At 66.4% G+C, this 57,671-nt stretch carries 53 protein-coding genes (1 of these 53 running past the window's edge); 23 read left to right on the top strand and 30 right to left on the bottom strand.

Annotation, left to right across the window (positions count from 1 at the left end; translation table 11 throughout):
• Positions 1-374, bottom strand: the 5' portion of a protein-coding gene (locus tag NA5_RS02430; protein WP_062981429.1) for a polysaccharide deacetylase family protein. 466 nt of this gene lie to the left of the window's left edge; 374 of the gene's 840 nt are visible here — the first part of the coding sequence; the start codon lies at positions 372-374; the stop codon falls past the left edge of the window.
• Positions 375-431: 57 nt separating this feature from the next.
• Here NA5_RS02430 and NA5_RS02425 point away from each other — a divergent pair, with 57 nt between their 5' ends.
• A complete protein-coding gene (locus NA5_RS02425; RefSeq protein ID WP_062981427.1) occupies positions 432-800 on the top strand; it encodes a MerR family transcriptional regulator in 369 nt (122 codons plus the stop codon).
• A gap of 56 nt (positions 801-856) precedes the next feature.
• Complete coding sequence (locus NA5_RS02420; RefSeq protein ID WP_062981425.1) at positions 857-1,624, top strand: SDR family NAD(P)-dependent oxidoreductase; 768 nt, start codon at positions 857-859, stop codon at positions 1,622-1,624.
• Here the strand turns inward: NA5_RS02420 and NA5_RS02415 are convergent, their stop codons facing one another.
• Complete coding sequence (locus NA5_RS02415; protein ID WP_062981471.1) at positions 1,625-2,263, bottom strand: class I SAM-dependent methyltransferase; 639 nt, start codon at positions 2,261-2,263, stop codon at positions 1,625-1,627.
• Positions 2,264-2,275: 12 nt separating this feature from the next.
• On the opposite strand from NA5_RS02415, the gene NA5_RS02410 reads away from it, so the two are divergent.
• On the top strand, positions 2,276-3,691 hold the full coding sequence (locus tag NA5_RS02410) for a hypothetical protein (protein ID WP_062981422.1): 1,416 nt from the start codon (positions 2,276-2,278) through the stop codon (positions 3,689-3,691).
• Here NA5_RS02410 and NA5_RS02405 read toward each other — a convergent pair.
• Positions 3,684-4,316, bottom strand: coding sequence for a TetR/AcrR family transcriptional regulator (locus tag NA5_RS02405; RefSeq protein ID WP_062981469.1), 633 nt, complete (start codon positions 4,314-4,316; stop codon positions 3,684-3,686). The genes NA5_RS02410 and NA5_RS02405 overlap by 8 nt on opposite strands.
• Positions 4,317-4,405: 89 nt before the next feature.
• Here NA5_RS02405 and NA5_RS02400 point away from each other — a divergent pair, with 89 nt between their 5' ends.
• Positions 4,406-6,571 (top strand): MMPL family transporter, encoded by a 2,166-nt coding sequence (locus NA5_RS02400; protein WP_062981421.1) that lies wholly within the window; start codon positions 4,406-4,408, stop codon positions 6,569-6,571.
• Positions 6,572-7,295: 724 nt separating this feature from the next.
• Here NA5_RS02400 and NA5_RS02395 read toward each other — a convergent pair.
• On the bottom strand, positions 7,296-8,339 hold the full coding sequence (locus NA5_RS02395; RefSeq protein ID WP_062981419.1) for a stage II sporulation protein M: 1,044 nt from the start codon (positions 8,337-8,339) through the stop codon (positions 7,296-7,298).
• Positions 8,340-8,380: 41 nt separating this feature from the next.
• Here NA5_RS02395 and NA5_RS02390 point away from each other — a divergent pair, with 41 nt between their 5' ends.
• On the top strand, positions 8,381-9,187 hold the full coding sequence (locus NA5_RS02390) for an RDD family protein (RefSeq protein WP_062981417.1): 807 nt from the start codon (positions 8,381-8,383) through the stop codon (positions 9,185-9,187).
• Positions 9,188-9,334: 147 nt separating this feature from the next.
• Here NA5_RS02390 and NA5_RS02385 read toward each other — a convergent pair whose 3' ends face one another.
• From NA5_RS02385 to NA5_RS02365, 5 genes are all read right to left on the bottom strand, one after another.
• Positions 9,335-10,630, bottom strand: coding sequence for a DUF58 domain-containing protein (locus tag NA5_RS02385; protein ID WP_062981415.1), 1,296 nt, complete (start codon positions 10,628-10,630; stop codon positions 9,335-9,337).
• 3 nt (positions 10,631-10,633) lie between these two features.
• Complete coding sequence (locus NA5_RS02380) at positions 10,634-11,617, bottom strand: AAA family ATPase (RefSeq protein WP_062981413.1); 984 nt, start codon at positions 11,615-11,617, stop codon at positions 10,634-10,636.
• A complete protein-coding gene (locus NA5_RS02375; protein ID WP_062981411.1) occupies positions 11,614-12,654 on the bottom strand; it encodes a DUF4129 domain-containing protein in 1,041 nt (346 codons plus the stop codon). The genes NA5_RS02380 and NA5_RS02375 overlap by 4 nt, the downstream gene beginning before the upstream one ends.
• Positions 12,651-13,523, bottom strand: coding sequence for a hypothetical protein (locus NA5_RS02370; RefSeq protein WP_245672054.1), 873 nt, complete (start codon positions 13,521-13,523; stop codon positions 12,651-12,653). Before NA5_RS02370 ends, NA5_RS02375 begins: the two co-directional genes overlap by 4 nt.
• A gap of 63 nt (positions 13,524-13,586) precedes the next feature.
• Complete coding sequence (locus tag NA5_RS02365) at positions 13,587-14,132, bottom strand: TetR/AcrR family transcriptional regulator (RefSeq protein WP_062981409.1); 546 nt, start codon at positions 14,130-14,132, stop codon at positions 13,587-13,589.
• A 69-nt stretch (positions 14,133-14,201) separates the two neighbouring features.
• On the opposite strand from NA5_RS02365, the gene NA5_RS02360 reads away from it, so the two are divergent.
• Positions 14,202-15,746, top strand: a complete 1,545-nt coding sequence (locus tag NA5_RS02360) for an MFS transporter (protein WP_245672053.1) — start codon at positions 14,202-14,204, stop codon at positions 15,744-15,746.
• A gap of 187 nt (positions 15,747-15,933) precedes the next feature.
• Here NA5_RS02360 and NA5_RS02355 read toward each other — a convergent pair whose 3' ends face one another.
• Positions 15,934-17,499 (bottom strand): adenylate/guanylate cyclase domain-containing protein, encoded by a 1,566-nt coding sequence (locus tag NA5_RS02355; RefSeq protein WP_062981464.1) that lies wholly within the window; start codon positions 17,497-17,499, stop codon positions 15,934-15,936.
• 252 nt (positions 17,500-17,751) lie between these two features.
• Positions 17,752-19,527, bottom strand: a complete 1,776-nt coding sequence (locus NA5_RS02350; protein WP_062981461.1) for a DUF4407 domain-containing protein — start codon at positions 19,525-19,527, stop codon at positions 17,752-17,754.
• A 207-nt stretch (positions 19,528-19,734) separates the two neighbouring features.
• On the opposite strand from NA5_RS02350, the gene aroQ reads away from it, so the two are divergent.
• From aroQ to NA5_RS02330, 4 genes are all read left to right on the top strand, one after another.
• Positions 19,735-20,331: a gamma subclass chorismate mutase AroQ gene (gene aroQ / locus NA5_RS02345; RefSeq protein ID WP_218020037.1), complete on the top strand. Its 597-nt coding sequence runs from the start codon at positions 19,735-19,737 to the stop codon at positions 20,329-20,331.
• 765 nt (positions 20,332-21,096) lie between these two features.
• Entirely contained in the window at positions 21,097-25,749 is a 4,653-nt protein-coding gene (gltB, locus tag NA5_RS02340; protein ID WP_062981406.1) for a glutamate synthase large subunit, read from the top strand.
• Positions 25,742-27,211, top strand: coding sequence for a glutamate synthase subunit beta (locus tag NA5_RS02335; protein ID WP_062981404.1), 1,470 nt, complete (start codon positions 25,742-25,744; stop codon positions 27,209-27,211). Before gltB ends, NA5_RS02335 begins: the two co-directional genes overlap by 8 nt.
• A 367-nt stretch (positions 27,212-27,578) precedes the next feature.
• Entirely contained in the window at positions 27,579-28,478 is a 900-nt protein-coding gene (locus NA5_RS02330) for a cutinase family protein (protein ID WP_084483832.1), read from the top strand.
• Between the two features lie 71 nt (positions 28,479-28,549).
• On the opposite strand, the gene NA5_RS02325 is transcribed toward NA5_RS02330, so the two are convergent.
• Both NA5_RS02325 and NA5_RS02320 read right to left on the bottom strand, forming a co-directional pair.
• On the bottom strand, positions 28,550-28,849 hold the full coding sequence (locus NA5_RS02325; protein ID WP_084483834.1) for a hypothetical protein: 300 nt from the start codon (positions 28,847-28,849) through the stop codon (positions 28,550-28,552).
• 130 nt (positions 28,850-28,979) lie between these two features.
• Positions 28,980-29,597, bottom strand: a complete 618-nt coding sequence (locus NA5_RS02320; RefSeq protein ID WP_062981399.1) for a histidine phosphatase family protein — start codon at positions 29,595-29,597, stop codon at positions 28,980-28,982.
• 78 nt (positions 29,598-29,675) lie between these two features.
• On the opposite strand from NA5_RS02320, the gene NA5_RS02315 reads away from it, so the two are divergent.
• Positions 29,676-30,254, top strand: a complete 579-nt coding sequence (locus NA5_RS02315) for a Uma2 family endonuclease (protein ID WP_062981457.1) — start codon at positions 29,676-29,678, stop codon at positions 30,252-30,254.
• 12 nt (positions 30,255-30,266) lie between these two features.
• Here the strand turns inward: NA5_RS02315 and NA5_RS02310 are convergent, their stop codons facing one another.
• Positions 30,267-30,974, bottom strand: a complete 708-nt coding sequence (locus tag NA5_RS02310; protein ID WP_062981397.1) for a winged helix-turn-helix transcriptional regulator — start codon at positions 30,972-30,974, stop codon at positions 30,267-30,269.
• A 108-nt stretch (positions 30,975-31,082) separates the two neighbouring features.
• On the opposite strand from NA5_RS02310, the gene NA5_RS02305 reads away from it, so the two are divergent.
• Positions 31,083-32,597: an MFS transporter gene (locus tag NA5_RS02305; protein WP_245672052.1), complete on the top strand. Its 1,515-nt coding sequence runs from the start codon at positions 31,083-31,085 to the stop codon at positions 32,595-32,597.
• A gap of 58 nt (positions 32,598-32,655) precedes the next feature.
• Here NA5_RS02305 and NA5_RS02300 read toward each other — a convergent pair whose 3' ends face one another.
• On the bottom strand, positions 32,656-32,889 hold the full coding sequence (locus NA5_RS02300; protein ID WP_157110190.1) for a hypothetical protein: 234 nt from the start codon (positions 32,887-32,889) through the stop codon (positions 32,656-32,658).
• 123 nt (positions 32,890-33,012) lie between these two features.
• Positions 33,013-36,336 (bottom strand): bifunctional lysylphosphatidylglycerol synthetase/lysine--tRNA ligase LysX, encoded by a 3,324-nt coding sequence (gene lysX / locus NA5_RS02295; RefSeq protein ID WP_062981453.1) that lies wholly within the window; start codon positions 36,334-36,336, stop codon positions 33,013-33,015.
• A 143-nt stretch (positions 36,337-36,479) separates the two neighbouring features.
• Here lysX and NA5_RS02290 point away from each other — a divergent pair, with 143 nt between their 5' ends.
• Positions 36,480-36,701, top strand: coding sequence for an RNA-binding S4 domain-containing protein (locus NA5_RS02290; RefSeq protein WP_062981451.1), 222 nt, complete (start codon positions 36,480-36,482; stop codon positions 36,699-36,701).
• 4 nt (positions 36,702-36,705) lie between these two features.
• On the opposite strand, the gene rraA is transcribed toward NA5_RS02290, so the two are convergent.
• From rraA to NA5_RS02245, 9 genes are all read right to left on the bottom strand, one after another.
• Positions 36,706-37,173 (bottom strand): ribonuclease E activity regulator RraA, encoded by a 468-nt coding sequence (rraA, locus tag NA5_RS02285; RefSeq protein ID WP_174555184.1) that lies wholly within the window; start codon positions 37,171-37,173, stop codon positions 36,706-36,708.
• A gap of 154 nt (positions 37,174-37,327) precedes the next feature.
• Positions 37,328-37,693 (bottom strand): DUF5313 family protein, encoded by a 366-nt coding sequence (locus NA5_RS02280; RefSeq protein ID WP_062981391.1) that lies wholly within the window; start codon positions 37,691-37,693, stop codon positions 37,328-37,330.
• 64 nt (positions 37,694-37,757) lie between these two features.
• Positions 37,758-38,138 carry a DUF5313 family protein gene (locus NA5_RS02275; RefSeq protein ID WP_062981389.1) on the bottom strand — a complete coding sequence of 127 codons (381 nt, stop codon included), beginning with the start codon at positions 38,136-38,138 and terminating at the stop codon, positions 37,758-37,760.
• Between the two features lie 45 nt (positions 38,139-38,183).
• On the bottom strand, positions 38,184-38,639 hold the full coding sequence (locus NA5_RS02270; protein ID WP_062981387.1) for an SRPBCC family protein: 456 nt from the start codon (positions 38,637-38,639) through the stop codon (positions 38,184-38,186).
• 58 nt (positions 38,640-38,697) lie between these two features.
• Positions 38,698-39,636: a CopD family protein gene (locus tag NA5_RS02265; protein ID WP_371856364.1), complete on the bottom strand. Its 939-nt coding sequence runs from the start codon at positions 39,634-39,636 to the stop codon at positions 38,698-38,700.
• Between the two features lie 13 nt (positions 39,637-39,649).
• Entirely contained in the window at positions 39,650-40,210 is a 561-nt protein-coding gene (locus NA5_RS02260; protein WP_371856363.1) for a copper resistance CopC family protein, read from the bottom strand.
• Positions 40,207-40,863, bottom strand: a complete 657-nt coding sequence (locus tag NA5_RS02255) for a YcnI family copper-binding membrane protein (protein ID WP_062981385.1) — start codon at positions 40,861-40,863, stop codon at positions 40,207-40,209. Before NA5_RS02255 ends, NA5_RS02260 begins: the two co-directional genes overlap by 4 nt.
• A gap of 42 nt (positions 40,864-40,905) precedes the next feature.
• Positions 40,906-41,442, bottom strand: coding sequence for a hypothetical protein (locus tag NA5_RS02250; protein ID WP_062981383.1), 537 nt, complete (start codon positions 41,440-41,442; stop codon positions 40,906-40,908).
• A gap of 8 nt (positions 41,443-41,450) precedes the next feature.
• A complete protein-coding gene (locus tag NA5_RS02245) occupies positions 41,451-42,101 on the bottom strand; it encodes a DUF6474 family protein (protein ID WP_062981381.1) in 651 nt (216 codons plus the stop codon).
• A gap of 292 nt (positions 42,102-42,393) precedes the next feature.
• On the opposite strand from NA5_RS02245, the gene NA5_RS02240 reads away from it, so the two are divergent.
• The 4 genes from NA5_RS02240 (at position 42,394) to NA5_RS02225 (ending at position 47,672) form a co-directional block, all read left to right on the top strand.
• Positions 42,394-44,151: a TM0106 family RecB-like putative nuclease gene (locus tag NA5_RS02240; protein WP_371856362.1), complete on the top strand. Its 1,758-nt coding sequence runs from the start codon at positions 42,394-42,396 to the stop codon at positions 44,149-44,151.
• A 21-nt stretch (positions 44,152-44,172) separates the two neighbouring features.
• Complete coding sequence (gene htpG, locus NA5_RS02235; RefSeq protein WP_062981379.1) at positions 44,173-46,128, top strand: molecular chaperone HtpG; 1,956 nt, start codon at positions 44,173-44,175, stop codon at positions 46,126-46,128.
• Positions 46,129-46,279: 151 nt separating this feature from the next.
• Positions 46,280-46,762 carry a GNAT family N-acetyltransferase gene (locus tag NA5_RS02230; protein ID WP_245672051.1) on the top strand — a complete coding sequence of 161 codons (483 nt, stop codon included), beginning with the start codon at positions 46,280-46,282 and terminating at the stop codon, positions 46,760-46,762.
• A gap of 91 nt (positions 46,763-46,853) precedes the next feature.
• Positions 46,854-47,672 carry a class I SAM-dependent methyltransferase gene (locus tag NA5_RS02225; RefSeq protein WP_062981376.1) on the top strand — a complete coding sequence of 273 codons (819 nt, stop codon included), beginning with the start codon at positions 46,854-46,856 and terminating at the stop codon, positions 47,670-47,672.
• Between the two features lie 68 nt (positions 47,673-47,740).
• On the opposite strand, the gene NA5_RS02220 is transcribed toward NA5_RS02225, so the two are convergent.
• Positions 47,741-48,508, bottom strand: coding sequence for an SDR family NAD(P)-dependent oxidoreductase (locus tag NA5_RS02220; protein WP_062981443.1), 768 nt, complete (start codon positions 48,506-48,508; stop codon positions 47,741-47,743).
• A gap of 216 nt (positions 48,509-48,724) precedes the next feature.
• Here NA5_RS02220 and NA5_RS02215 point away from each other — a divergent pair, with 216 nt between their 5' ends.
• Both NA5_RS02215 and NA5_RS02210 read left to right on the top strand, forming a co-directional pair.
• Positions 48,725-49,612 carry an SDR family NAD(P)-dependent oxidoreductase gene (locus tag NA5_RS02215; RefSeq protein WP_245672050.1) on the top strand — a complete coding sequence of 296 codons (888 nt, stop codon included), beginning with the start codon at positions 48,725-48,727 and terminating at the stop codon, positions 49,610-49,612.
• A 35-nt stretch (positions 49,613-49,647) separates the two neighbouring features.
• Positions 49,648-50,319 carry a TetR/AcrR family transcriptional regulator gene (locus NA5_RS02210; protein WP_062981374.1) on the top strand — a complete coding sequence of 224 codons (672 nt, stop codon included), beginning with the start codon at positions 49,648-49,650 and terminating at the stop codon, positions 50,317-50,319.
• Between the two features lie 197 nt (positions 50,320-50,516).
• Here NA5_RS02210 and NA5_RS02205 read toward each other — a convergent pair whose 3' ends face one another.
• The 3 genes from NA5_RS02205 to NA5_RS02195 form a co-directional block, all read right to left on the bottom strand.
• Positions 50,517-51,233: a TMEM165/GDT1 family protein gene (locus NA5_RS02205; protein ID WP_062981372.1), complete on the bottom strand. Its 717-nt coding sequence runs from the start codon at positions 51,231-51,233 to the stop codon at positions 50,517-50,519.
• 424 nt (positions 51,234-51,657) lie between these two features.
• Complete coding sequence (locus NA5_RS02200) at positions 51,658-52,185, bottom strand: hypothetical protein (RefSeq protein WP_062981370.1); 528 nt, start codon at positions 52,183-52,185, stop codon at positions 51,658-51,660.
• A gap of 170 nt (positions 52,186-52,355) precedes the next feature.
• Positions 52,356-52,979 carry a superoxide dismutase gene (locus tag NA5_RS02195; protein ID WP_040685719.1) on the bottom strand — a complete coding sequence of 208 codons (624 nt, stop codon included), beginning with the start codon at positions 52,977-52,979 and terminating at the stop codon, positions 52,356-52,358.
• Between the two features lie 276 nt (positions 52,980-53,255).
• Between NA5_RS02195 and msrA the strand changes: the two genes are divergently transcribed.
• The gene (msrA, locus tag NA5_RS02190) at positions 53,256-53,963 is read left to right on the top strand and encodes a peptide-methionine (S)-S-oxide reductase MsrA (RefSeq protein ID WP_062981439.1); all 708 of its coding nucleotides are present in this window, start codon (positions 53,256-53,258) and stop codon (positions 53,961-53,963) included.
• Positions 53,964-53,999: 36 nt separating this feature from the next.
• Here msrA and NA5_RS02185 read toward each other — a convergent pair whose 3' ends face one another.
• Positions 54,000-54,611, bottom strand: coding sequence for a hypothetical protein (locus tag NA5_RS02185; RefSeq protein WP_062981368.1), 612 nt, complete (start codon positions 54,609-54,611; stop codon positions 54,000-54,002).
• A 529-nt stretch (positions 54,612-55,140) separates the two neighbouring features.
• On the opposite strand from NA5_RS02185, the gene NA5_RS02180 reads away from it, so the two are divergent.
• From NA5_RS02180 to NA5_RS02170, 3 genes are all read left to right on the top strand, one after another.
• The gene (locus NA5_RS02180) at positions 55,141-55,512 is read left to right on the top strand and encodes a rhodanese-like domain-containing protein (protein WP_174555183.1); all 372 of its coding nucleotides are present in this window, start codon (positions 55,141-55,143) and stop codon (positions 55,510-55,512) included.
• Between the two features lie 165 nt (positions 55,513-55,677).
• Positions 55,678-56,706, top strand: a complete 1,029-nt coding sequence (locus NA5_RS02175) for a DUF4328 domain-containing protein (protein WP_245672049.1) — start codon at positions 55,678-55,680, stop codon at positions 56,704-56,706.
• The gene (locus NA5_RS02170; RefSeq protein ID WP_062981362.1) at positions 56,703-57,470 is read left to right on the top strand and encodes a glycerophosphodiester phosphodiesterase; all 768 of its coding nucleotides are present in this window, start codon (positions 56,703-56,705) and stop codon (positions 57,468-57,470) included. The genes NA5_RS02175 and NA5_RS02170 overlap by 4 nt, the downstream gene beginning before the upstream one ends.
• Positions 57,471-57,671 lie beyond the last annotated feature (201 nt).

Raw genomic sequence — 57,671 nt, 5'->3', positions numbered from 1 at the left:
GACATATCGGCTTGGAAGATCGAGTTGTTCTTTCCGTGCGCCAACCAGGTCCAGTTCCGCTTCCGTCCGGCGGCGATGATTTGCGGATTCTGTTGTACGACATCGGAGTTGAGCAGGGCGCTGGCGCGGATGCCGTACTGGTCCAGCACCTCCATCACCCGCCAGATGCCGACCCTGGGGCCATAATCACGCCAGCCGTAGTTCAGTGGATCCGGGGTGAGGGCGGCGGTGCCGGGGAAGATGCTGGTCGAGGGACGATCAACCTGGTAGTGCTCGATATTCAGCCCGACATAGAACGCGACGCGGGCATCGTTGGGCCAGCGAATCGGCGTGCGGTCGACGATCGGGCTGTAGTCGAAGAGTGCGTTATCCATGCGGCTTATGCTCGAACCATCACATACATGTGAAGGTCAAATGCGAGGTGGAATGCGATGCGAATCGGAGAACTGTCGGAGCGCACCGGCACCTCGCGGCGGCTGCTGCGCTACTACGAGGAGCAGGGCCTCATCGTCGCCGACCGCTGCGCCAATGGCTATCGCACTTACGACGACCGCTTCGTCGACCGGGTTCTGCAGATCCGTGGCCTACTCGACGCGGGCCTGCCGACCCGCATCATCAAACAGATCCTGCCCTGCCTGGACAAACCGCGCACCATCTACTTCCCGGACGCGACCCCGGAAATGCTGGCCACCCTGGAGCGCGAACGCGACCGCATGTCCGACCGCATCCGCTGTCTTTCCCGTAACCGCGACGCCATCGCCGAATACCTCGAGGCAGTCCGTGCGAATGCCGCCTCCTGACCTCGGTTCGGCGCGAACCTGTTGACTCCTAATGAGAACCTGTTCTAATTTTTGGCATGCGTAGATTTGACGGCCGCCGCGTATTGGTCACCGGAGCAGGATCGGGCATCGGGCAGGGGATCGCCCTGCGACTGCTCGATGAGGGGGCGACGCTGGTTGCCGCCGATATCGATGCCGCGGGTCTGGAGAGCACCGCGGCGAAGGCGGGTGATGCGGCCGACCGGCTGCGCACCGTGCAGGTGAATATCGCCGATATCGAATCGGTGCGCGCCGCGACGGGCGAGGCGGTCGAATTCCTCGGTGGTCTGGATGTGCTGGTGAACGCGGCGGGCATTCTGCGGCCCGCGCGCACCGAGGAGATGCCGCTCGAGGTGTGGAACCAGGTGATCGGAGTCAATCTCACCGGGACCTTCCTGATGACCCAGAGCGCGTTGCCCGCGCTGTTGGAGTCCGGCCACGGCGTCGTGGTGAACCTCTCCTCGACCGCGGCCTTCAGTGCCGCGCCGTATCTGGCGTCGTATGCGGCTTCGAAGGGCGGGGTCAACGCGTTCACACACGCGATCGCGCTGGAATACGCCAAGCAGGGGTTGCGCGCGGTGAATATCGTGCCCGCGGGCATCACCAGCGGGATCACCACCAAATCCATCCTCGATCAGCCGGAGGGCTTCGATCCGAAGCTGTTCTCGCGCATGACCGGTTGGCTCAACGGCGGTGCGCTCGGCAGTCCGGAGGATATCGCCGGTGTGGTCGCCATGGTCGCCTCCGATGACGGTCGCTATATGACCGGCACGGAGATCCGCATCGACGGCGGCGCCTTGATGTAGTCAGGCGGGGCGGGCGACGAGCAGGTGATGTGGAATCGGCGGGTTGGGCAGTCGCTTATGGTCGACGGCGCAGCCCGCGCCTTCCAGCGCGGCGATCACCTCGGCCACCGGCCGCAGCGTGAAACCGTATGCGGTGAAAGGTATTTTCGCCATCGCCTCCGGATCGCCGATACCGATGACGAGGCTGCCGCCGGGGCGGACGACGCGCGCGAGTTCCTGGCAGGCGGCAGCCAGATCCGGCACGAAGTAGATGGTGTTCACGGTGATGGCCGCATCGAGTGCGTCGTCGGCCAGCGGCAGTCCGGTTATCGGTCCATCGGCGAGTCGCAGTCGGCCCGTGGCGATTTCGTCGGCGAACTTTGTCCGCGCTCGGGTCAGCATGTCCGAGGAGATCTCGAAACCGTGCACCGTCCCATTCGCGCCGATCTGCTCGAGCAGCATCGAAAGTCCCGCGCCGCCACCGAATCCGATATCGGCGACCGTCGCGCCCGCGCCGATCCCGGCCACATCGACCGCACCCGCGATGGCGCGTTTATTGCCGCGGTTGAGCATGAACGCGACGCCCTTGCCGAGCGCCCCGTGCGGGTTGCCGAGCTGACCGGCGATGGTGGACAGCAGACGGTCCCGAATTCCGCTCATGGAGGTCATCGTATGCGTTCACCCCTGGTACTCCTCGCCGCCGCCGTAGTGGCACTCGCGCCGATCGGTACCGCCGAGGCGACGGGATCGTGGGGTCCGCTGGCACCGCCGAATCCTCATCTCGGTCCGCTCGGCACCGCGACCATGCACGGTGATGCCGGATCGTCGGATGCGACGCCGCTGGCCGGGCCCGGCACCGGCGGGATTTCGGTGGCCGGGTATCCGTTGGCATCGGCATGTCCGACGCTGCTGCAGGGGTCGGACAATCTGGTCGTCGCGCTGTGCACGCCGGTCATCGGCCAGACGCCGACCGTCCATCTGCTCGATCCGTCCTTCGCCGGTCCGGTCGGCACGCCGCTGGCCTCGCTGGAGATCGCCAAGGGCAGCCTGCTCGGCGGTGTCTACGCCTATCTCGACGATGCCGACCGGCTGGTCATCGTGGACGGTAACCGCACGCTGCTCCGCGTCGGCCATTCGCGCGACGCGGCGGGCAAATGGCGGCTATCGATCGATTCGTCCACCGATCTCGGCTCGGTAATTCCGGTGGGGGACAACGTGACCGGACTGGTACCGGACTGGTCCGGGAATGTCTGGTTCGCCACCGGCAAGAGTGTGGTCGGGCTGGTGACGCCCGCTGGCGCGGCGGCCACCGTCGCGCTGCCAGCGGGTGAGTCGGTGGCCAATAGCATCTCGTCGGCGCCGAGCGGTCGGGTCGCGGTGGCCACGACACACGCGCTCTATGAGTTGCGCGCAGATGCCGCCGGGCGACCGGAGGTGCTGTGGCGCGCGGCTTACGATCGCGGATCGGCGCGCAAGCCAGGCCAACTCAGCTGGGGTACCGGCTCCACCCCGACCTACTTCGGACCGAATTCCGGCGCAGAGTATCTGACCATCGTCGACAACGCGGACGGACAGGTCCACGCACTGGTCTTCAGCTCCGGCACTGGACAATTGGTGTGCTCGCAACCGGTGCTCACTCGCGGCGGCGCGGGCAGCGAGAACTCACCGATCGGCATCGGCCGGTCGCTGTTCGTCGCGAGCACCTACGGCTACCCGTACCCCACCGTTCCGGAGGGCGCGGGCCCGGCCGTTCCGGCCTCCGCACCGTTCGTCGGCGGTATGACCAGGGTCGATGTCGATGACACCGGCTGTCACACGGTGTGGGAGAACCCCATCCGCAGCGCGGCTGTTCCGCATCTGTCCACCGCGGACGGCTCCATCTACACCGTGACCCGCGTCGGACTCGACATCACCACCCCGCTCGACGGTTATGCCTTCACCGTCGTGAATCCCGATACCGGCGTGGTGATTTCGAATAGGCCGCTGGCCGGAACCATCGTCGACGACCCGCTGCAGACCTCACCGCTGATCACGCACGACCGCAGGATCCTGCAGGGCACGATCACCGGAATCCTGCGCATCAGCTGAAATCGCGAGCATTCGGTCCGGTGGCCAGACCCCGCTCGACGTTCGTGAGCGCTCGGTGAATCGCCTTATCCCTGGCCGCGTCATCGAGATCGTCGAGTACGCCATCGATGATCAGCGAAGCCATGCCGTGCACCATCGACCACGCCGCGTATTCGGCGTCCGGTCGGTCCGCCGGGTCGAGGAAACCGACGTCGACGAGTTCGTCCAGGAGTCCAGCCAGCAGATCGAAGGCGGGCGATGGCATCTGGTCGCCGCAGAAGGCGGTCCGGAACAGGCCGGGTTCACGCAGCGCGAAGCTGATGTAGCCGCGGCCCACCGCGCCGAGCCGAGTGATCGCATCCGCATCCGGTGCCAGGCTCGCCATGGTCTCGGCCATCGCGCCGAACAGGGTCTGCTGGGCCTGTTCCTGTGCCGCGTTGAGCAACTCCTCCTGATTGGTGAAGTGCCGATAGGCGGCGGTCGGCGTGACGCCGACATGCCGGGCCGCCGCGCGCACCGTCACTGCCTCCGGCCCGCCGGATTCGGCGAGTTCGGCGGCGGCGCGCACCAGCGCATTGCGCAGGTCGCCGTGGTGATACGGGCCGTCGCGGGTGGAGCGCTTCGTTGCTGCATCCGAATTTGTCATCGCATCGATGTTGACACCCGCACACATGGCATGGCAAGTTAACACCCATAAAGTTTACGCATGACAACATTCCCGATCGGAGACCCGATATGTTCGAAAGACTCGGCAGATTCGTTGTCCACCGTGCCCGCTGGATCCTGGTCGTCGGCGTACTCGCCCTCATCGCGGGCGGTGTGGTCGGCGGGACGGCCTTCAGCAAGATGCAGCCCGGTGGCCAGGAGGATCCCAATGCCCAATCCAGTGCCGCGATAAGTCAATTGGCCGACAAGTTCGGCACCGATACCGACTACGTCTTCCTGGTGGAGGCGAAGCAGGGCACGGTCGACGGCGATGCGGTCGCCGCCATCGGCCGCGATCTGGCCCGGCGGCTCGCGGCCGACCAGCGCCTGATGAATGTCGTCTCGTATTGGGATACCGGATCCACCGCCATGCGCTCCGCGGACGGGACCGCGGCCGTCGTGCTGGCGGGCAATGTCGACAAGGACGCCACCGATAAGGAGTCCTCCGCCGCCTCGATCGTCGACACCTATCGCGCCGACGGGCCGGTCGCGCGGATCAAGGTCGGCGGCGGCACACCGATCTTCCACTCGATCACCGAGCAGATCGGCAAAGACCTCGGTCTCGCCGAAGCAGTTGCGGTGCCGTTGATTCTTGCGCTGCTGGTGCTGGCCTTCGGCAATGTGGTCGCCGCGCTGCTCACCCTGGTGGTCGGTGGGATCGCCATCCTCGGCACCTTCACCGAACTCTCGATCCTCGGTTCGCTGACCGATGTGTCCATCTACGCGGTGAATTTGACCACCGGACTCGGACTCGGGCTCGCGGTGGATTACGGGCTGCTGATGGTGAGCCGCTTCCGCGAACGTCGCGCGGCCGGAGCCGAACCCGACGATGCGGTGATCGCGGCCGTATCGACGGCCGGACGCACCATCGCCTTCAGCGCGGCCACCGTCGTAGCGGCGCTGTCCGCGCTGGTGATCTTCCCGCAGTACTTCCTGCGCTCCTTCGCCTACGGCGGCATCGGCGTGGTCGCCATCTCCGCCATTGCCGCGGTGGTCGTTCTGCCCGCGCTGCTCGCAGTGCTCGGCACGCGGACCGATGCGTGGCGGGTCCCCGGTGTCCGCGGGATCCGCGGTGACGCAACGCCGCTCTGGGCCGCGGTGGCCGGATTCGCGATGCGTCGGCCGCTGCTGGCGGGTGTACCGGTGGTGGCGGTACTGCTGCTCGCCGCCGCGCCGCTATTGCATGTGCAGTTCGGCACGCCCGACGATCGGGTGTTGCCGACGAGCACCGAGGTACGTCAGGTCGGTGACGCGATGCGCGACGATTTCGGCGGCGGCGATGTCAACGCGCTGTCGGTGATCACCGAAACCGGCGTCGCCGCAGCGCCACTCGCGGATTACGCGCGCACGCTGTCCCGAGTCGAGCACGTCAGCCAGGTCGATTCGAGTGCGGGCACATTCGTGCACGGCGAGCTGACGGCCAGCACACCCGCCGATGCCCGCTTCGCCCGACCGGATGCGCAGCGCCTGACCGTCCTCACCGATCTGGACCGCAATTCCGCCGCGGCCCGCGATCTGGTCGAGCGAGTGCGTGAGGTACCCGGTCCGGGCGGGGCGAATGCGCTGGTCGGCGGACAGGTGGCCGTACTGGACGACAGCCTCGCATCGATCGGTGCGAAACTCCCGATCGCCATCGGGTGGATCGTGGTGACGACCTTCGCACTGCTGTTCCTGTTCACCGGCAGCGTTGTGCAGCCGCTGCGCGCACTGCTGTCGAATGTGTTGAGTCTGGCCGCCACGCTCGGGCTGCTGGTGTTCATCTTCCAGCAGGGGCATCTGTCCGGATTGATCGGATTCACCCCTGCGCCGCTGGATGTTTCGATGTTGCTGCTGCTGTTCTGCATCACCTTCGGACTGTCGATGGACTACGAGGTCTTCGTGATCAGCCGGATCAAGGAACTGCACGATCGCGGCGCGTCCACGAAGGAAGCGGTTATCGAGGGGCTGGCCCGCACCGGCCGCCTGGTGACCACCGCGGCGGCGCTGATTTCGATCAGCTTCCTCGCCTTCACCAGCAGTGATGTCCGCTTCATCCAGTTCTTCGGACTCGGCGCGGGCTTGGCGATCCTGATCGACGCGACGCTGGTGCGCGGCGTGCTGGTGCCGGTGGCGATGCGACTGCTCGGTCGGACCGCCTGGTACGCGCCGAGGCCGCTGCGGTTGGTGCACGGGCGGGTCGGTCTGGCCGAAGCCTGAGACATAGGTCACGCGGCCCCGCATGTTGAGTGCGGGGCCGCGTTCGCCTGTCGCACTGTCGTTTTCGCTCGATTCGGCCAGGTCGGGCGAGGAAGGTGGCGGAGATCACAGAGCCGGTTATGGTTGCGGTCGTGGTGCTGACCGCGGGCCGGTCCGGTACGCCAGGGACGGCATTTCCGCAACTGGTTAATCATGATCTTGACCGGATGCGAGTTCACCCCGAGGCGTTACGGCTAGGTGTACATCACGTTTATAACGCGGTAAACCAACCTGAAGTTTCTTTTACTCCATCCAACTGTCAGCAACACCAATTATCGGGTAGTGAATGCCCAGGTCTGGGCGGCATTCATCGACCATTGAGCACTCTATGTTAACAAAGCAGCTAATAGCTCGGAGAATGTTTGTCGGCGACCCGTGGTTTCCGGATCGTGATCTGGGATCGGCGGCGAAAGGTTGGTTCCGAGGTTCGTATTGCCCGCTCGAATGGCCGCCAAAAGTTTGCTGGACGACTGAAAAATGAGGTGCTCACCAGGGTTTGCTGAGGCGCTGCTTTATACGCCTGACCTCGGCGGGGAGGGTTGCGTCGGGATAACGATTGTGTAGAGTTGACGGTAACGCTGGCCGCAGCTGAGCTGGACTCGCTGCGGCCAGCGGAACTCAATTGGGGGGCTTCGAAACTCACTCGTTACGTAGCGTTGCTACCGATTGCCCGGACCCGTCTCACTCACCGTGTGCTCGGCGTTGTCTGCCAGCGCTGCGCGGAATCCTCGTCTGCGCCACCGAATCCCAGGCCACCGACTCCCAGCGCGGCCGCTCGGGCGTCCTGCTCGAGTGCGGCCCGGCGACCCAGCACGAACACATAGCCGAGAAACAATGCCTCCGCGATGAACCCGATGCCGACCTTCACCGGCACGGGCAGCGAACTCGGTGTCACGAACCCCTCCAGCAGCCCGCAGACCAGCAGCACCGCGACCAGACCGAGCGCGACCGTCGCGGTGGCCCGGCCCTGGCGCGCCACCGCCTCCAGTCGACTGGACCGTCCCGGATCGATCAATGTCCAGCCCAGCTTCAGGCCAACCCCGCCCGCCACGAAGACCGCGGTCAGCTCGAGCGTGCCGTGCGGCAGGATGAATCCGAAGAACGAATCGAGCCGACCGGCGTCGGCCATCAACCCGCCGGTCACCGCGGTATTGAGCGCATTACCGAACAGCAGGTACACCGCTGGCAGGATCAGCACGCCGGTGAACAGCACCATCGCGGTCACCCAGGCGTTATTGGTCCACACCTGCGCGGCGAACGCGTCATGCGGATGTTCGGAGTAGTAGGTCTCGAATTCGCCGCCGGGTGCGGTGAGCCAGTCGTTGTGATCGGAGATGCCGAACAGATCGCGCGCCGAACCGGATCCGGCGATCCAGACGGCCAGACCGGTGGAGACGATGATGAAGACCGCCGCCACCGCGACCCACCACGGCCAGGACCGATACAGCGTCGCGGGGAAGCGGTGGGTGAAGAAGCGGCCGACCTGGCTCCACGCATCGCCCTTGGTGCCGAGCACGCGGCCACGCGCCTTGGTGAGCAGTGCGCTGAGCCCGGCGATGAGTTCCGGATCCGGACTGTGCGATTGCAGCCGCGCCAACTGCTGCGAGGTGCGCCGGTACAGCGCGACCAATTCGTCGGCCTCCGCGCCGCTGAGCCTGCGCCGACCGGCCAGATAGGCCAGTCGATCCCATGCCCCCCGCTGTGCGTAGCTGTACGCGTCTACGTCCATTGGTTGCCTCCCATACCGCCGGTCGGAAGAATGCTATCGACATGGCTGAATTCACCACCGGCGAAGCGGTCGCACTCGAGCTGCGGATCGCGCGGATCCCGACCAGGGCCACCGCGTTCCTCGTGGACGTGCTGGTGCAATTCATGCTGGGCAGCATGCTGATGCTCGGCCTCAGCGCGGCGCTGCTCTACTTCGGCGCCGACTCCGCGTGGTACAGCGCGGCGGCTGTCACCACGATCGTCGGCACGCTGGTCGGCTATCCGGTGGTCTGCGAGACCCTCATGCGCGGACGAACCGTCGGCAAGTTCGCGCTCGGTCTGCGGGTGGTGCGCGGCGACGGCGGACCGATCGACTTCCGCCATGCCCTGACCCGCGGTCTGGCGGGTGTCATCGTCGACTTCTGGATGCTCGGCGCGTTCGGTGCGGTCGGGGTGATCACCTCGATGTGCTCGCCGAATGCGCGCCGGGTCGGCGATGTGCTGGCGGGCACGGTTGTCGTGCACGGCCAGCGCCGGGTGCCCTTTCCGCTGCTTGCCGTCGCACCGCCCTGGCTGGTGGCATGGTCCGGACAGTTGGACCTGTCCGGCATCACCGAGGACCTCGCACTCGCGGTGCGCCAGTATCTGTCCCGCATCAATACCCTGAGCCCCGCCGCCCAGGCGAGCCTCGGTCACACCCTGCTCATCGCCGTGTGTGACCGGCTGCAAATTCCGGTACCCGCCGGGTATCCGCCCGTGCAGATCCTCGGCGCGGTGATCGCCGAACGCCAACGCCGCACGCTCGCGCCGATCATCACGCCGATGGTGATGGCAGGTCCGCGCCCGATGCCGATCGCCCGCGCGAGCTGAGTCTCCACCTGCAACACGGTCATTCGGCGGTGACCCGAGCTGGGCTGCACGACCGCCGCGCTGGGGGACGGTTGACTCGCGGGCGGTTGAGGAGGATCGACATCGATGCCGAGGCGACTTCGGGTCCGCGCCCGAGCGATCGTGGAGTCACATGGTGCCGGACTGTTTCAACTCCAGGTATTCGTCGGCGAGGGCTTCGGGGAGGCGTTCCGGGGATGCCGCGACGACGGCGATGCCCATGCGGCGCAGGGACTCCTGGACCAAGGCACGTTCGGCGATCAGGGATTCGGCGGCGGCAGCGGAGTAGAGGTCGGCGAGGGTGTCGCGTTTGGTGGCGGCCGCGGCGACGTCGGGATCGGTGACCGAGACGATCAGCACGCGATGACGTTGGGCGAGCGTCGGCAGGACCGGGAGCAGGTTCTCTTCGACGGCCGCACCGTCCAAGCTGGTGAACCAGACCACCAGGCTGCGGCGGCGGGCACGTTGGATGGCGGCGCGCACCAGTCCCGCGCTGTCGGTATCGACCAGCGCGGGAGTGACCCCCGCCATGGCGTGCATGAGCTTCAGTTGCAGACGGCGGCCGCCGACACCGCGGACCTCGGTGCGGACCTGCCGGTCGTAAGCGAGCAGATCCACCGAATCGCCCGCGGCCGCGGCCAATCCGCCGAGCAGCAGGGCGGCCTCGATACTCGCGTCCAGACGGGTGCCCGTACCGACACGGCCCGCGCTGATGCGGCCGGTATCGAGCACCATCAGCATGTGCCGGTTGCGTTCCGGACGCCAGGTGCGCACCAGCACATCGGTGGCGCGGGCGGTGGCGCGCCAGTCGATGGCCCGCACGTCGTCACCGGCGACATATTCGCGGAAGGAATCGAATTCGGTGCCCTGACCGCGCATATTCGCGACATTGCGGCCCTCGAGGTGTTGCAGCCGTTTGACTTTCGAGCGCAGTAGCCGTTCGCTGCGGAATTCGGGCAGTGCGCGGACCCGCGCGGGCACGGTATGGCGGCTCTGCCATCCGGCCATGCCGAGCAGGCCGAACAAGCGCACCGTCACCGGACCGGCGACCCGATCGCCGCGATAGGTCGGGGTCAATGTGGTTCGCACGCGCATGCGGGTGTTCGGTGGCAGATCCAATCGGTGCGTGCGGGCTTCGGCACGGGCACTGCCGGGCCAGTCGTCCCACAGCCGTCCGCGTACGGTCCTGGTCGCGCTGTTCACCACGGCGAGTTCCACCTCGGCGCTGCGGCCGAGCCGGATAACGGTCAACGATTCCCTGGTCAGCGCGAGGTCGCGGGCCCGCGCCACCGTGCCGAGATCGAAAAGCACAAGGGCGGCAAGCACACTCGTCATGAGGACGACGCCGAGCCACGACGGCATGACGAAACCGACGAACAGCGCGAGCAGCGCCGCCGTCAGCGCGAGCCGACCGGTAACGACCACGAGCTACACCGGAACCGGAACCGAAAGCAGCAGCGACGACATGACACCCTCGGTCGTCACACCGTCCAACTCCGCTTCCGGTCGCAGATGCAGCCGATGCCGAAGTACCGCGACCGCAACGGATTTCACATCGTCCGGCGTGACGAATCCGCGCCCGTTCAGCCAGGCGAAGGCGCGCGAGGCCGCCATCAGCGCGGTCGCGCCGCGGGTGGACGCGCCGTGCTGGACAGCCGGGGAGTTGCGGGTGGCTCGGCAGATATCCACGGTGTACGCGAGCACCTCCGGACTGATGGTGACCTGGGTGATCGCCGCCCGCGCCGCGGCGATATGCGCCGGACCCGCGACTGGTCGCAGCCCGGCCGCGGTCAGGTCGCGCGGATCGAAGCCGCCCGCATGCCGCTGCAGAATGCGGAATTCGTCATCGCGACCGGGCAATTGGATATCGACCTTGAACAGGAACCGGTCCAGCTGTGCCTCCGGCAGCGGATAGGTGCCCTCCTGCTCGATCGGATTCTGGGTGGCGACCACGACGAACGGGTCCGGCAGCGGCTGCGGTTTGCCGTCCACCGAAACCTGACGTTCCTCCATCGATTCCAGCAGCGCCGATTGGGTTTTCGGCGGTGTGCGGTTGATCTCGTCGGCGAGCAGCAGATTGGTGAAGACCGGGCCGTGCCGGAAGGTGAATTCGGTGGTGTGCGGATCGTAGATCTGCGAACCGGTCACATCGCCCGGCATCAGGTCCGGGGTGAACTGGACCCTGGCGTGTTCGAGATCCAGCGCCGTCGCCAGTGCCCGCACCAGCAGCGTCTTCGCCACGCCGGGAACACCTTCCAGCAGTACATGACCGCGGCAGAGCAGGGCGAGCACCAGGTACATGATCGCGTTGTCGTTGCCGATCACCGCCTTGCCGATCTCGGCGCGCAGCGCGGCGAATGCGGCGCCCGCCTCCTCGGCGGTCGGGGTGTGGTTGGTGTCCGTGCTGGTCATCCGACCTCCGCCTCTATCCATTCGAGTTGTGTGGCAACGAGTTGCAGGGTGATCGCATCGGGCACCGGTCCGTACAGTGCGGCGCCGACCATGGCCGGATCGGCCCTGGTCCGCGCGGCGACGGTCGCGACAAGCCGATCCGGCGTGACATCGGTTCCGACGCCGAGCATCGGCCGGATGCGGCGCAGAGTGGCGGCGCGCAGCCGGGCCGCGACATGTTCGTAGTCCTTCGATCGGCGATACAGCGCGGCCTGACCGCCGAGCAGCTCGTTCGCGGCCACCTCGACCGGTCGCGGTTCACCGACCAGCGCACCACGACGACGCGCCCGCCACCACACCAGCACCGCCGCGGCGATGAGGAATTGCAGGCCGCCGAAGGCGACCGGTGCGGGCAGCCTGCCGAAAATAGAATCCCGGCCCGCTCCGAAGCCGTCGCGATTGTCATCCGGCGGGTGGTCAGGCGGTTTGGGCGGTGGAATATCCGGCGGTGTCGGCTTATGCGGGGCGGCCGCGGTACACGAATTCAGCACCGCGTACAGCAATACGACCAGCGCGATGGCGGCGAGCAGCGCGGCCCAGAATTTCGGGTTGCGCAGCAGATTCGGCAGCGGCGGAAGCTGTCTGCGGTTCTTGGTTTTCTCGGTGATCGTCGCTTCGATCGGCTCCGGTGCGGGCGGCGGGGCGCTGCGCGAGTAGCGGTCGGCGTATTCCAGGCGCCGGTATTCGTCCTCGGTGGCGCGACGGCCGCCGTAGACGACCTCGTCGAAACTGTGTGCGGCCGGATGTAATTCGCTCGCATCCTCGAGCGGCAGCGCGGTGGTCGCATCGTCGGCGGTTTCCCGCGCGGTCCGGGATCGGCGGACCTCCAGCATGCCGCGTTGTTCAAGGCCGCGCAGTACCGCGCGGAACCGTTCGCGTAGCGCGGTATCGAAATCCCGGTGCAGCGCCGCGTTTTCGGCGGCGTCGCGGTGCGCGTCGGCGGATCCGAGTCGTGCTGGCGGTGGGGCCGCTGGCTCGTTCGTCGTGGGTTCTGTCATCGCTTATCCGTCCCCGGAACCCTGATGTCGAGCCCCTCGCGACGGCACCGGCGATCCACATACGAGACCACCCGCGTCGCCGATTCGACCACCTCGCCGAAGGCGATGATCAACAGCGCCGACGCCGACAGCAGGACGATGACCTGCCACCGATGGGTGCCGGTGAAATCCGAGAGGTACAAGGGAATGCCGAGCAGCGGCACCGCGACGAGGGCGATCAGTGCGCGGCAGGCGAACCACAATCCGGTTATCGACGATTGCGCGCCCTGGACGAGCAGTTTCGAGCGCGCGACCGCACCGGCGTGGCTGGTCCGTTCGACGAAGATCACCGGCACCGCGACGAACCGTCCGGCCCGCAGATAGCCGAGCCAGACCAGCGCGAACGGATAGCTGATGATCAGCAGGCTGCCGATGATCAGCACACCGATGCCGACCAGCGTGAACAGCACGTGGAATGCCAGCAGCGGACCGGCGACCGCACCAACCCGGCCCAGTGCGGTGCGCCAGCCGATCGGGGATCCGGCGACCGTCGCGAGTCCGAGCGCGACCGTCATTCCGCGCAAAAGGAATCGAAGCAACCAGGCTGCGGCCGCCGTCGCGAGGATGGCCGCCCATGCGGTGCCCGCGTCGGAGCCGTCGGTCAGGTAGGAGATCGCGCCGGTGACCGCGACGACCAGCACTTCGGCGAGAACGAGTGCGATCGCGGTCGTGCACGCCAGCACGACGACGTTCGCCTGGATCAGCGCGAACGGCTCGTCGAGCAGTTCGCGGAAGCTCAATGGGCGGATCGGCACCGTCGTTCCAGGGGAGGTTGGCACCGGATCGTTCCCCGCCCCGACGGCACCGGCCGACTCGGCGGCTGGTAACACCCGGCCGAGTCTAGCCGTCGGCGCCCCACCGGGCTGGGCACAACATACGGATGGTGCGTCCGGTCAGCGATCGAGCAGTCGGTCCACGACTTTGCGGTACCGGGTCGGGTCGACCGGCGGGAAGCCGAGCAGCGCGCGCAGGTAGACACCGTCGCCGACCAGACGGATGATGTCGGCCCGCACCGGATCGTCGACGTCGGCGTCCAGACCCTGCGACCAGTTGTCCATCATGTCCGACAATGCCTGCTGCACCTCATCGGTTTCCGCGCTGGACTTGGCGTCGATGGTGCGCATGGCCGCGACCATCGAACGGTAGAGCGCCAATTCGAGCGCGTCCGCGGCATTGTTCGGGTTCGGGGTCTGCAGGTACCACTCGGCCACGGATGTGCCTTTGGCGACGGCGGCGCCGAGTTGTTGTTCGGCTCGCTCGCTCAGGCGGCGCACCAGGCCCGCGAGCAGCGCGTCCTTGCTCTTGAAGTGGTAGAGCAGGCCGCCCTTGGAAACACCGGCGGTCGCGGCCACATTCTCCAGGGTCACCTGGGACATGCCCTTTTCCAGGAGCAGGGTCTCGAGTGCGTCCAGGATTCGGTCGCGGGTGTTTGCCGTCACTCAGGGGACTATACCGGCTGGACGGTAAGGTGCCGTTACTGTACCGTCTGGACGGTAATAACACGAACGATGGAAGTCGAGAAGGCGATGACCGCACAAATCGAGAACGGCACCGGGCTGCCACCGCGTGCCACGGCACGTGATTGGGCCGGTCTGGTGGTGCTGGCATTGGCCTTGCTGCTGCTCGCCGTCGACGCGACGGTGCTCGACCTGGCGGTGCCCGCGATCAGTGCAGAGCTGGCGCCGAGCACGCCCCAGTTGCTGTGGATCATCGACGTGTATTCGTTCGTGCTGGCCGGACTGCTCGTGGTGATGGGCAATCTGGGTGACCGGATCGGACGGCGCAGGTTGCTGCTGATCGGTTCCGTCGGATTCGGTCTCGCCTCGGTGCTCGCCGCCTGGTCGGTCAACCCGGAGATGCTGATCGCCGCGCGCGTGCTGCAGGGTGTCGCCGGTGCGACCCTGATGCCCGCGACACTGGGGCTGATCCGGTCGATGTTCCTGGATCCGCGACAGCGCACCGTCGCCATTTCGGTCTGGGCCGCGATGGCCGGTGGTGGTGCGGCGGCCGGGCCGTTGCTCGGTGGCTGGCTGCTCGAGCGTTATTGGTGGGGTTCGGTATTCCTGGTGAATCTGCCGGTGATGCTGGTGCTGCTCGCGATGGGGCCGGTGCTCGTTCCGGAGTCCCGTGACCCGAAGCCCGGTCGCTTCGATCTGCCGAGTGCGGTGCTGTCCATGCTGGCCCTGGTGCCGGTGGTGTACGCGGTCAAGGAGTCGGCGGCGCACGGTATCAGCTTGCGGCTCTTGGTGATCGGTGCGATCGGCGCGGTCGCGGGTGTGTTGTTCGTACGCAGGCAGCGCGGTCTCACGGATCCGATGCTCGATCTGAAGCTGTTCGCATTGCCCAGGTTCCGCACCGCGGTGCTCACCAATCTGCTCGCGGTCTTCGCGCTGGCGGGTGTGCTGTTCTCCGGGTCGCAGTATCTGCAGTTGGTGCTCGGGCATTCACCCATGCGGGCCGGATTGCTGCTGCTGCCCGGTCTCGCGGCCAGCGTATTCGCCTCGCTCGCGGCCGCGTGGCTGGTTCGGGTGCTGCGACCCGGACTGGTGCTCGGTGGTGCCCTGGTACTCGCCGCGGTCGGTGCGGCGCTGTTCCTGTGGCTGAGTCCGGATGCGGCGACCAGTACGGTGCCGTTCATCGTCGGATTCCTCCTCATCGGGGCGGGTGTCGGTGTGGCACTGACGGTTTCGTCGGATCTGGTGGTGAGTTCGGCTCCGGCTGAGCGGGCCGGTGCGGCCGCGGCGGTTTCGGAGACCGCCTACGAGACCGGTATCGCACTCGGTGTCGCCGTCCTCGGCAGCGTGACCATGGCGGTGTTCCGGGGCGGGCTCGATCTGTCCCAGGTGCCGAGTGCGCAGACCGAGGCGGCGTCGGAATCCCTCGGCGGTGCTACCGAATTCGCTCGGCAGCTGCCGGAATCGATGGCGGATGGATTCCTGGCCTCGGTGCATGAGGCCTTCGTGTCGGGCGTGCACGTCGCCGCTATCGGCACGGCGGTCGTGCTCCTGATTGCTGCTGTGGTGGCCTTTCGCTTGCGGATGGCTCGCGCATAATCCATTGCAGCCGAGGCGATTTCGCTTCCACTCCAGCGAGGTCGCGGCGAACGGCGTGACCACCCGCTCCTGATGAGCAGTGGCGGCGCAGTCGCTGATGCGGTGACCTCCCGCAGCTGGCTGCTGATCCGCGGTGATGTGTGCGCCGGATTGCGGCCAGCGCGGCGAAGTCATAGGTGGTGGCGCCCTACTGGGGCCTGCCGAGTCGGGTCGACGTGACGCGGCCGCGAAGGGTGACGGATTCGCCGAGCTGCCAGTGCATTGCCTCGGACGGGTCGGCGGCGGCGATGGTGGATGCGGAGGTGAGCAGGCGGTTCGGATCGGATTTGGCCAGTTCGCAGAGGCGGGCGGCCTCATTGACCGCATCGCCGATGACGGTGAATTCGTAGCGTCGGTGTGCGCCGACATTGCCCGCCACGACCCGGCCCGCCGCGACGCCGATGGCGGCGGTGAAATCGGAGGCCTTGGCGGTCAAGCGGTTTCGGATGGCGCGGGCACAAGCCAGGGCGGTGCCCGCCGCGTCGTCGAGCGGTGCGGGTGTGCCGAAGACGGCGAGTGCGGCGTCGCCCTCGAACTTGTTGAGCAGGCCGCCGCAGCCTTCGACCTCGTCGACCACGATCTCGAAGAAGCTGTTCAGGATGGCGACGATTTCGGTGGCGGGACGGGTGGCGGTCATGGTCGTCGAGCCGATGATGTCGATGAACAACACCGCGGCCTCGCGCTCCACACCGCCGAGATTCGGCTCGCCCTCCAGCGCCGCCTCCGCCACCTCGTGGCCCACGTGTCTGCCGAACAGGTCCCTGATCTGTTCGCGCTCACGCAGTCCCGCGACCATGCGATTGAATCCGCTTTGCAGCTCACCCAATTCGGTGCCGTCGTACACCGTGACCGCGACATCGAGATCGCCGTCCTCCACCCGACGCAGCGCGCGCCGCACACCTCGAATGGGCGCGACCGTCGCCGAAAGCGTCTGCGCCATCAGTAATAGACCGAAGCAGAGCCCGGCCCCGCCGAGCGCGAGCATGCACACCGCCAGCCGCTCCGTGCTGATGTTGTCCATGGTCAGCGCCATGATGGCGAGCACCATCGAGCCTGCGACCGGTACCGCGGAGCCGAGTGCCCAGGCCAGAATCGAGCGGCCGAAGACGCCGATCCCGCGGCGCTGTCGTGAGGCCGCGGCTTCCAGGACTCGTGCGGTCGAGGGCCGCAGCGCGAACTCGACGATCAGATAACTGTTGGCGGACACCACGATTGCGCTGATCCCGATGCCGAAGACGATTTTCGGAATAAGCGCCGGATCCGACAGCCCGTACAGCGTGGTCAGCAGCGCCATCCCGCCGAGCCACAGCACCGCCTGGCACCCGACGAGCAGAATCGGCACCCGCGTCGCCGCGACCTGTTCCGCCTCGGTCGGCACCTGATCCGGGTCGATGGCCCAGCGCAACGCACGCAGCCCGCGCGTGGTGCCCCACCACATCCCGATCAGCAGCGCCAGCACCCCGTACAGCGGTGTCGCGACGAAATTGAGCAGCACCAGCCGCCTGGTGAACACTGTCGGGCCTGGCAATACGAAGCCGATCAATGCGATCGAGACGGTGATGCCGGTGAGATTCGCGATCAACAACGGCACCGTCAACAACAACTGAACCCGAATCCGCCGCTTCCCAGCCGACTCCGCCGCCGACCCGAGCAGCCGCGACCCCCAGGGGGCGCCCCCCGTATCCGGCACGGTCCGCACATCACTGTCGGGCATGCGTTGCAGACTATGCGCCCCACCGGCATTCACCGCCGCCCGCATCGCCGCCGAATGACATCTAGCCCGCGCCGCGCACGCCGAACAATGTTGCGGCGCCTGTGGCTATCCAAGGTCTCTCGCGGCGTACGGCTGCATGGATGGACTGGTCGATTATGCCGGGTGCACCGGCCATGGCGGATGGTCCAGGGCATCAGGCCTTGGATGGCGCCATCTGTGCGGTCGCGCGCAGCGATTGCTGGATGGTGATCGTCAGTTGGCGGGTGGCAATTCGCGCGGGCCGCGGTGGCCGGGGAGTTCGTTGCGGTGGTTGGCCGAGATTTCGTCGTGCCGCTGGGCTTGGGAGAGGCCGTGGTTCTGGGGTGTGGCGGCAGGGGGAAGGGCTGAGTAGCGGGGGTCCTGGGTGTAGTCGGCGTCGACGACGGTGGCCGCGACGCGCTGGGCATGCCAGGAATCCGGGGTGCCGGGCAATTGGTAGCCGGGTTGTGCGTGCTGGCCGATGGCCTGGCCGTGCGAGTCCTGGGAGTCGACGGTGACCTTGCGGGTTCGGCGCAGGGTGAAGGTGATCTCTTCGACCTCTTCGAAGGCCTGGCGCGCGGTGCGCAGGGGGTGGGTGGCGGTATCGATCGCATTGGCGACGAACGCGGGCACCAGCGGGCGGATGAAGCGGGCCGCGGTATCGGAGAAGGGCACGGTGCCGATCAGCGGAAGTTCCAGGCCGCCGCTCTTGGGTGCGACGGGTACAGCCGAAGCGGTATGCGGCACCATCGCGCCCGCACCGCCGGTCGGTGCGAGCGCGCCAGCATGCACGGTGGCCGGAAGATTGGGGGTCACCTCATGAGACACGGAGCTGTCCTCTCGATCGCCAGCCGTTCCGGCCGGAAGTTCGCCACGTCGTCCCGGTTCCGTGAAGCCGATTTCCAATCCACCGATCGCGGCGATGATCCGGGTGCGCTGACGCTCCCGATCGATGGCGGTATCGGCCTCGACGGCCAGTCGGGCGGCGGTCAATTGTTGTTCGGCGCGCAGATTTTCGGCCTCGGCCCGCACCTCGGCGCGTTTCACCGCGATGGCGGCATCGGCGCTGCGTTCGGCGCGGTCCTGCACGGTGTGGAAGGCAAGTCGCCGATCCAGTGCGGTCTCGCCGCGCCACCACCGCAGGATCAGCGGCAGCAGCGCGAGCAGGACAAAGGTGCCGATGGTCAGCACCCGCAGCAGGAATGCGCCCGCCGCGGCGGTGGTGTAGTCGTTCATGGCAAGCCAGCGCGCGCCGAGGCCGCGATCGGCGGCGGCGAAGGCGGCGGAACCGGCTGTGTCGAGGGCCTTCTGGTCAGCGGTGATTCGCTGATCCGCTCCGGCCACCCGATCCTGCGCCGCGGCCAACTGCTTGCGCGCGTCGTCGAGCATCGCGTTGGCGGTCTGCGATTCAGGGCCGCGACCTGGCACACCGGTGATCCTGGTCTGCGGGCATTCCGGTGTCGGGTGGTATTCGCAGCGCGCGATCACCAGCGCGTGGTCGATATCGGCCTGCGCCTTGGTGATCGACTGGTCCAGTGCGCCGCGATCGGCCTTCGCACGGTCGAGCTCGCTGCGCGCGGTGACCACGGCGGGTGCGGAATCGACCGCACCCTGGGCCTTTTCATCGAGCAGCCGGTCGATGGTGCCGCCGAAGAGCACGGTCGAGGCGAGTTCCGCGACGAGCACCCCGGCCAGCACCGCGACCGCGATCCGTCCGACGAGGCCGCGGCGATCCGGACCACCGACGGGTCGCGCGGTAACCAAGCCCCTGGCCACCGCACCGGCCAACAGTGCGACGACCATCGCGACGACCACGATCGCCAACAGCGGCATGGCATCGGCCGTGGCAAGTGCGACCGTGCCGACGATCCCGGCCACCGCCGCGAAAAGCAGTACAACGGCGCCGGTCACGGCATAATCCGCCCGCTCATGCGGGTAGTAGAGTTCGGTCCCACTCTGCTCGCGCCCGAGACCTCCGCCGAGCCAGGTGAACAAGCCGGTGATTGTCATGGGATCCCACATCCTCTACATCCCAAGTCAAAGTGGGCTACTGGCCAAACCGTCACAGATTCGTTGTCCCAGCGTGACAGGCGGGGCCGCGACACACCGAGCACGGGGGCGGGGATGTGGTCAGCCTCACATATTCGGTAGCGCTACCGGACTTGTGCCCCCGCTCACCCTTAATCTGGCATCCGATGACCGGAACGGAACGGGGTGGTGCGAGTGTTCTTCCGAGGCTCGGCAAGCGTCTTGGTGTGTGTGGCGGCGACCCTGTTGATGGCCGCCCCCGATGGCCGTGCGCAAGCACTCGACGACGATCCGGCCCTGGACCGCATCGTCGCGCTGGTGACCGAGCGCCTGGATACCGCCGATGCCGTCGCAGCGGCCAAATGGGCGACCGCCGCACAGAACGGCGGCGAACCCTCGATCGACGATCCGGTCCGCGAGGCGCAGGTCTATGACGCGATGGGGCGCCTCGGCGCCGATCGCGGACTTCCGGAAAGCTGGATCCACCAGGTGTTCTACGGCCAGATCGAGGCCAACAAAATCGTGCAGCGCGGCCTGGTCGGTCGCTGGCGCTTCGATCCGGCCGCGGTGCCGAGCACGCCGCCCGATCTTGCGTCCGTGCGCCCGGTGATCGACCGAGTGAACGTGGAAATCCTCGACCAACTCGCACTGCGGCGTGCCGAGCTCACCGGCCCGAACTGTGCCGAGCGCCTGGTACCGCCCGTTTTCGGGATGCTCGGCTCCGGCCGTGACGCGCTGCATCAGGCAGCTCTGGTCCGCGCCGCCGCCGCGCTGTGCGGTCCCTAGATGGGTGTGCCGCGAGCCGCAAAGTCTAGGCGCCGCGTGTCGTACGACGGAAATGTGTCGTAGACCACTCGGATCCGATTGCTGGAAATGTGCTGAATCCCACATCGGACAAAAGAGTCCGGACGGTCGGATCGGATTGTGTGCTTGTCACACCCCTGTCGGAAATCTCTCATCCAGCCCGCTGCTCAGTTAGCCACTGCGAATCGGGTTTGCTCCGCCGCAAGCAGGGAAATCCACTTCGATGCAGGTGAGCGCCGGTTCTCCAGGTGTCAGGTGCGCCGTGGCGCGGGTCATGGGCGCCCGTTCTCGCTGGTTGGCACCGGGTGCCAAGGGGATCGATCGCACCGCGTTCGCTGCTTTACACTGGACAACGCGCACACGTGGAGGACCGATTGAAGAAGCCCAGCTAGACCCGGTTATTAGCATGGCCTGAGTTGGTTGGGCCCCGGACCTGACTTATCGTTTGCTCTTACGCCGAACACAACAAGGTTCGGCAATAGCGCCCGCTCGGGGCTCGGAAATCCGGTGCCCAAGCGTAGCGGGCGCGCACCCGTGCGGAGGTAAGGAACACCTAAGCGTTCCGTTACCGACGAGCACCCCTACGTCATCGCAGCGGGTGGACAACTGGAGACGTGACTGCACGAAGAAGACCATCAGCGCGGCTGGTTTCGCAACGTACAGGCGCAGTCTTGACGGAGGCAATCGACGAAAGGCCCCTTTCCCATAGGCCGATTCATCGAGGCCGACTTTCTTGAAGGCAGAGGCATGACGCAACTTCCTGGCCACAGGTCCCCCGGACCCATCGGGCTCTATGACCCGGCGAACGAGCACGACGCCTGCGGTGTCGCATTCGTCGTCGACATGCACGGCCGCCGCAGCCGCGACATCGTCGACAAGGCTATTACGGCTCTGTTGAACCTGGAGCACCGCGGTGCCGCAGGTGCCGAACCCAATAGTGGTGACGGCGCGGGCATCCTGATCCAGATTCCGGACCGGTTCTTCCGCGCCGTGGTCGATTTCGAGTTGCCGCCGGAGGGCTCCTACGCCACCGGCATCGCCTTCCTGCCGCAGGCCCGCCGCGAGGCGACCAAGGCCGCCTACGGCTTGGAGCGCATCGTCGAATCCGAGGGCTTGGCCGTGCTCGGCTGGCGCGAGGTGCCCACCGACGAGTCCACCCTCGGTGCGCTGGCTCGCGACGCCATGCCGACCTTCCGTCAGATCTTCATCGGCTCGCCGAAGGGGTCGGCCGAACCGCTCTCGGGCATGGATCTGGAGCGTCGGGCCTACGTCGTGCGCAAGCGCGTCGAGCACGAACTGGGCAAGGCCGGTGCGGGCGAGGGCGCGGTCGGCAAGGAGTCGGTGTACTTCCCGAGCCTGTCCGGTCAGACCTTCGTCTACAAGGGCATGTTCACCACGCCGCAGCTGCGCGCGTTCTACCTGGACCTGCAGGACGGCCGGATGGAATCCGCGCTCGGCATCGTGCACTCCCGGTTCTCCACCAACACCTTCCCGTCGTGGCCGCTGGCGCATCCGTTCCGTCGGGTCGCGCACAACGGTGAGATCAACACCGTCACCGGTAACGAGAACTGGATGCGCGCCCGCGAGGCGCTGCTGCGCTCGGATGTCTTCGGCATCGACGAGGCGGGCAACAACCGTCTGCAGAAGATCTTCCCCGTCTGTACCCCGGGGGCGAGCGATACCGCGCGCTTCGACGAGGTGCTGGAACTGCTGCACCTCGGCGGCCGCAGCTTGCCCCACGCGGTGCTGATGATGATTCCCGAGGCCTGGGAACGCAACGAGAACATGGACCCGCAGCGGCGGGCGTTCTACCGCTACCACTCGATGCTGATGGAGCCGTGGGACGGCCCGGCATCGGTGTGCTTCTCCGACGGCACCGTGGTCGGCGCCGTCCTCGACCGCAACGGTCTGCGTCCCAGCCGCATCTGGGTCACCGATGACGGTCTGGTCGTCATGGCCTCCGAGGTCGGTGTACTCGATATCGATCCGGCCAAGGTCGTCCAGAAGGTTCGGTTGCAGCCGGGCCGCATGTTCCTGGTCGACACCTCGCAGGGCCGCATCGTCGGTGACGAAGAGCTCAAGAGCCAGTTGGCCGCCGAGCACCCCTACCAGGAGTGGCTCGACGCCGGTGTCACCAAGCTGGCCGATCTGCCCGACCGTCCGCATGTGCACATGTCGCACGATCGGGTGCTGATCCGCCAGCAGATCTTCGGATACACCAATGAAGAGCTGAGCCTGCTGATCTCGCCGATGGCAAAGACCGGCGGTGAGGCACTCGGCTCGATGGGTACCGACACCCCGATCGCGGTGCTGTCCTCGCGGCCCCGCCTGCTCTTCGACTACTTCTCCCAGCTGTTCGCGCAGGTGACCAACCCGCCACTGGACGCGATCCGCGAAGAAGTGGTGACCAGCCTGCGCCGGGCCCTCGGCCCGGAGGCCGATCTGCTGCATCCGGGACCGGAGTCCTGCCACCAGATCACCATCCCGCAGCCGATCCTGGACAACGACGAGCTGGCCAAGCTCATCCACATCAACGACGACGGCTCGCATCCGGAGCTGCGCTCGGTGGTCGTGCACGGTCTGTACCCGGTGAAGAAGGGTGGCAAGGGCCTGCGCAAGGCGCTCGAGGCCATCAACACCCAGGTCTCGGCCGCCATCGAGGGCGGTGCGCGGATCATCGTGCTGTCCGACCGCGAGTCCAATGAGAAGCTGGCGCCGATTCCGTCGCTGCTGCTGACCGCGTCGGTGCACCACCACCTGGTGCGGGAACGGACCCGGACCATGGTCGGCCTTGTCGTCGAGGCCGGTGATGCCCGCGAGGTGCACCACATGGCCATGCTGGTCGGCTTCGGCGCGGCCGCGATCAACCCGTACATGGCCTTCGAGACCATCGAGGATCTGCTCGAGCGCGGTGGACTCCAGATGCCGGGCAGCACCGGCGATCTGGCCGCCGACTACCGCAAGGCGGTCGCGAACTACAACAAGGCCGCGAGCAAGGGTGTGCTGAAGGTGATGTCCAAGATGGGCATCTCCACCATCGCCTCCTACACCGGCGCGCAGCTGTTCCAGGTCATCGGCCTGTCGCAGGAGCTGGTCGACGAGTACTTCACCGGTCTGCGTTCGCATCTGGACGGCATCGGTCTGGACGAGATCGCCGCCGATGTGGCGGCCAGGCACACAGTAGCCTTCCTGGAGAACCGCAACGAGCGCGCGCACCGCGAACTCGAGGTGGGCGGTGAATACCAGTGGCGGCGCGAGGGTGAATACCACCTGTTCAACCCGGACACCGTCTTCAAGCTGCAGCACGCCACCCGCAGCGGTCAGTACTCGATCTTCAAGGAGTACACCAAGCTGGTCGACGACCAGTCCGAGCGTTTGGCCTCGCTGCGCGGTCTGTTCAAGTTCAAGACCGGTGAGCGCAAGCCGATTTCGATCGACGAGGTCGAACCGGCCAGCGCCATCGTCAAGCGGTTCTCCACCGGTGCGATGAGCTACGGCTCGATCTCCTCCGAGGCGCACGAGACGCTGGCGATCGCGATGAACCGCCTCGGCGGTCGCTCGAATTCCGGTGAGGGCGGCGAACATCCGGCCCGCTTCGAGGTCGAGGAGAACGGTGACTGGCGGCGTTCGGCGATCAAGCAGGTCGCCTCGGGTCGCTTCGGTGTCACCGCGCACTACCTGACCAACTGCACCGATATCCAGATCAAGATGGCCCAGGGCGCCAAGCCCGGTGAGGGCGGTCAGCTGCCCGCGCACAAGGTGTACCCGTGGGTCGCCGAGGTGCGGCACTCGACCCCTGGCGTCGGCCTGATCTCGCCGCCGCCGCATCACGACATCTACTCGATCGAGGATCTGGCGCAGCTGATCCACGACCTGAAGAACGCGAACCCGCAGGCGCGGATTCACGTGAAACTTGTTGCGGAGCCGGGTGTCGGCACGGTCGCCGCCGGTGTGTCGAAGGCGCACGCGGACGTGGTGCTGATCTCCGGCCACGACGGTGGTACCGGCGCCTCGCCGCTGACATCGCTCAAGCATGCGGGCGGTCCATGGGAGCTCGGCCTGGCCGAGACCCAGCAGACGTTGCTGCTCAACGGACTTCGCGATCGCATCGTCGTGCAGGTCGACGGCCAGATGAAGACCGGCCGCGACGTGATGATCGCCGCACTGCTCGGCGCCGAGGAATTCGGTTTCGCCACCGCGCCGCTGGTCGTCTCGGGCTGCATCATGATGCGGGTCTGCCACCTCGACACCTGCCCGGTCGGTGTCGCGACGCAGAATCCGGTGCTGCGCGAACGCTTCACCGGCAAGCCGGAATTCGTCGAGAACTTCATGCTGTTCGTCGCCGAAGAGGTTCGGGAACTGTTGGCGGAGTTGGGCTTCCGCACCCTGGACGAGGCCATCGGCCGGGTCGATATGCTCGACACCTCCAAGGCCAAGGCGCACTGGAAGGCCAGCAAGCTGGACCTGTCGCCGATCCTCGACGATGTCGAGACGGCATTCATGCGCCAGGACCGGTACTGCACCAAGACCCAGGACCACGGCCTGGATCGGGCGCTGGACGTGCAGCTGATCGCGCAGAGCGCCGATGCGCTGGAGCGCGGTCAGGCGGTGAAGTTCGAGACCAAGATCACGAACGTGAACCGCACCGTCGGCACCATGCTCGGCCACGAGGTGACCAAGCTCTACGGTGGCGCGGGTCTGCCCGACGACACCATCGACATCACCTTCACCGGTTCCGCGGGCAACAGCTTCGGCGCGTTCGTGCCCGCGGGCATCACGCTGCGGGTGCAGGGTGACGCGAACGACTATGTGGGCAAGGGCCTTTCCGGCGGCCACATCATCGTGCGCCCGTCGCTGAACGCACCGGCCGAATTCGTCGCGGAGCGCAACATCATCGCGGGCAACGTGATCCTGTTCGGCGCCACCAGTGGGCAGGCCTTCATCAGCGGTGTGGTCGGCGAGCGGTTCGCCGTGCGTAACTCCGGTGCCACCGCGGTGGTCGAGGGCGTCGGTGACCACGGCTGTGAGTACATGACCGGTGGTCGGGTGGTCATCCTCGGTGAGACCGGCCGCAACTTCGGCGCCGGTATGTCCGGCGGTGTCGCGTTCGTCTACGACCCGAACGGCACCTTTGAGGCAAGGCTCAACCCGGAACAGGCCGATGCGGTCGAGCAGCTCGCCGGTGACGACTTCACCTGGCTGCGCGACATCATCACCCAGCACCGCGATCAGACCGGTTCGGCTGTCGCCGAACGCATTCTGAGCGACTGGTCCCAGCAGGTGAACCACTTCGTGAAGGTTATGCCGCGCGAATACAAGAAGGTTTTGCTCGCGATTTCCGAAGCCGAGAAGAACGGCACGGATATCGACGAGGCGATTATGGAGGCGGCACGTGGCTGACCCGCAAGGATTTCTGAAGCACACCAAACGGGAACTGCCGACGCGTCGTCCGGTTCCGCTGCGCCTGATGGACTGGAAAGAGGTCTACGAGGGGAATTTCTCGCACGAGACCCTGCAGACCCAGGCCAGCCGGTGCATGGACTGCGGTATTCCGTTCTGTCACAACGGCTGTCCGCTGGGCAACCTCATCCCGGAGTGGAACGACCTGGTCTACAAGGGCCAGTGGCGTGAGGGCATCGACCGGCTGCACGCGACCAACAACTTCCCGGAGTTCACCGGGCGGCTGTGCCCGGCGCCGTGCGAGGCGTCCTGTGTCCTCGGCATCAACCAGGATCCGGTGACGATCAAGCAGGTCGAGGTCGAGCTCATCGAGAACGCCTTCGACGAGGGCTGGGTGGCCCCGGTCTACCCGACTCGCCTCACCGGCAAGAAGGTCGCCGTTGTCGGTTCCGGCCCGGCCGGTCTGGCCGCCGCACAGCAGCTGACCAGGGCCGGTCACACCGTGACCGTCTTCGAGCGCGCTGACCGCATCGGCGGCCTGCTGCGCTACGGCATTCCGGAATTCAAGATGGAGAAGCGCTTCATCGACCGCCGTCTGGCGCAGATGGAGGCCGAGGGCACCATCTTCAAGACCGGCGTGAACGTCGGTGTCGACATCACTGCGGCGCAGCTGCGTGAGCGGTTCGACGCGATCGTGCTGGCCGGTGGCGCCACCCTGGCGCGTGACCTGCCGATCCCGGGCCGGGATCTGGACGGCATCCACCAGGCGATGGAATTCCTGCCGTGGGCCAACCGGGTGCAGCACGGCGACGATGTCACCGACGAGAACGGCCTGCCGCCGATCCATGCGAAGGACAAGAAGGTCGTCATCATCGGTGGCGGTGACACCGGTGCGGACTGCCTTGGCACCTCGCACCGTCAGGGCGCGGCCAGCATCCACCAGTTCGAGATCATGCCGCGGCCGCCGGAGGAGCGCGCCTCTTCCACCCCGTGGCCGACCTACCCGCTCATGTACCGGGTCTCCTCGGCGCACGAGGAGGGCGGCGAACGCGTCTTCTCGGTGAACACCGAGCGTTTCGTCGGCAAGGACGGCAAGGTCACCGCGCTGGAGGCGCACGAGGTCAAGATGGTCAACGGCCGCTTCGAGAAGGTCGAGGGCACCGACTTCACCCTCGAGGCCGACCTGGTGCTGCTCGCCATGGGCTTCACCGGACCCGAGAAGCGGGGCCTGCTCGAAGGTCTCGGCGTGGGCTACGACCAGCGTGGCAATGTCCAGCGCGATAAGAACTGGTCGACCAATATCCCCGGCGTCTTCGTCGCCGGTGATATGGGCCGCGGCCAGTCGCTGATCGTCTGGGCCATCGCCGAGGGTCGCGCCGCCGCCTCGGCGGTCGACAAGTTCCTGGAGGGCGAGACCGCACTGCCCGCGCCGATTCCGCCGACGGCGGTCGCGCAACGTTAGAACCTCTCTTACCGGAGCGGAAGGGCGCCTGTGGATTTCGATCCACAGGCGCCTTTTATTTGTGCCGGGCTTTTGGCCCGCGGAGGTATTCGAACTCGACCGGGCGCGGAAGGCCGCTGTGCGGAACCATTTTCGGCGTAAGTGGTGACGGGAATCGGACACGGTCGGGGGTTCGAATGGCGTAGCTCGAGGCGTTGCCTTATTGTGATCTGCGCGTGGTGCGTGATCTTGGGATGTGGGTTACCCGTGCATGTCGTACCGGTGGGTGACCCGGTATGCACTGGACCGACATCCGCCGAGGTCAGCACGGTTACAACAACTGTCGGTGCTTGCTCTCGCAAGGGGCGATGTTTTGAACTGGAGCAGTATGCGGTTGAAGAAGGTTGCCGCCGCCATCGGTGCGTGCGCGGCTGTTGCATCCGGCGTGGTCCTTGGTAGCGGTTCGGTAACGGCCGATCCGGGCTGCCCGAGCCTCTATGTGGTCGCGGTGCCCGGTACTTGGGAGACCGGCAAGGACAAGACGCCGCAGCCCGGCATGCTGTCCGGCGTCACCAACAATCTGGGCCGCTCGGTGGACGTCGACTACGTGACGTATGCCGCGACCGCGTTCCCGTGGGAAGGCGATGTCTACGGCGCCTCCAAGAAGGAAGCGACCGATCGCGCCCGCGGCCTGGCCGTCGATATGGTGCAGCGCTGCGGCGGCACCAAGATCGCGCTCGTCGGCTACAGCCAGGGTGCGGATGCGGCGGGCGATCTCGCCGCCGAAATCGGCACCGGCCTGAGCCCGATTCCGGTGGACCGGATCGCGGGAGTCGGCCTGATCTCCGATCCGCGCCGTTCGCCCACCGACATTCAGGTCGGACCGGTCGCGCCGGGCGCCGGCGCCGGTGGCGCTCGGGTCGGCGGCTTCGGCTGGCTCAGCGACCGCACCCGCACCATCTGCGCGCTCGACGACCTCTACTGCGCGACCGCCACCGACGACTTCGTGACCCGGTTCGCCGGTTTCCTCGCGCAGACCTCCGAGGCGAATCCGGCCAACCTCTGGCGCTACCAGCTCGAGGCGGGCACCATCATGAACGACCTGATGAACCTGGGCGGCATCTCGACGCTGCAGTCCCAGCTCACCGACTCCGCCAACCAGCAGCGGGCGAAGGATCTGGAGCGGTTCTACAACTCGCACGCGCATACGCTCTACGGCAGCTACCCGGTGGGCGGCGGGCAGACCGCCATCTCCTGGATGCACAACTGGATCGCGGGCATGGCCTGATTCCAGGTCCCACACATAGCGAAGGCCACCTCTCCCGGCGGAGAAGTGGCCTTTCGCTTTCTGGTACCGGATCAGCCTGCGGACCCGGTCGCCGGTGGCTGGAAGGGCTGCGGTGCCGGGCCGGGCAGGCCATTACCCGGGCCAGGGAACCATGGGCCCTGGTCGTCACCACCATCACCGAGGTGTTGGTCGTGGTGGTGGTGGTGACGGTCGATCTCGATGCCCTGCAATGGAATCTGATCCGATACGGACTGGGCGGACGCATCGGGCTCGGCCGCGGAGGCGGTGACGGCGAGTGCGCCGAGTGGTACGGCGATCAACGCGCCTGCGACTGCAACCCGGGCGACGATACGCCTTGTCTTGGAGAGCAAAACGGTTCCTTTCTCGCGGATCGTGAGTCGCTGGTGCTGGCTCACCCGTCCCATGGAAGGTTCCGTCTCTGAGATCGAGGTGCGACTCGTCTGGCAGTCGACTGTGAATGCCCGAGTCTGGGAACGACCGTCAAGGTTGCTGTGAAATATTGCGCGGCAACAGATCCCACACGTGGCCGTTCTCGTTGATGGTCGCCGCGGTGCGGCGGCCGCTGCGGGAGAACAGGATCCGGGTGATCGAGCAATAGTCGATCGGGAAGGTCAGCGGGCGGGCCAGGCCGAGCACCTCCTGCAGCAGCACATTGATCACCCCGCCGTGCGCGAACACGACCACCGTATCGGCCGGATCGGTATGCGCGGCGATCGAAGTGACGGCATCGCGCACCCGGGTGATGAAGGCTGGTCCATCGACCTGTTCGGGCAGATGTCCGGACTTGATCCGCTCGTAGACGGCCGAGAATTCGGCCTTGGCGTCCTCGATCGGAATGTAGGCGGGCAGGTCACGATCGTATTCGGCCAGATCATCGATCACATCCACCGCGAGCCCGAGCTTCGCCGCGGTCGGTGCGGCCGTCTCCCGCGCCCGCCGCTGCGGACTGCTCACGATCCGACTGATCCGATGCTGACTCAATGCCGCCGGTACCCGTTCGGCCTGCTCTATGCCGACCGGCGCCAATCCGGGATCGGCTGGTCCATCGGAGGTCTGTACCCGCAACGGCTGAGCATGACGAACGAATATCAACTGCACCCCGCCCACTCTGCCGTATGATCGCTGTTCATTCGCACTAGGGGGAATCAGCGACGTATGGGTGCCATACTCGAAGTCATGACCGTCGAACCGTTTCCGCAGTGGCTGCGCCCGCCGCCGGGCGGTTTTGTCGCCGAGGATCTGGACCGCCTGCCCGACCTGCCCCCGCATACCGAGTTGATCGACGGGAGTCTTGTCTTCGTGAGCCCGCAGGCGAAGTTCCACATGCAGGTCATTAACTTGCTCGCCTTCACTCTGCACCCCTTGGCTCCCGCACATCTGCGGATTCGTCGGGAGATGACCGTGACGCTGGGGCGTGACCAGCGACCAGAACCCGACATCATCGCAGTACATGCCGATCGCGATGGTGGTCCGGAGCTGACGACCTACCAGGCCGATGATGTCGTGCTCGCCGTCGAGGTTGTGTCGGCGGAATCTCGTACTCGCGATCGTGAGCGCAAGCCCCAGCTGTATGCCCGGGCAGGCATCACCCACTACTGGCGTGTCGAGAATATCGACGGGCGTCCGGTCGTCTATGTCTACGAACTCGATCCCGCCACAAAGGCGTACGCGCTCACGGGGATCCATCATGAGCGGCTGCGTTTGAGTGTTCCGTTCGAGATCGACATCGATCTGACCGAGATCGATCGGATGTAGATTCGCCGCCGATTACGCCGGGGGATTCGCGGAGCACTCCGGGGGGAGTTCGAAGAAGCTCACGAATTGCGCTACCGCGGCGCTGTCGCCGCTGATGTCGGTCTCGCCGGATGACAGGCTGTCGGTCAGGGGGCGGCCGTGGAAGGCGACGGCGATGAAGGCCGGGACGGTGGTGTGGATGGCGGTTGCACCGGTGCCGGAGGCGCCGCGGGTGATGGTGATGGTGCCGTCGGCGACGACGGCGTGGAATTCGTCTGTGCCGGAATCGGTTCCGGCGAAGTACAGGTCGTAGTCGGCTCGTACGCCTGCCGCTCGCTCGGGTTGGAAGAACGTGCGCAAAGTGACCATCAGCGAATCGGTGGACATGTCGGAGCAGCTGTAGCTGTTCGGGGTGCGGGCGCCCCAGCGGTTCAGCGCGACGATCACGTCATCGAGTTCGCGACCCCAATCGGTGAGGTCGTAGACGGCGGCGCCGACCGGCGGCGGCAGCTTGCGCTTGTGCACGACGCCGATCTGGACGAGTTCGTCGAGGCGCTGGGAGAGCACATTGGGGCTGATGCCGGGGAGTCCGGCGCGCAGATCGGTGAAGCGTTTGGGGCCAAGGAGTAGTTCGCGCACCACGAGCAGGGTCCAGCGCTCGCCGACGAGGTCGAGCGCGCGGGCGGCACCGCAGGCGTCGTGGTAGCTGCGCTTCGCGCGCTGCTCCGAGGCAATAGTCATGGGCTACAGCATATCAGTCGATTCTTCAACTGAATTAATTAGTTGTCTTTTAGGACTAACCATTGCTAGCGTGCCACAGTAACGATCTTCGGGTGGAAGGCGTCTGTGGTGACGGAAGCAAAAGAACGACATAGACAGGTGGGGGACGCCCCCTCCGGTGCGGACAACAAGCGCTGGCTCGCCCTCTATGTGTTGTGTGGCGGGATGCTGATGATCGTGCTCGACGCGACGATCGTGAATGTCGCGCTCGCGGATATCCAGACCGACCTCGGCTTCACGCCATCGGGTCTGGCCTGGGTGGTGAACGGATATCTGATCTCCTTCGGCGGCCTGCTCATGCTGGCCGGGCGACTCGGTGACCTCATCGGTCGGCGCACCATGTTCCTGTCCGGTCTGGTGGTTTTCACCCTGGCCTCGGCGCTGTGTGGTGCGGCCGTCAACGAGGTGACCCTCATCGCGGCCCGCTTCCTGCAGGGCATCGGCGGCGCCATGACATCGGCGGTCATCCTCGGCATGATCTTCGCGATGTTCCCGGACCCGCGCGAGCAGGCCAAGGCGATCGGTCGCTATGCCTTCGTCGCGTCGGCCGGTGGTGCCATCGGCCTGCTGCTCGGCGGTTTCCTGACCGCGCTGGACTGGCGGCTGATCTTCCTGGTCAACCTGCCGATCGGCATTACGGTCGGCCTCGGCGCGCTGAAGATCCTGGACAAGGACAAGGGCGCCGGACTGAAGGACGGCGCGGATGTGCCCGGCGCCGTGCTGATCACGGCGGCGCTGATGCTCGGCGTCTACACCATCGTCAAGCCGGCCGCCGAATACGGCTGGACCGATCCGGTCACGCTGGGGCTCGGTGCGGCCGCGCTGGTGCTGCTGGCCGGATTCATCGCCCGGGAGGCGACGGCGGTCACCCCGCTGATGCCGCTGAAGATCTTCCGCTCGCGAAATCTGTCCGGTGCCAATGTGATCCAGGTGCTGACGGTGGCGGGCATGTTCGGCATGTTCTTCATGGGTTCGCTGTACCTGAAGCAGGTACTCGGGTATTCGCCGATCCAGCTCGGCACGGCCTTCTTCCCGGTCGCGGCGATCATGGGTCTGCTGTCGGTGCGCTATTCCGAACATCTGGTGATGCGCTTCGGCGCCCGCAAGGTGCTGATTCCCGGTCTGCTGCTGATTCTCGCCGCGCTGCTCTGGCTGACCCAGGCGCCGGTGGACGGCAACTACTGGCTCGCTATCTTCGGACCGATGGTGCTGTTCGGCACCGGTGCGGGTCTGGCCTTCCCGTCGCTGATGAATCTGGCGATGTCGGGGGTCGAGCCGCAGGAGGCCGGGCTGGCCTCGGGTCTGGCGAACACCACCATGCAGGTCGGTGGCGCGCTGGGTCTGGCGGTGCTCGCCACCCTTTCGGCGAGCAAGACCGAACACCTGCTGAAGGACGGTGTCGCGCCGAATGTCGCACTCACCAACGGATTCCACCTGGCGTTCTGGATCGGCGCCGCACTGGTGGTCGCCGCGCTGGTCACGGCGGTGGTGGTGCTGAAGTCGGTTCCGGCGCAGCCGCACGACGAACTCGATGACGAACTGTTGCTCGAGGCCGAGGTGGCCTCCGAACGCAGCGCCATCTAGTTCGGAAATACCGAAACGGCCCGGTTCGCGATCGGCGAGCCGGGCCGTTTTCTCGGGCTTACTGTTGCTTCTTGCGCTGGGTCAGCAGGTAGATGCCGCCCACGATCAGCGCGACGACGACCAGGCAGCAGATGCCGCCGATGATCAGCCCGCTGCTGCTCTTCTTCTTTTTCTTGGCCGCGAATTCCACTGCCGAGGCCAGGGTGTCGGAGTTGGTCCAGGTGTCCGCGCTGGCCCAGACCTGCGGGTCCAGCAGAGCGGTATTGGTCAGCAGATCAAGGTACATATGCATCCCATTGTCGAAGGTAACGGCCTCCTCCCGGGGCCGAGTTGTCAACACTAGCGGGCGAATTCCGCTTGGGAAGCCTTCCTATGTTTGCAAATCCTTCAGAGTGAAATTCTCAACACGGAGGTTTCAGCGCGGCTTCACCAAGGGGAACGGCAGCGTCTCGCGAATGCTGCGTCCGGTGATCAACATGACGATGCGGTCCACGCCCATACCCAATCCACCGGTCGGCGGCATCGCGTGCTCGAGCGCCTGCAGGAAGTCCTCGTCGAGTTCCATGGCCTCCGGATCGCCGTTGGCCGCCAACATCGATTGTTCGGTGAGCCTGCGGCGCTGTTCGATCGGATCGGTGAGTTCGCTGTAGGCCGTACCCAATTCGACGCCCCAGGCGACCAGATCCCAGCGTTCGGTCACGCCGGGAATGTTGCGGTGCGCGCGGGTCAGCGGGGAGACCGAGGTGGGGAAGTCGATGTAGAAAGTCGGCTTCTCCGTACGGGATTCGACCAGATGCTCATACATTTCCTGCACGACCTGTCCGGCATCCCAGCCGTGCTGATAGGGCACCTGCGCCTTATCGCAGAGTTCGCGCAGTTCGTCGAGCGTGGTCCGCGGGGTGATCTTGCTGCTGATCGCCTCCGATACCGCGCCGTGCACGGTCTTCACCGCCCATTCCCCGGAGATGTCCACCTCTTCGAAGGAGCCGTCCGGTTTGGGACGCAGCGCGACCATCGAACCATTGGCGGCCTGCGCGGCGTTCTGGATGAGCTGGCGGGCCAGCTGCATCATCCGCTCGTAATCGGCATGTGCCTCATAGGCTTCCAGGCTGGTGAACTCCGGATTGTGGCTGAAGTCGACACCCTCGTTGCGGAAGTTGCGCCCGATTTCGAAGACCTTCTCCATACCGCCGACGCACAGCCGCTTGAGATACAGCTCGGGTGCGATCCGCAGATACAGATCCAGATCGTAGGCATTGATATGGGTGAGGAACGGTGTCGCATTGGCGCCGCCGTGCACCTTCTGCAAGATCGGGGTCTCCACCTCGAGATATCCCCAGGCGTTCAACGAATCCCGCAGCGAGCGCACCACCGCGGTGCGCTTGCTCAGCACCTCGCGGACCTCCGGATTGATCGCCATATCGACGTAGCGCTGACGCACCCTGGCCTCCGGATCGGCCAGGCCCTTCCACTTGTCCGGCAGCGGATGCAGGCATTTGCCGATCATCCGCCAGTCCGCGGCCAGCAGCGAGAGTTCGCCGCGGCGGCTGTGCCCGATCTGACCGCTGACCTCGATGAGGTCACCGAGATCGAAGAATTCGCCGAATTCGGCGCTGCGTTCGACGCCGACCCGATCGCGGTCGATGACCAGCTGGATATCGTCGGTCCAGTCCCGGACCACCGCGAAGATCACCCCGCCGTAATCGCGGATGCGCAACAGTCGGCCGCAGACCCGCACCGTGGTGCCGCGCGGTGAACGACGCGCCGCCGCAACGGTATGCGTCGGCGGATAGGCGACCGGATAGGGGTCGACACCGGCGGCCGCGAGCCGGTCGAGCTTGTCCATGCGCACCCGCACCTGCTCGGGGCGGCGCGGAAGCTGTTCCACCCCGACGTTTTCCGGCAGATCCGGCGGACTGCCGTCGGCGTGCAGTCCGGTGACGCCCGCGGGAACCGCGCTGTGCAGACCGGTGTGGGTAATGGTCTCGGGATCCTTGCCGAAGCGCGGTAGGAAGCCCTCGGCGAGCGCACTGGCCATCGCCACCCGGGGTAGTTGTCTGCGCTCCTCGAACAGGAAGAACCGGGGCACCCAGTGCGGCTGATACTTCACATTCGACCGGTACAGCGCCTCCAGCTGCCACCAGCGCGAAAAGAACAGCAGCACACCGCGCCACAGCCGCAGCACCGGTCCGGCGCCGATGCGTCCGCCCTCCTCGAAGACCGAGCGGAATACCGCGAAGTTCAGCGAAACCCTGGTGATGCCATGCTGTTCGGAGGTCAGTGCGAGCTGGGAGATCATCAGCTCCATGACACCGTTGGGGCCGTGTGGATCTCGGCGCATCAGCTCGAGTGACGCGCCGGTACGTCCCCATGGCACCAGCGAGAGCATGCCGAGCACCTGGTCCTGCGGGTTCACCGCTTCCACCAGCAGGCACTCGCCGTCCAGCGGATCGCCGAGGCGGCCGAGCGCCATCGAGAAGCCGCGCTCGGTTTCGGTATCGCGCCAGGCATCCGCCCGCGCGATCACCTGCCGGAATTCCTCGGCCGGAATATCGCGATGGCGGCGGATCCGCACATGGATCCCGTGCTTGCGCAACCGATTCGCGGCCTGGCGGACCTGCTTCATCTCCGGGCCCGCGAGCGAGAACGACCTGGTGTCCAGAATTGCCTCATCGCCGAGGCGCAGCGCCGAAAGTCCGGCTCGCCGATATGCCGTGGCACCGAGTTCGCTGGCGCCCATGACCGCCGGTGCCCAACCGAATTGGTCGGCCAGTTGCAGCCAGGCATCGATCGCCTGCGGCCAGGCCTCGCGAATGCCGATCGGATCACCACTGGCGAGGCAGACGCCCAATTCGACGCGATAGGTCAGCGCCGCCTTGCCGCTCGGTGCGAACACCACCGCCTTATCGCGGCGAGTCGCGAAGTAGCCGAGCGAATCCTCGACATCGGAGCGTTCCAGCAGCCCGCGGATCGCGGATTCGTCGGTGCCGGTCATCGCATTGCCCGCGCGTTGCGAGCGCAGCAGGATGACCACCGCGGCCAACAGCGCGATGGCGCCGAAGAGACCGAGCAGGAAGTTGACGAACGGGCGCGGATGGCCGTCGAAATGTTCGTTGTCCACCAAGACGGCGGCAGTGACCCGATAGACCGACCACAGCGGCCGCTGCACGCCACGCGGCAGCGAACCGGGGAACAGTTCCACCAGGCCCCAGCCGAGCAGACAGCCGACCGCGAGGCCGCCGACCAGTACGCCCAACGCCTTCCAGCCCGCGCCCCGGCGCACCTTGGTGTAGAACTCCCGCCAGGACGCGAGCAGCACGCCGATCGCGACGATCTGCACCATCGCCGCCACCAGCGCGTGCATATTGGCCTCGTCGGCGAATTCGAGCACATTCGCCAGCGCGTAGAGCGCGATATAGCCGATCAGCAACCACCAGGCGATCCGCTTGCGGCTGGCCGTCGCCCCAGCGAGCAGACCGACCACCAATGCCCATACGAGGCTGGTATCCGGTGCGTCGAAGTAGTACAGGTCGATGTAGCGACGCGGCACATGCGTCAGATATCGCAGTCCGGGCGAGAGGCTCCACAGGAAGCAGAGCACGGCGAACACACCCAGGATCAGACCCGCGATATGCGGGACCTCGCGCAGCCGTCCGTGTCCGCGATGCGGTACCGGTGGTGCCGCTCTCTCCGGGAGTGCTTCGGTGTCGATGTGTTGCCGGGCGTGCGTGGTTGTCACAGCACCAGTGTGTACGGTGCCGCGGTAGTGGTGCTCGAAGACCACCCGGGCATGTCGGTTATCGGTGCGTCATCGCCCGTCGTTCGTACCGCGGGTGGGGGTGGGATTTCCCGTTCGACGGCGACGGAGTAAGGATGTATCCCATGTCCGATGCAGTCGATGTGCCGATCGATGACGACGTCATTCGACTCGGTCAGTTCCTCAAGCTGGCCAATCTGATCGATTCCGGATCGGAGGCCAAGACCGTGATCGCCGCGGGCCTGGTACGGGTGAACGAGGAGGTGGAACTGCGTCGCGGACGGCAATTGCATGTCGGCGACATTGTGGCCATCGCCGGTCACAAGGCCAGGGTGGCGACGGCTTAGTCGCTCAGTCTTCGGCACGGACCACGATGCCGTCGTGGTCGCTGTAGAGCATCTCGCCGGGCACGAAGGTGATACCCCCGAATTCGACCGGGATATCGCGGTCGCCGCTGCCGGTCTGGGTGCTCTTGCGCGGGTTGGTGCCCAGTGCCTTGATACCGATATCGAGCGTGCGCAGGATGGCCGAGTCGCGCACCGCACCGTTGACGATGACGCCGGACCAGCCGTTGGCCACACCGCGTCCGGCGATGATGTCGCCGACCAGTGCGGTGTGCACGCTGGCGCCGCCGTCGACGACGAGCACGCCGCCATTACCCGGCTCGCTCAGCGTTTGCTTGACCAGCAGGTTGTCCTGGAAGCAGCGGATCGTGGTGATCCGCCCGGAGAACTCCGCGCGCCCGCCGAACTGGATGAACTGCGTGTCGCAGCTACGGATTTCGGGGCCGATCTCGTCGGCGAGGTCCGCCGTGGCAATGGTGTTCACTGTGACATTCTGCCGCGCCTGCGGCGCGGCGTGTTCGCGGCCCCCTGGTGTCTCGCGAACGTCGCTCGTAAGACTCGCTCCGTGCTGGTCGAGCGGGTGCGGAGGGTTAGCGCTGGCCGATGGGCGTTCGCGCAGGGCTGTGTCGCTAGCGGTGCCCGTAATGCATCTGGTACTTGATCCGCTCGGTTTCGCGCATCTTGTTGTGGTCGATCCATTGCGGATCGAGGCCGTGCTGCCGCATCCGGTGGCGGCGCCAGACGTAGCTGCGCGCGACGGTGAACACGACCAGCGGCACGAGCATCATGATGATCACGCCGATCTTCAGCGCGATCGGCCCGGGGAACAGCAGCGGGACCAGCAAGAGCGGGACGAATGGAACGATGAACCGGACGAGGTAGCGCACCTCGGCCCCGTGCCCGACGAGGTCGTGGATGACCCACTCGTGCAGCTCCTCGGGGAGCTCGCGGCCGAGATCGTATGAGATCCGTTGGCCTATCGTGGGGCGTTTCATATGTTCAGGCTATGCCCGTGATATGCGTCACCGCCAGGTTCGGCGAATATTCGCCCAGCCCGGATCAGGCCCGACCATGGCGGCGTTCGTAGGCCAGCCGCTCGTTTTCCGCGCGCTTGCTGGACGCGGAGTCGGCCAGTGCCGGATCGAGGCCGTGCTTGACCAGACGCGCCCTGCGATACACGTACATCAGCGCCGCGGTGAAATAGATCAGCGGCAGATACAGCAGGGCCATCATCGCCAGGCCCATCCATTTCGGTCCCGGGACCAGCAGGAACAGACTCAGAACCGGGATCATCGGAATGAGGAAGCGCATCAGATAGCGCCGCGCCGCACCGGGGCCGGTCAGATCCTCGAGTACCCAGGCCGACATCGACTCCGGCAGCGTGCGCCCGCAGATGTAGGCGATGCGCTGTGGAAATGTCGGTGTCGTTCGGTCGGCCATGGTGCCAAGCATCCTCCGGCGGGACCGGCCGGGACAAGTTCCGGGCTAGCCCCTGCTGGCGTGGAATTCGGCGATCTGGGTTGTCAGATTGTGTGTGGAGTGCTTTACCGCGATCTTCACGAACGGCTCGATGGTCTTCCCGAGCACCTTGCCCGCGATTCCGCCCGGCACGCGATAGTCGACGATCGCGTCGACCGTGCAGCTGTCGGCACCCTTGGCGTGGAACAGGAAGGTCGATTCGATCTCGAACCCCTTGATCGACTTCACCGCGATCGCGTAGTTCTCCTCCCACCGCACGACCTGCAGGCGCGAATGCAGCGCGGCGGGGCCGAGTTTGATGGTGCCGTCGAAGGTCGCGCCGACGCCCTCGACCTGGTCGGTGATCGGCGTGAAGTCCTGGACCTCGGTGATGAAACGCGACAGATTCCGGTAATCGTTGACATACGCGAAGGCTGTTTCGGCCGATGCCGCACAGTCCTCGACGATCTTCACCTCGGTCATGGGCACAACTGTAACGGGTTGCTATCTGCCGGACTGCAGGTGCTTGCATTTGCAAGCGTCATGCGGTGACCGCCAGCGTCGCCGCCAGTCCGAAGGCCACGGCCATCACCGCCACCTCGACAACCGCCCGCCGCAGCGAGGATTCCGCGGTCATTCGATGCCCGGTCGCCTGCGGTACCCAGGCTCGTCGCCACCACCAGCCCAGGGCAAGCAAGGCAACCAGCACAAGGGTTTTCGCCAGCAAAATGCGGCCGTAGCCGGTCGTCGCGAACGGTGCGATCCCACCCACCCGCACCAAGCCGTTGATCAGACCGGTGACTGCGACGATGCCGACCAGCGGCAGCGCAACCGCCGAATACCTCGGCAGCGTCACCGCCCACTCGCCTCGGCTGCGCACCACAAGTGCCAGCGCGATCAGCAGCCCGAACCAGGACGCCGCCGCCAGCGCGTGCACCGCCGCGAGCACCGAGCCGAACGGTTGTTGCGACATATGCCCGGTGATCGGCCGCAGTGCCAGCGCCACCGCGGCGAAGATCAGCACCAGATCGGCCGATGCGGTTTGCGGTCGCCGGAACGCCATGGCCGAATAGCTGGCGACCGCACCGCTGCCGATCAGTACCGCGATACCGACCTGACCGCCGCTGATCTCGACCAGGAAATCGCCGAACTGCCGACCGCTGAGCTTGCCGACGGGCACGCCGACCACCGCGGCCGCCTCGAAAACGAGCACTGTGAATTCGGTGACACACCAGATCCCGGCGAGCACCGCGAGCGCCCGCCACGGCGGCCGCAGCCGATCGTGCAGCCGGGGCAGTGCGGCCAGTCCGAGCACGGTCGCCCCGGTGCAGTCCGCCAGCACCCGGACGACGCTTTCGGCTTGCGCGGGCGCCGGGACGGCCAGGATCAGCGCGAGCGCCACGCCGAGCAGCCCGGCCGGGACGACCAGCAGCAGAGCTTGCGCATTCCCGCCGCCGGTCGTCGGCTGCACCTTGTTCACCTGTGTGCTCTTCTCACCGCTGCGAGTTGCGGCTCCTGCCGCCGAACAGGGCGAATGCCAGACCTCCGCCGAACAGTACGACCGCGCCGACGATGAAGACCCACAGCGGAATTCCCTCGGAGTCCTCGCCACCGCCGGAGTTGTTCTGGCCGTTGGCTTTCGGGCCCGGGGTACCGTTGCCCGCCTTGGTCAGGGTGAAGCTCAGCTCGCCCTTGACCGGATGGCCGTCGGCGGAGGTGACCCGATACCCGATCTTGTAGACGCCGGTCGGGCCGAGTTCGCCGACCGCGACGCTGACGGTCGGGCCGTCCACCTTCGGGTCGCCCTTGGACCACAGATTCCCGTCCGGCCCCACCACGGTGAGAGCCGGAAAGCTTTCCTGCAGTGGCTCATTGAAGGTGATGCTGACCCGCTCCGGACCGGTCTCGACGCTCGCGCCGTCGGCGGGCACGCTGCTGACCGGCGTGGAATGGGCCGCCGCCGTTCCGGCCGCGAGCGCGCCCATGCTCAGCAAGAGCAGGCCAGCGACCAGCCCGGTGACCATGCGACGCATGGCGGTGCCGCGCTCGCTCATGCCCGGCGTCCGCGGATCACATTGCCCAGACCGAGCGCGACGCCGAGCAGGCCGAGCGCGAGACCGATGCCGCCGAGCCAGCGCGCGGTGTTGTCGGTGTCCTTCGCCTTCGCCGAGGCGGCGGCCGAACTGCCGACGTGGTGGTCATCGCCGTCAGCGGAGGCCGCCGCCAGGGTCAGCATCGGTGCGGGATGCTCGGGTTCCGAACCGTCGGCGCCCATCGGCTGATCCCATTTGACGACCTTGCCGTCGCTGTAGGTCTGGGTGGCCGGGAAGCTGACCATGTCCTGGGTCGGCAGCGGGCCGACCGAGAGGACGAAGCGCTGGAACTGGCCCGGCCGGACGCCGGGCGCGCCGGGGTCGGCGGTCCAGGTGACCGAGGTGGCCTCGGCCTTGTCATTGCGGTCGACCTTGGAGCTCCAGCCCGGGATCGGCTCGGTGCGGGCGCTCTTGAGATTCGGCAGGGTGACGGTGAGCCCCGTGGTGTTCGCGGTCTCCGATTCGGTCGGGACCTTGAAGGTGATCACCGAGTAATTGCCCTGCGTCGCGCCGGGTGCGTCGGCGGTGACGTGTGCGGCGGCGGTGCCGCCCGCGAGGAGCACGAAACCGGCGGCGGCTACGGTCGTGCAGGCGTGCTTGATCTGCGTACGCATGGATGAAGTGCTTTCTGTCCGAAGAGGTTTGGGTGTGGCGGGTCAGGCCGACACCGGTGGCGCGCGCGGACCGATCGCGCCGTTCGGATGAAAGCGGTAGGGCCGGAGAATGGGATCGGACCAGCGCGACGGACCGGTGAGCGCGAGCGGTGATCCGGCGGTGGACACCGCGCGAATCACGCTGGACGCCAACGCATAGAGCCGTTCGGCCAACAGGATCAGAGCGACGCAGCCGAGCGTTGCGATCGAATGCGCCGACAACATCCAGCCGGTGGGCAGATACGGGTCGAACTGCGTTGCGGCGGTGTGGGTGTGGCCGTGGTCGATCAGTCCCGATAGCACCGCGTGCCCGGCGAGCTGTCCGAGCGCGAGCGGACCGAGTACGGCCAAACGGCCGTCGGTGTGCCACAGCTGCCCGGCAACCCATCCCATGGACGCCGAAACAACCAGCAGCAGTGCGGATTCGGCCGAATCCGGAAATCCGCCACCGGCCGCTCCATGTGCGGTGATGGCGAGCGCACCGACCGTGCCGCCGACCAGCCAGCCGCGTGGGCTGCCGGAGGGTTGGCCGGGGGACATCAGAGGGATCAGCCGACGCCGAGGCGCGCCAAAACGTCCGCCTCGATACCGGACAGCTCGCTCGAAATCGACGCGTGTACGGCCCGACGACGCGTCGCGGGCATCTGCTCCGCGGTCCGGATCGCGGCGGTCAGATTGCCGAGTCGATCCTGGGTGGCGGCAACGAATTTCTGCGTCTCACCCTTGCTCGCCTTGTCGCCGGTCTGCGCGCCGATCTTGTCGAGGGCGGCTTCGGTGTTGGAGATCCGCGCCTGCAGCCGACCGCCATGGCCGCTGAAATCACCGAGCTGTTCGACGCCGACGCCGAGCTGATGCGCCCGACGGGTATCGATCCAGCCGCGGATGTAGGTCGCGGCACGGTAGGCCAGCGGTGCGAGTACGGGCACCAGCACCCGGGCGACACCGAGGTACTTGCTGACCTGGCCCGCGGTGAACGGGTCCCGCTCGGCTTTGGCGGCCACCTTCAGTGCGGCCTTCTCCTCGGCCTGCAATGCGGCGATCTGCGCCTTGGCGACCTTGCGCTGGGTGCGGGCCTCCGCGCGGCGGGCCTTGCGGTCGTTCCTGGCGCCGAGTTTTGCCTCCATCGCGGCCTTGTGTTTGAGGGCCTTCGCCTCGGCCCTGCGGCTCGGCCGCCGCTTGCGCTTCGTGAACAACCCCATCGAAGGCCCTCCTGTGTCTGATTTGCCGCGCCTGCGGCGCGGCGTGTTCGCGGCCCCCTGGTGTCTCGCGTCAATGGCCGCGCCTTCGCGCGGACGTGAGACGGGCCGCGAACGTCGCTCGTAAGACTCGCTCCGAACGGGTCGAGTGATATTGAATCATTCCGTTGCAGGACTACCAGTGCATAGGTCTATCACGCCGCCCAGAGGTGCACCACGCGACTTCAGGATGTATTGGGCGGCCTCATGTCAGGCGGTTCGCGGAGTTGTCAGGGGTCTGGACCATACTGCGTATGTGTATTCGGGCAGCGGTGACCGCGACGGTCACAATCACGAAGGCGTAGCCGACGAGCGGCAGGCCGAGGTGAACACTGCGTCGATATCCGCCGAGCCGACCGCATTCGTCGATGCCAGAGCATTGATCGGCTGTCGGCACCGATTGCATTTGAATGCCGCGCATCCGGACCTGCTGACCGGAGTGATCGAGGATGCCGGGGTCCGGCAGCGCAGGGAGGCGGCGAGCGCGCATCGCACCAGGGTGCGCGAGGCACTGATCGCGGCGGATCCGGACAACTGGGTGGTGATCGATCCGACGCTGCGCGCGGGGGAGCGGGCCGCGGCCACCATGCGCGCGTGTGCCGAAGGCGCACAACACATCTGGGGCGCCCTGCTGCCCCAGGAACCGGACACCGGCCGACGCGGCGGTTCGGAGATCCTGCTGCGCGATACCGATCGCGGCGGCTACATCCCGGTCATCGTGGTCAATCACAAGGTCACCGATCCGCGCCAGCCCGAACCGGCCGACTTCCACCCGACCACCTCGGATCCGTACCACTGGGATCCGCAACCGGATCCGCATCGCAAACTGCGCCAGCAGCCCCGCGATCAACAGCGGCTCGCGCATCTGTACCGGATGCTGCAGCGGCACGGTCTGGCCAGTCCGGCGCTGGTCGGCGGCGTGATCGGCTATCACTTCGACCGCATTCTTGTGCACGATCTCGGCCCGCTGCTCGCCGATTACGACCGGCGCTATGCCGATCGAATCGCGGTGGTGCGCGGGGAATTGCCGACGGTTCCGTCGAAGGTGCCCGAATGCCGCCAGTGCCCGTGGTGGACGCGCAAAGCACCCGCCGACGAGGCGCGGGTCGCGGGTCAGAGCTGCGAGGGCTGGCTGACCGAACATCGGGACGTGAGCCTGGTCGCGCCCGGTTCCCGCGCCGAGGTGCTGCGCGGCCACGGCGTCGAGACCATCGACGATCTGGCCGCCTGGGTCGGCGACGATCCGGAGGACTGGCAGCACGGCCCGTTCGACGAGGCCGTGGTAACCGCCCGCGCGTGGCTCGCGGGCGCGCCGCTGGTGCGCCGGGTCGAGCGGGTCTGGGTGCGTCGGGCCGATGTCGAGGTCGATGTCGATCTGGAGAGCTTCCAGGAGTACGGCGCATATCTGTGGGGCACGCTGCTCGACGGCGTGTACCGCCCATTCGTCACCTGGGATCCGCTGCCCACCGAGGATGAAGGCCGCTCCTTCGGCGAATTCTGGACCTGGCTGATGACGGTGCGCGCCGAGGCCATCGCGGCCGGGAAAACCTTTGCCGCCTACTGCTATTCGCGTACCGCCGAGGACAAGTGGCTCTACGAATCGGCGCGCCGGTTCGCGGGGCGGCCCGGGGTGCCGACAGTCGAGCAGGTGCGCGCATTCGTCGACGGACCGCAATGGGTGGATATGTTCCAGGCCGTCTCCGATCAGTTCATCTGTCCGAATGGCAAGGGGCTCAAGAAGATCGCGCCGGTGGCCGGTTTCTCCTGGCGCGATCCGGAGGCGGGTGGCGAGGCGTCGATGAGCTGGTATCGGCTGGCCGTCGGCTACGAGGGCGAACCCGATCCGAGTCAGCGCACCCGGTTGCTGGAGTACAACGAGGACGATGTGCGGGCCACCATGGTGCTGCGCGAATGGATGCATCCACGCTCCGCACGGGCCGCTGATCCACACCGCGCCGACATCGAGGTGCCCGGTCTGGCCGACTTCGGGCAGATGTCGGCGGATGTCGGATAGCCGCAGCGGTACCATCGCGACGTGACAGAGCACGTCGAACAACTCGAGTTCCAGGCAGAAACCCATCAGCTGCTCGAGCTGATGATCCATTCGGTCTACTCCAACAAGGACACATTCCTGCGGGAGCTGATCTCGAACGCCTCCGACGCGCTGGACAAGCTGCGGCTGGAGTCCTTCCGCGATAAGGATCTGCACGTCGACACCGCCGATCTGCATATCGAGCTGGCGGTCGACAAGGACAACCGGATCCTGACGGTCAGGGATAACGGCATCGGCATGTCCCGCGCCGAGGTGGTCGATCTGATCGGCACGCTGGCCAAATCCGGCACCGCGGAGCTGCGCAAGAAGCTCAACGAGGCCAAATCCGAGGCGGCGGCCGAGGAGCTGATCGGCCAGTTCGGCATCGGCTTCTACTCGACCTTCATGGTCGCCGACAAGGTCACGCTGACCACCCGCAAGGCAGGCGAGACCGAGGGCACCCGATGGGAGTCGGCCGCGGGCAGCTCGACCTACACCATCGAAACCCTCGACGAGGCCCCGCAGGGCACCGCCGTCTCACTGCAGCTCAAGACCCCGGACGAGGACGACCACCTCTTCGACTACACCCTGGAGTGGAAGCTCCGCGAGATCGTCAAGAAGTACTCCGACTTCATCGCCTGGCCGATCCGCATGCAGGTCGAGCGGACCGTCACCGAGGGTGAGGGCGAGGAGAAGACCGAGAAGACGATTCTCGAGGAACAGACCCTCAACTCCATGAAGGCGCTGTGGACCCGCCCGAAGAGCGAGGTCAGCGACGAGGAGTACAAGGAGTTCTACAAGCACGTCAGCCACGGCTGGGACGATCCGCTGGAGATCATCCCGATGAAGGCCGAGGGCACCTTCGAATACCAAGCGCTGCTGTTCATCCCGTCGCACGCGCCGTTCGATCTGTTCACCCGCGAGCACAAGCGTGGCGTGCAGCTCTACGTCAAGCGGGTGTTCATCATGGACAACTGCGAAGAGCTGATGCCGGAATACCTGCGCTTCGTCAAGGGTGTGGTGGACGCGCAGGATCTGTCGCTCAATGTCTCCCGCGAGATCCTGCAGCAGGACCGGCAGATCCAGATGATCCGCAAGCGCCTGGTGAAGAAGGTGCTCTCGACGGTCAAGGAAATGCAGGGTGCGGAGGATCAGCAGAAGTACCAGACCTTCTGGAAGGAGTTCGGGCGCGTCCTCAAGGAGGGCCTGCTCTCGGACTTCGACAACCGCGAGACACTGCTGCAGGTTTCCTCGTTCGCCTCGACCAACTCCGAGGACGAGCTGACCTCCCTCGCCGCCTATGTCGAGCGGATGAAGGACGGCCAGGACGCCATCTACTACATGACCGGCGAGACCCGTCAGCAGGTCGAGAGCTCCCCGCATATGGAGGCCTTCAAGGCCAAGGGGCGCGAGGTGCTGATCCTGACCGATCCGGTCGACGAGATGTGGGTCGGTTCGGTCACCGAATTCGACGGTAAGCCGTTGCAGTCCATCGCCAAGGGCGAGGTCGATCTGGAGACCGAGGAGGAGAAGAAGGCCACCGAATCGCTGCGCGAACAGCAGGACAAGGACTTCGCCGAACTGCTCGCCTGGCTCGGCAAGACCCTGGACAGTGTCAAGGAGGTGCGCTTGACCAACCGGCTCACCACCTCGCCCGCCTGCCTCGTCGGTGATGTCTTCGACTTCACCCCGATGCTCGAGCGCATGTACCGCGCCTCCGGTCAGCTGGTGCCCGAATCCAAGCGGATCCTCGAGCTGAACCCGACCCACCCGCTGGTCACCGGCCTGCGCGACGCCTACGACTCGCGCCGGGACGACGCCGACGCGGGTAAGGTTCCCGAGCTCACCGAGACCGCCGAATTGCTCTACGGCACAGCGGTTCTCGCCGAGGGCGGCGAACTCAAGGATCCGGCCCGCTTCGCCCAGATCCTGACCGAGCGGCTCACCCGCACGCTCTGAAGGTCGACCGGCCAAAAATGCGGGAGTGAGCGGTTCACATAGGTTCCAACCTGTGTGAACTGCTCACCAGGCCTGCGACGACCCGCGGCGCCGACGCGACTATCGTGGCACTTGATCTGGCTTGAATATGCGGGGAGGCGGGCTAGCTAACGTGCCGAATGCGAACGGGCCGGTCATCCGGGCCGCACGTGCCGATGACTACGACGCCATCGCCACCGTTATAGACGACTGGTGGGGGCGCTCGGTGTTGCCGCACCTGCCCAGGCTGTTCCTCGACCATTTCTACCGAACCAGCCTGGTCGCCGAGGTGCCCGGCGCCGGACAGCGGGAACCGACCGAATGGCTGGCCGGATTTTTGATCGGCTTCCTCTCGCCGTCGGAATCGGATGAGGCCTATATCCACTTCGTCGGCGTCGATCCGCAGTCTCGCAAGAGCGGCCTCGCGCGCGAGCTCTACGAGCGGTTCTTCGCGATCGCCAGGGCGAATGACCGCCATATCGTGAAGGCGATCACCGCCCCCGGCAATGACGCCTCGATCGGCTTTCATCGGCACCTGGGTTTCACGGTCGCCGGACCGGTGCGCGACTACAACGGGCCGGGCCATCACATGATCACCTTCGAACGCAAGATCTGATCTGCTTGGCGCACAGTGAGTTCGGCCGGAGTTGGTAGGTTCCGGGGGTATCACCCGGTTAGCCTTGGACGGTCGAAAGGATCGTCAACTGATGTCTGGTAACCCGCTTGCCGCCGCCGAACCGTGGGATCTCGTCGCCGACGGATATGCCGAATTCGGACCCGCGATCATGGCGCCTTTCTCCGCACACGCACTCGAACTCGCCGGTCTTTCGGCGCGATCACAGGTGGTCGATGTCGCGGCGGGGCCGGGCACGCTGAGCCTGCCCGCCGCCGAACGGGTGGCGCGGGTATCGGCCATCGACTTCTCCGAGCCGATGATCCAGCGCCTGACCGAGGACGCACGCGCCGCCGGGCTGACCAACATCGACGCCCGGGTGGGGGACGGGCAGGCGCTGCCGTTCGACGACGCGAGTTTCGACGCCGGTTTCTCGATGTTCGGGCTGATGTTCTTCCCGGATCGGGCCAAGGGTTTCGCCGAACTGTTCCGGGTGTTGCGCCCCGGTGCCACCGCCGTGGTGTCGAGTTGGGCTCCGGTGGCCGAATCATCGCTCATGCGAATGATGTTCGGTGCCTTCGCCGCCGCCGATCCGACTATTGAAGAACCCCAACCCAACTTCCTCAACCTGGAAAATCCGGAGGTCTTCGCGACCGAGATGCGCACCGCGGGCTTCGCCGGTGTGAGCATCCAACGCCACACCAGCACACTGAGTTTCGCCGACGCCGACGAAATGTGGGAGACCATGATGCGCAGCAGCGCCCCGCTGCTGCTGATGCGCCGCACCGTCGGCGAGGAAATCTGGGCTGAACGTGTCGCGCTGATGCGCGCCTACCTAGCCGTCAACTACCGTCCGAATAAACCCCTCTCGACCACGGCCTTCCTCGGCATCGGTCACAAACCGACCGCCTGAGAAAGCACACGCGAACGCCCCGCCATCCAGCGGATGACGGGGCGTAATTGTCTTGCGCCGCAGGCCCTTTAGCGCGGGGCCATGCGCAGAGCGCCGTCCATGCGGATGGTCTCGCCGTTGAGGTAGTCGTGCTCGACGATGTACTGCGACAGCTGCGCGTACTCGTCCGGGCGGCCGAGGCGCGATGGGAACGGCACACCGGCCTCGAGGCCCTTGCGGTATTCCTCGGTGACACCGGCGAGCATCGGGGTGTCGATGATGCCGGGGGCGATGGTGTTCACCCGGATGCCGAACTGGGCCAGATCACGCGCGGCCGGGACGGTCATGCCGTGCACGCCGCCCTTGGAGGCCGAGTACGCGATCTGGCCGATCTGGCCCTCGAATGCGGCGACCGAGGCGGTGTTGATGATCACGCCGCGCTGGCCGTATTCGTCGACGGTGTCGGTCTTGGCGATCGCGTCGGCGGCCAGGCGCATCACATTGAAGGTGCCGAGCAGGTTGACGGTGATGACGGTGCGGAACAGCTCCAGGTCGTGCGGGCCGTTCTTGGACAGGATGCGCCCGGCCCAGCCGACACCGGCGCAGTTCACCACGATGCGCAGCGGCGCACCGGATTCGACGACCTGCGCGACCGCGGCGGAAACCTCGTCGTTGCTGGTGACGTCGGCGGGGATCAGGGTGACGCCGTCGGGCACGTTATCCCCGGCGCGCTCGATGGATTGAGGTACGTCGAGTCCGAAGACGGTCGCGCCCAGATCGGCGAAACGCTTGGCAGTGGCGGCGCCGAGGCCGGATGCGCCTCCGGTGATGATGGCGGCGGAACCCGAAATCTCCACGATGGTCCTCTCGTTCGTGACAGCCAGTTGGCCCTTCGTCAATTGCACCCTAACCGGTGCCATGCGAGAGGCCGATCACGGCTCCCTCGCACCGATGCCCGCCCCCTATAGCAGCGTCGGATAAACGGAAAATTATTTGCGAACATGTGTGTTCGCGGCTGGTATCGTCGCAGCTATGCAGCATCGCGAAGCGATTCGATCAGAGGTGGTGGCCGGGTGACGGGTCGGCACCTGTTTTCCGCCCCGTCCGTGGCCGGACGCCGGATTCTGATCACCGGCGCGGCGCGCGGCATCGGGGCCGCGCTGGCACGGCAGCTGCACGCGAAAGGGGCGAAGGTAGCGCTGCTCGGGCTGGAGGCGGATCTGCTCGCTGAGGTGGCACGCGAATGCGGTGACGCACCATGGCGCTATTGCGATATCGCCGATCACCGGCAGGTGGAGCGAGTGGTGAGCACGCTGGTCACCGAACTCGGCGGGCTGGATGTGGTGGTGGCCAATGCCGGGATCGCCAAACAAGTGGCGCTGCTCGGCGGGGATCCGGCGGTTATCGAGGAGACGCTGGCGGTCAATGTGCTCGGCGTCTACTACACACTGCGCGCGGCCGGACCGCACATCTGTCATCCGAACGGATACGCGCTGGTCGTCTCGTCGCTGGCGGCCGCGGTGAATCTGCCGCTGGTCGGGGCCTACAGCGCGTCGAAGGCCGGGGTGGAGGCGCTCGGCAATACGTTGCGGCACGAGGTCAGGCATACCGGCGCGAAGGTCGGGGTCGCGTATTTCGCCGAACTCGACACCGATATGACCGCGCGCGGCTTCGGTACCGCCGCCGCGCGGGCCATTCTCGGCCGGTCCACGGTGTCGGGAGTCGCACCGCTCGGTCCCGCCATCGATGCGGTCGAGCGCGCCATCGCCCGGCGCAAACGTCAGGTGGTGTCGCCCTGGTGGGTAGCGGTGGTGTTGCCGTTCCGGCCGATCGCCCAGCGCGTCATCGATATCTCGCTGCGGCGCGGGGTGGCGCGGGCGTTGGAGATCGCGCGCACCGAAGATGCGCCCTTCACCACCGACCAACCGGCCAGACCCCGCAAAATGGAGCGACCGGCGTAGCCGGATATCGTCCGCCCGACCCTCGGAGCCATGGAATGACCGAATCCGCCAGCAGCGCACGCCAACTCCCGCGGGGGCGACACGGCCTGCCCCGGGAGCAGGTGATCGCCTCGCAGCGCGAGCGGATCCTGAGCGCGATGGCCGAGGCCATGGTCGAGAACGGATACGTCGGGACCTCGGTCGCGGCCATCCTGAAGCGGGCCGGGGTTTCCCGGGAGACCTTCTACGAGCAGTTCCGTTCCAAGGAGGATTGTTTCGAGGCCGCCTACGAGCGGGCCGTCGAGTTGCTGATCGCGAATATCGCGAATGCGATCAGCGGCGATGCGCGGGATTCGGCCGACCCCGCCGATCCCGACCGGATGGGCCGCATCCTCGAGGCTTACTTCGACGGGCTGATCGCCGAACCCGCATACGCCCGCCTCTACCTCGTCGAGGTCTACGCGGTGGGCGCGAAGGCCGTCGCCCGCCGGGCGCAGATGCAGGAATCCTTCGTCGCGATGATCGCCGACGTCCTCGACGCCCGCACCGAGCAACAGCGCTTCGCCTGCCAAACCCTCGCCGCCGCCGTCAGCGCCATGGTCACCGCCCGCGTAGCCGTCGACGACCTCCCCGGCCTCCGAGCCCTCCGCGAACCTCTACTCGACTTGGTCCGCCGCAGCGGCAACCTCTACGGCGAGGCGATGCGCCAGTTCGAAGTGCGAGCCTGAGCGGCAGCGGGGTGTATCGGCCCGCGCACCGTCGACCTGGATGTCAACGTCTCGGCGCGCGTTGGACTTGCTGTCGGCGACGGCTGCCGCCCGAGTGCAGGTGCGCAGGCCGATCCTGGTCCTGGTGCGCCGCCGTGACAACCGCTACGGCGAAGCGATGTTGCGTCAGTTCGAAGGACCGGCTTCAGCGCGAGCGATCAGCGCCGCTGTTCGGCGGGTTCGGCGACCGCGACGGGGTCCGAATTGCGCCGGGCACGCCGCGAGCGAATCAGCAGGGCGATGCCTGCCGCGGCCGGGGCGGCGGTGGCTAGTGCGCCGCCGGTCAGGATGCCGAGGTCGGGGCTGGTGGCGGTGAGCAGGCTCGCGGTGCCGAAGTAGAGGAACAGCAGGCCGGAGCAGATGCCGATGACATGTTCCGGGAGATGTTTGCCGACCAGAATGCCCGCGGCGATGGCCAGGGCGTCGGCGGCGACCATGCCGAGAGTGGAGCCGATCCAGACGCCGACCCAGCTGTTGTCGGTAGCCAGGGCGGCGGTGGCGAACATGGTGCGGTCGCCGAGTTCGGCGAGTAGGAAGGCCGAAAGGACCACGAAGTACGGCGCGGTTGTCGAACGCGGCGGCTCGGTCTCGGTCTCGGCATCATCGCTGCCGAAATGTTCGCGCAGCGTCCACAGACCGACAGCCAGGAACGTGAGTGCGGCGACCAGGGCGATGGCCCGGGTGGGCAGCGCGGCACCGAGGAAATAGCCGACCCCGACCGAGATCAGATGTACCGCCGCGGTGGCGCTCGCGATGCCGCCGAGCACCACCCACCAGCGGTGGCGCAGCGCGAACGTCAACGCCATCAGCTGGGACTTATCACCCAATTCGGCGAGAAAGACGATTCCGACGCTCAGCAATATCGTCGTGATCATGTGGTGTGCACTCCCGGCCTGTCGGCCGGAAGATCGGGTTACGCCTCCGGCCGACAACGAAATGGTTGTCTCGGCCGAAGGTCTCGCCCACCGGATCTACGCCGGTTCACGCGGCCGGGTCCGCGCCCTCGTGGGGCGGCGGACCAGTATGTCGACAGCGCAATTGCGGGCTACTCCCCTTCGCTACCACCGACTGTACCCCCGCAGCCGCAATCACACCAACCCGCTGTAACCGAAATCGCAATGCGCACAATAAGTTTGGCCATCCAACCAGCAAGTTTCGGCTACCCGCACAGATCCCCGAGCACGCGCTCATCCAGAAGTGAGCTAGCCCATGGCAATCCGCGCGAAGTCATCGCATACCGTTCGACTACCTCGCACAACGTGCAACCTGTGCGAGGTAGCCACTGGCTATGCGAGGAGCTCAGGCGGCGAGGAGCATGGCGAGGACCGCGGTGTCGGGGTCGCTGATCGGGTCGAGGCCGACGCGGCTGACCAAAGAGGTGACGGTGCCGTCGGATTCGGCTTCGGCCCAGGCTGCCCGGTGTTCCAGGCCCAGGTGTGGGACGCCGGGCAGGAGTACGCATCCGGATGCCACGCCGACGCATTCCGGCAGCGATGGCCGGGTCTCCGAGGGCGGATGCAGCATCAAAAGCGCCGGTGGCACATGATCGGCGAACCGGCCGGGTTCGAGCGCCTGATCACCGAGCACCGGTCCCTCGGCCAGCACCAGCCCGACGGTGCCCGGCTCCGGATCATCCGGTAGTTCCTCGCGCACTCCGAAGACGGTCGAAGTGGTGAGCAATCCTGGATAGGAGGCGACCCGCACGGCGAGCACCAATACCTGTGCCCATTCCTTGGTGGTGTCGGGCCAACGTCCGGAGATGACGAACCCCCGCAGCGATCCGCGGGCCTGGAACGGCGTGATGCCGATAGGTCCGTTCGTATGCATGATGCCTCCCGTGATCTAACCGGGGGCGGCTTTGCCCGTCCTCGAACTGTGGATGCTCGAGGATGCGCCAAAACTCAGTTGGCACACAAGTACCAAAGAGTGCTAATCGGACACCGCAAAGCAACGAGCCCGCGAACCGAGTCGGTTCGCGGGCTCGCGGGCGGGAAAGCTCAGCCGAAGATGAGGCCCTTTGCCTGGCCGACGGCGCGCGCGAAGCGCTCCTGCACGTCCTCCCAGTTGACGACGTTCCAGAACGCGGTCACGTAGTCCGCCTTGACGTTTTTGTACTGCAGGTAGAAGGCGTGCTCCCACATATCGACCTGCAGCAGCGGGATGATGCCGAGCGGCACATTGGCCTGCTGGTCGTAGAGCTGGAAGGTCAGCAGCTTCTGGCCGAGGGTGTCATAGCCGAGCACCGCCCAGCCGGAACCCTGCAGGCCGTTGGCCGCGGCGGTGAACTGGGCGCGGAACTTGTCGAACGAACCGAACTGGTCGTCGATCGCGGCGGCCAGCTCGCCGACCGGCTTGTCGCCACCGTTGGGGGACAGGTTCTTCCACCAGATCGAGTGGTTGACGTGGCCGCCCAAGTGGAAGGCCAGGTTCTTCTCGTTCAGGAAGATCGCGCCGTGGTCGCCCGCCTCGCGTGCGGCCTCGAGCTTCTCCAGTGCGGTGTTGACGCCGGCGACATAGGCAGCATGGTGCTTGGAATGATGAATCTCGTTGATCTGCCCGGAGATATGGGGCTCCAGGGCGCTGTAGTCGTAATCCAGATCTGGCAACGTGTACTCAGCCACGATGTCCCTTCCTAATGTCTGGGCCGTGTGTGCCCGCCGTCTCGAGCACACTCAACCATCATTCGTACACCCGCTCGTTTGCAACCGCGGTCCTCGCCCCCACATTCCGTGCGCAGTGCGCTGGACAACCGACGGTACGACTGATTTCGTGGGTACATGGGGTAACTCGCCGGGTCCGTCCGAAACTCGGCCAGGCACACCCACGCAGGACCTGAGACCAGGCCGTGCGGCACTCGACTCGTATGGCCCGAATACGCGGAGAGGCGGATGAGCACCATGTCCTGGTACGACGAACTGGTCGGACGGCTCCGTCTTCCCGAGCCGGCGATGGTGACGCCGGAACAAGCGTTGCCGGGTCGTCCGGACCCGCTACTGGTCTCGGATACCCACTATGTGAACGGTCGGCCGATCCATCCGCCGTTTCCGGAAGGTCTGCAGGTCGCGGTGTTGGCCATGGGTTGCTTCTGGGGTGCCGAGCAGGAGTTCTGGCAACTCGACGGTGTCTTCACAACGGCGGTCGGGTACGTCGGGGGCTATACCCGGAACCCGACCTACGAAGAGGTGTGCAGCGGGCGCACCGGCCATGCCGAAGCGGTACTGATCGTCTTCGATCCGCACGTCATCGACTACGCCGGTGTGCTGCGCCGGTTCTGGGAGAACCACGACCCGACCCAAGGCATGCGCCAGGGCAACGACCGCGGCACCCAGTACCGCTCGGCGATCTTCACCCTCGACCCGGCGCAGGCGCGGCTCGCGCGCAGCACCGCGCAGGCCTTCGGCGAACGGCTGGCCGCCGCCGGCTACGGCGAGATCACCACGGAGATCACCGAAATGCCTGGACAGGGCGGGACGGATCCGCTGCGGGCGCTGCCCGAATTCTTCTATGCCGAGAGCTACCATCAGCAGTATCTGGCCAAGAATCCCGGCGGCTACTGCCCGGTTCACGCCACCGGGGTCAGCTGTCCGGTCGGACTCGGTGCCTGAAAGGGCCGCACACCCAGGTGTGCGGCCCGAGGGGCGCTAGAGCGGCGGCACGATTCCGGCGCGCATAGTCCGCGGATCGCCCTCGTCATGTGCTTTCCACCAGCGCACGCCGCCGGCGATGAATTCCTTCAGCGGGATTTCGGCGCCGTTGCTGTCGTGAATCGTGATGCCGTCGAACCACACGCGCACATCGAGTTCGCGCGGGTCGATGCCCTCCTCCTGGGAGAACTCGAGTACGTGCGTGGCGGCGTGCGAGTCGATCTGGGTGTCGAAGCTGAGCAGTTCACCCCAGTGCACCCAGCCACTGTCGTCCACATCGATGAATTCCCAGCCGTGCAGTCGTCCGCCGCCGAAGCTGCGGATGGCAGCGTCCAGATTTTCCAGCTGTAGCGGCAGCACCCTGGGCGCCACATCGTCCCATTCCTGAATGCGCAGCGATGCCGCGACTCGACTGACCCCGGTGAGGGTCAACTTCACGCGGTAGTCCTCGGGCGCGGGTCCTTCGACCGGAAGCGTCAATACCTCCAGGTCGAGGCTCAGTTGCGCACTCGCGGTATCGACCTCCACGCCTAGGCATGTGGCCTCGGAGAGCGCTGTGTTGAGTGCTGTCGTATCGATTCCGTCGAGAAGCCCCCTGCTCACGTTCATGCACCCAGGCTACCGACAGCCCCTGCGGGAACCCGGTATTTCAGTTTTTCGCTGGTGTTCTCGATTTTCCGGGGAACCGATCTGCGATCGGCCGCGTCCAAGTAGATATCGGGACCGGCCCAGCCTCAGGTCCCGAAGCAGCGGCGAATGACCGCTCCGGGATGGCAAGGAGGGGAGTCCCGGATCGGTCGTTCGTACCGCGAACTGCTCCAGCAATCCCTGGGGATCGCCCATCCGGTGCCGCATTCACTGCATCAGTCCTTGTAGATCGACATCTGCTCGATGGCTGACGACCGTGAATGGTGTGCTGACTGATAGCTGTGGGTTGTGGATCAAGTTGTGGATTATGTGGATAACTTTGACCGAGATATGTACAAGCCACCCGGGAGCGGGGCATCGGACAGGATCCAGAAGCACAGAACATACCCGAGGTAACGTGCCGATGTCGAGGCCGTGAAGTGCCCGTCGGGCACCCGCATAGCGGGGCCGGAACTCCCCCGCGTAGCGCCACCCATGGCAGGATCGAAGCGTGACGAGCCCCGAAGTGTCGTCGGTGCCGGTGGAAGCCGTACCGGACGAATTCGATAAGACCCAGCGTGTCGCGGCGGACTCCCCGGCGGCGATTCTGCTCGACGTGCGCGAGGACGACGAATGGCAGCTCGGACACGCACCGGGGGCGATCCACATTCCGATGGCCGACGTGCCCGCCCGTGTCGACGAGCTCGATTACGACGCCCAGCTGTACGTGATCTGCCGCCAGGGCGGCCGTTCCATCGAGGTGGTCAAGTACTTGGCGCACATCGGATACGACGCGGTCAATGTCAGCGGTGGCATGGTGGCATGGCAGCGGGTCGGTCGACCATTGGTTGCGGACGGCGATCACCAGGCGAAGATCTACTGAGGCCAGAGAGAGGGGCACCCGGCATGAACGTCAGGCCTGGAGGCGGCAGCCTGCGTAACCACGGAGGGCCCGGGCATGCCGCAGGGGAGACAGCATGAACGTCAGGCCCGAAGGCGCCAGCCTGCGTAACCACGGACGGCCCTGGCCTGCCGCAAGGGAGACGCCGTGAGTACGGTGGTGCAACCGTGTGCACGCTGTGGCGCGCGCTGGGCAGTGCAGACGACGCCGATGCACTGGTGCCCGCGCTGTCGTGGCGTGCTGTTGTCACCGGCCCCCATCGACGCCCCCGCCGAGCGGCGCAATTACCGATGGGTGGCGCGCCGCCCCGATCAGCGCATCCGCAAGCTGAGCTCGGGTCGGCCGCGGCCATCGGTGGAAACGCCGCGCTACCAACATATTCCGCGCTGGGGCCTGCTGGATCCGCCGGTCGAATCCGCGCCGGCGCCACAGCGGCCGCTGGACCGGCTGACCAACCGGGCGAGTGTGCTACTCATCGCGACCGCGGCGGTTTTCGCGGTCGCCGCCTGCGCCGAACTGGGGCGCTATCTGATCTTGCTGCGCAACCGCACCCGGCTGATTCCGTCGTGGCTGCTGCACGTCTCCGATGCCATGGTGTGGCTTTCCGCATCGGTGGGTCTCGCGCTCGGATTGATCACCGCGATCGCGATGCTCGGCTGGTTGATCGAAACGCGCCGGGCCGCCTTCGCCGCGGTCGGTCGCCGCGACCCGCGGTTGGTCCGGACGCTCGCGCTCGGTTGCCTGATACCGGTGGTGAATCTGCTGTGGCCCGGTGTTTTTCTCACCGAGACGGTCGCCGTGCGGCCGGATCCGCGGACGTTGCGGGCGGTGCGCATCTGGTGGGTGGGCTGGGTGCTCGGCGCCGGTTGCACGGTCGCGGCGCTGCTGTGGCGGACCGCGGATACCCTGCAGGCCAAGGCGGACGGTGTGCTGTTCACCGCGTTCACCGATCTGGTCGCGGCCGGGGTCGCGGTGCTGACCCTCTGGGTGCAGCGGTCGATGACCGATCGAGACCTGTTCGGCCGCACCAGGATCGCGCGCCGGTGGGTGATCGCCGTCGATCCGGCGGTGCCCGTCATCGAACCGGTGCAGCCGGGTGGCGGCGCGTCGAAGCAGCCCGTCGCGCTGGAAATGAGTACACCGCACCGTGAGCACGAGGAGGTTTCGGCCAAGTGAGCCAGGGCAGTCGCGCACCGTTCGTCGTCGCGCACCGGGGAGCGTCGGCGGCGCGCCCGGAACATACGCTCGCCGCGTACGAGCTAGCGCTGCAGGAGGGCGCCGATGGCGTGGAGTGTGATGTCCGGCTGACCAGGGACGGCCATCTGGTCTGTGTGCACGACCGCACCGTCGACCGGACCTCCTCGGGCACCGGACTGGTCAGCGAAATGACCCTGGACGAACTCGCGGGACTCGATTTCGGGGCCGACGGCGCACCAGCGTCGGTACTCACCCTCAGCGAGCTGATCGAGCTGGTACTCGACTGGCGCAGCAGGCCGACCAAGCTGTTCATCGAGACCAAACATCCGGTGCGCTACGGCGCGCTGGTGGAGAACAAGCTGCTCGCCGAACTCCAGCGCTTCGGCATCGCCACCCCCGCCTCCGCCGATCACTCCCGCGCGGTCGTCATGTCTTTCGCGGCCACCGCGGTCTGGCGGATCCGCCGTTCGGCGCCGCTGCTGCCGACGGTCCTGCTCGGCGAATCGTCGCGCTACCTGGGCGGCAGCGCCGCGACCACGGTCGGTGCGACCGCCGTCGGTCCCTCGGTGAAAACCCTGCGCGAACATCCGGACCTGGTGGACAAGGCCGCCGCAGCGGGCCGCGCCACCTACTGCTGGACGGTAGACGATCCCGACGATGTGCGGCTGTGCGCCGACCTGGGCGTCAGCTGGGTCGCGACCAACCACCCGGCCCGCACCAAGGCCTTGCTCGCCGCGGCCTGAGTCGAATCGCTTCGGCCCAAACTGTTCGGAGCGGTGCGACGAGCTATCGCTCAGTCAGCGCACGGGTGACGACCACGGATGCGTCTTGCGAGCGGCCCGTCTCGTGTGCGAGTCGTCGGAGTGCATGCGCTGCGGGCGTGGGACTCGACCGCCTGGCACGCGTGCATCAAGTGCCGAACATCCCGCCATCACCAACCACAA

It is taken from the genome of Nocardia anaemiae NBRC 100462 (assembly GCF_001612725.1).
Lineage (GTDB): Bacteria > Actinomycetota > Actinomycetes > Mycobacteriales > Mycobacteriaceae > Nocardia > Nocardia anaemiae.
This window is presented reverse-complemented; position numbering and strand designations above follow the sequence as displayed.

Coding starts and splice junctions, on each gene's coding strand:
- NA5_RS02425 (WP_062981427.1), top strand. CDS start 432: ATGCGAATCGGAGAACTGTCGGAGCGCACCGGCACCTCGCGGCGGCTG.
- NA5_RS02420 (WP_062981425.1), top strand. CDS start 857: ATGCGTAGATTTGACGGCCGCCGCGTATTGGTCACCGGAGCAGGATCG.
- NA5_RS02415 (WP_062981471.1), bottom strand. CDS start 2,263: ATGAGCGGAATTCGGGACCGTCTGCTGTCCACCATCGCCGGTCAGCTC.
- NA5_RS02410 (WP_062981422.1), top strand. CDS start 2,276: ATGCGTTCACCCCTGGTACTCCTCGCCGCCGCCGTAGTGGCACTCGCG.
- NA5_RS02405 (WP_062981469.1), bottom strand. CDS start 4,316: ATGACAAATTCGGATGCAGCAACGAAGCGCTCCACCCGCGACGGCCCG.
- NA5_RS02400 (WP_062981421.1), top strand. CDS start 4,406: ATGTTCGAAAGACTCGGCAGATTCGTTGTCCACCGTGCCCGCTGGATC.
- NA5_RS02395 (WP_062981419.1), bottom strand. CDS start 8,339: ATGGACGTAGACGCGTACAGCTACGCACAGCGGGGGGCATGGGATCGA.
- NA5_RS02390 (WP_062981417.1), top strand. CDS start 8,381: ATGGCTGAATTCACCACCGGCGAAGCGGTCGCACTCGAGCTGCGGATC.
- NA5_RS02380 (WP_062981413.1), bottom strand. CDS start 11,617: ATGACCAGCACGGACACCAACCACACCCCGACCGCCGAGGAGGCGGGC.
- NA5_RS02375 (WP_062981411.1), bottom strand. CDS start 12,654: ATGACAGAACCCACGACGAACGAGCCAGCGGCCCCACCGCCAGCACGA.
- NA5_RS02360 (WP_245672053.1), top strand. CDS start 14,202: ATGGAAGTCGAGAAGGCGATGACCGCACAAATCGAGAACGGCACCGGG.
- NA5_RS02355 (WP_062981464.1), bottom strand. CDS start 17,499: ATGCCCGACAGTGATGTGCGGACCGTGCCGGATACGGGGGGCGCCCCC.
- NA5_RS02350 (WP_062981461.1), bottom strand. CDS start 19,527: ATGACAATCACCGGCTTGTTCACCTGGCTCGGCGGAGGTCTCGGGCGC.
- gltB (WP_062981406.1), top strand. CDS start 21,097: ATGACGCAACTTCCTGGCCACAGGTCCCCCGGACCCATCGGGCTCTAT.
- NA5_RS02330 (WP_084483832.1), top strand. CDS start 27,579: ATGCGGTTGAAGAAGGTTGCCGCCGCCATCGGTGCGTGCGCGGCTGTT.
- NA5_RS02315 (WP_062981457.1), top strand. CDS start 29,676: ATGACCGTCGAACCGTTTCCGCAGTGGCTGCGCCCGCCGCCGGGCGGT.
- NA5_RS02310 (WP_062981397.1), bottom strand. CDS start 30,974: ATGACTATTGCCTCGGAGCAGCGCGCGAAGCGCAGCTACCACGACGCC.
- NA5_RS02300 (WP_157110190.1), bottom strand. CDS start 32,889: ATGCATATGTACCTTGATCTGCTGACCAATACCGCTCTGCTGGACCCG.
- NA5_RS02290 (WP_062981451.1), top strand. CDS start 36,480: ATGTCCGATGCAGTCGATGTGCCGATCGATGACGACGTCATTCGACTC.
- NA5_RS02280 (WP_062981391.1), bottom strand. CDS start 37,693: ATGAAACGCCCCACGATAGGCCAACGGATCTCATACGATCTCGGCCGC.
- NA5_RS02275 (WP_062981389.1), bottom strand. CDS start 38,138: ATGGCCGACCGAACGACACCGACATTTCCACAGCGCATCGCCTACATC.
- NA5_RS02270 (WP_062981387.1), bottom strand. CDS start 38,639: ATGACCGAGGTGAAGATCGTCGAGGACTGTGCGGCATCGGCCGAAACA.
- NA5_RS02260 (WP_371856363.1), bottom strand. CDS start 40,210: ATGAGCGAGCGCGGCACCGCCATGCGTCGCATGGTCACCGGGCTGGTC.
- NA5_RS02255 (WP_062981385.1), bottom strand. CDS start 40,863: ATGCGTACGCAGATCAAGCACGCCTGCACGACCGTAGCCGCCGCCGGT.
- NA5_RS02250 (WP_062981383.1), bottom strand. CDS start 41,442: ATGTCCCCCGGCCAACCCTCCGGCAGCCCACGCGGCTGGCTGGTCGGC.
- NA5_RS02245 (WP_062981381.1), bottom strand. CDS start 42,101: ATGGGGTTGTTCACGAAGCGCAAGCGGCGGCCGAGCCGCAGGGCCGAG.
- NA5_RS02225 (WP_062981376.1), top strand. CDS start 46,854: ATGTCTGGTAACCCGCTTGCCGCCGCCGAACCGTGGGATCTCGTCGCC.
- NA5_RS02210 (WP_062981374.1), top strand. CDS start 49,648: ATGACCGAATCCGCCAGCAGCGCACGCCAACTCCCGCGGGGGCGACAC.
- NA5_RS02205 (WP_062981372.1), bottom strand. CDS start 51,233: ATGATCACGACGATATTGCTGAGCGTCGGAATCGTCTTTCTCGCCGAA.
- NA5_RS02200 (WP_062981370.1), bottom strand. CDS start 52,185: ATGCATACGAACGGACCTATCGGCATCACGCCGTTCCAGGCCCGCGGA.
- msrA (WP_062981439.1), top strand. CDS start 53,256: ATGTCCTGGTACGACGAACTGGTCGGACGGCTCCGTCTTCCCGAGCCG.
- NA5_RS02185 (WP_062981368.1), bottom strand. CDS start 54,611: ATGAACGTGAGCAGGGGGCTTCTCGACGGAATCGATACGACAGCACTC.